The following is a 54,965-nucleotide window of genomic DNA, read 5'->3' as shown; positions in this document are numbered from 1 at the left end:
CGGTGGCCATCGACGGCAGCCACCGTTGCTTCTGCTCCTCGCTGCCGTAGCGCCAGATGGCGTACATGGCGAGCGATCCCTGCACGGAGACCAGGGAGCGGAGGCCGGAGTCGCCGGCTTCCAACTCCTGGCAGGCCAGGCCGTAGGCGACAGCGGAGGCGCCGGCGCAGCCGTAGCCGGTCAGGTGCATGCCGAGCAGGCCGAGCTTGCCGAACTCACGGGCCAGTTCCCGGGCGGGCACCCGACCGTCCTCGTACCAGTCGGCGACGCGGGGTCGCACCCGGTCGTCGACGAGTTGGCGGACGACGTCGCGGATCTGCCGCTCCTCCTCGCTGAGCGACGGGTCCAGGTCGAGCAGATCCAGCGCAGCGGTCATGGACGCCACCCTAACGAAGGTTCAGTGCGAGAAAGAAGGGCTCGTCACTCGATGGGCTCGGAGAGCACCAGCACCCGCGCGTGGATCTGGTTGCGCTGCTGGAGGGCTGCGCGCAGCGCTCGGTGCAGCCCGTCCTCCAGGTAGAGCCCGCCGTTCCACTGCACGACGTGCGGGAAGAGGTCACCGTAGAAGGTCGAATCCTCGGCGAGGAGCTTGTCCAGCGCCAACTCACGCTTGGTGGTGATCATCTGATCCAGGCGCAGTGGCCTCGGCGGGATCTCCGCCCACTGCTTGAGCGTCAGATTGTGCTCCGGATAGGGACGCCCGTCCCGGACCGCTCTGAAGATCACGACGGCACGCTCCCCTCCCCGTGGCCGGGCCGACCGACGGCGCCGAGCCGGGCCGCGGCGGGCACCGCGCGGCGCGGCACCGATGACCGTGCCAGCCTAGCCGCCCAGCGCACGCTACGTTCTGCTCCCTGATGTCAGTTTCGCTATCGCTCGTCCGATCCTCAACCGGACGAACAGGACGTCCGCGTCAGTTCCACCGACCGCGCCGCACCACCTCGTCCATTGGACGACGTCCACGGCGCAACGATGGTGACCGATGGTCGGCCGCACGGTAACCGATTGTGACGGCACCGATGGGTTGGTACTCCGCCGGCACGCCGAACGCGTCCCGGTAGGCGGCGAGCCGCTGCGGTGGAATGCCGAAGAAGCACGCCCCCAGCCCCTCGTCCACCGCGGTGAGCAGCATCAGCAACGCCGCGAAGCCGGCGTCCACGTGCCAGTACGGCACCGGCCACCGGTCCGTGGACTGATCCGTCCAGCCCTTGTCCGGCTCCGCGTACCGCCGCAGGTAGGCCGACTCGTTGGCGTGCGGCACCACGATCAGGGGTGCCCGGCGCATGCCCGCGAGCCAACGCTCCCGCCCACCGCCTTCCGGGGTGGTGGCGGCCCAGAACCGCTCCCGATCGGCCAACTCCTCCAGCACCAGGAAACCCCAGCCCTGGGCGAAGCCGGCCGACGGCGCGCGGACCGCGTGGTCGAGCAACCGGTCCACCACGTCGGGCGGGACCGGGCGGTCCGGGTCGTAGTTGCGCACCATCCGCCGCCGGCGGACGACCTCGGCGAACTCCATCAGGCGCCGGGGCGGATGCCCCAGGCACCTCGCCAGGTCGCGCCGGACTTGAGGGTGAGCAGGTCCTTGCCCGACCGGAACGCGTCCGGTGGGCAGGTCATCGGCTCGATCGCCACCGAACGGCGGTGCCGCTCGCCGGTGAGGGCGTCCCCGGTGAACACCTGCCACCAGCCGAACTCGGCGTCCGCCCAGATGCTCACCCCGGCCGAACCGTCCGGCGCGGCGAGGCTCACCGACGAACCGCCGTCGGCGTCGGAGATCACCTCGCCGAAGCAGGAGTCCAACACGGCAGCGCCGATCCGGCGAGGGCTGGTCCAGTCGTACTCGGTGCCGGTCACCGGGGTGACCCCCACCGGCAGCAGCCGACCGTCCACCAGCACGCGGCTGCGGGTGGGCAGCCGCAACACCAGGTCATCCACCGCGACGCCCGGCAGTTGCAGGTACGGGTGCACGGAGAAGCCGAACGGGGCGAGCTCCCCGCCGATGTTCGTCACCTCGTGCTCGGCGCGCAGCCCGTCCGCGTCGACGCTCCACCGGCTGCGCAGCCGCAGCGGCCACGGGTAGCCGGGCTGCGGCGGCAGGTCGTATCCGACCGTCACGGCGTCCGCCGACTGCTCCAGCAACTGCCACGGCACCCAGTTGACCAGCCCGTGGATGGCCACGTGCCGCTCCGGCTCGGTCAGCGAAAGCTGGTGCGTCCGCCCGTCGAACGAGTAGCGACCATCGCGGATCCGGTTCGGCCACGGTGCCAGCACCTGCCCGGTGCAACCCGGGCAGACCTCGTCGGTCTGGTACCCGTCGAGCAGGTCGACACCGTCGTGCCGGTACGTCCGGAGCCCACCGCCGACCTCCACGATGACGGCCTCGTGGCCGGCGGCGGAGATGGTCCACTGGGCGCCGGAGAACGGGCGCGGATCGGGGCTTTCCATGCCGGCGACACTAACCGGTCAGGTCCGGTTGTCGCTCGACGCCGTCGCCGCCCGGTAGCGCAGCAGCGCCGGGAACGCGACAGCGAGCACCACCACGAGCACCGCGGAGGCGAGCCCACCGGCCACCCAGGCCACCCCGCCACCGAACCCGGCGGCCATGGTGCCGGCGCGCAGATCACCCAGGCGTGGGCCACCCGCCACCACCACCGTGTTCACGCCCTGGAGTCGGCCGCGCATCCGGTCCGGTGCGTAGACCAGCAGCATCGACTGACGCAGCACCGCGCTGATCAGGTCGGCGGCGCCGGCCACGGCGAGCAGCACGACCATCAGCCAGAGTTGGTGGGCCAATCCGGCGGCGGCGATCGCCAGGCCCCAGCCGACCACAGCGAGCACCAGGCCGAGCCCCTGCCGGCGGAGCCGGCCGATCCAGCCGGAGGTCAACCCACCGATCATCGAGCCGATCGCGATGGCGCTGTAGAGCAGACCGACCGAGCCACCGCCACCGAACCGCTCGTGCGCGATCTCCGGAAAGAGGGCCCGTGGCATGGCGAGGATCATCGCGATCAGGTCCACCGCGAAGGACAGCAACAGGACCGGAGTGGTGGCCAGGTAGCGGAACCCGTCGACGACGCTGGCCAGACCGGCACGCCGGGCCTGGCCGTCGGCGCTGGGCTCGGGCGGGAGCGAGGGCAGCCGCAGCGCCGCCCAGAGCATCGCGGTGAACAGCACCGCGTCCAGCCCGTAGGCGATCGGAAGGACCACAGTGGTGTCCGGCGACGCGGAGAGGATCAGACCGGCGGCGAGCGGGCCGGCGACCGAGGCGGCGGTGAAGGTCGTGTAGTTCAGGGTGGTGGCGGACGCCACCAGGTCCTCCGGCACCAGCCGGGGCAGCATGGCGCTACGGGCCGGCGAGCTGATCGCGAAGGCCACCGACTGCAACGCCATCAACGCCAGCAGCAGCACCGGGCTGCCCACGTCCAGCACCGCCTGGAGCAGCAACCCGAGAGTGGATGCCCAGAGCAACAATGAGCCGCCGAGCAGCACCGCACGCCGGTCACGTGCGTCGGCGACCGCGCCACCCCAGAGCCCGAAGACCAGCAACGGTACGAAGGCAGCAACGCCCAGCAGGCCCACCCAGAACGAGTCCCGGGTCAGGGCGTACATCTCCACCGGCACCGCGACGGCGGTGAACTGGAAGCCGAACATCGCCACCGTGTTGCCGAGCCAGAGCCGGCGGTACGCCGGAACCCGCAGCGGACGCACGTCGATCGCCCAGCGGCGCGCCGCGCGCGGCCGGGTCTCCCGCACACCCGTCACGGCGCCAACCGCTCGACGATCCAGCCACCCTCGTCGAGGCGACGGAAGCGGAGCCGGTCGTGCAACCGGCCGGCCCGGCCCTGCCAGAACTCCACCGACTCGGGTTGGACCCGCAGCCCTCCCCAGTGCGACGGGGTCGGGATCTCGGCCTGGTCGGCGAACCGCTCGACCGCCTCCTCGTACCGCTGCTCCAACGCCGCCCGATCCGACACCACCTGCGACTGCGGGCTGGCCCAGGCACCCAGTTGGGAGCCGCGCGGCCGGCTGGCGAAGTACGCCTCGCTCGTGGCGCGGTCGACCGGCGTGACCCGTCCGGCGACCACCACCTGACGCTGCATGGAGAACCACGGAAAGACCAGGCTGGCGTACGGGTTGGCGGTCGCCTCGACGCCCTTGCGCGACAGGTGGTTGGTGAAGAAGACGAAGCCCTCCGGGTCGTACCCCTTCAGCAGCACCGTCCGCCCGCTCGGCCGGCCGGCCGGGTCGGCGGTGCCCACCACCATGGCGTTCGGTTCGGGTAGCCCGAAGGCCACCGCGTCGGCGAACCAGCTGTCGAACTGGGTGTGCCAGTCGGCGGCCAGGTCAGCCTCGGTCAGGCCCAGGTCCGCGGCGTACTCGTTACGCATCGCGGCCGGGGCGGGTGTGTCGCCCGTCACGTCCCCACTCCTTCTCGGGGGCCCCACCAGCACCCTCCCGCGCTGACCAGCCCGCCCTGCCCAGTCTCACTGAGCCGGACGGAGAATGCGCGTCCGGGGATGTCGCGTGCAGCACAGTCGCAGCGGGTCGCGTATCCCTTACTCAGCAGGCAGTATGTTGCGAACACATCCCTGAGGGTCGCCTAAGGCGCTCGGCCGATCCGGGCCGGATGAGCGATCGGGCGCACCGACCAGATCCAGGAGAGCGACATGGCCGATTTCAAACCCGGGCTGGAGGGCGTCGTCGCCTTCGAGACCGAGATCGCCGAACCTGACCGTGAGGGCGGTGCGCTGCGCTATCGCGGAGTCGACATCGAGGATCTGATCGGCCAGGTGTCGTTCGGCAACGTGTGGGCGCTGCTCGTCGACGGCCGGTTCGGGCCGGGCCTGCCGCCGGCGGAGCCGTTCCCGGTGCCGGTGCACTCCGGTGACATCCGCGTCGACGTGCAGTCCGCGGTCGCCATGCTGGCCCCGTACTGGGGTCTCAACCAACTGCTGGACATCTCCGACGAGCAGGCCCGCGAGGATCTCGCCCGGGTCTCGGTGACCGCGCTCTCCTTCGTCGCCCAGTCCGCCCGCGGCCTCGGCCTGCCGGCGGTCCCGCAGAAGGAGATCGACAAGGCGCAGACCATCGTCGAACGGTTCATGAAGCGCTGGCGCGGCGAGCCGGACCCGCGGCACGTCAAGGCAGTCGACGCGTACTTCATCTCGGCCGCCGAGCACGGCCTCAACGCGTCCACCTTCACCGCTCGCATCGTCGCCTCCACCGGGGCGGACGCGGCTGCCTGCATCTCGTCGGGCATCGGCGCCCTCTCCGGCCCGCTGCACGGCGGCGCCCCGTCGCGGGTGCTCAGCATGCTGGAGGCGGTGGAGCGCAGCGGCGACGCGGAGGGCTACGTCAAGGGCGTCCTCGACCGTGGTGAGCGGTTGATGGGCTTCGGCCACCGCGTCTACCGTGCCGAGGACCCGCGCGCCCGAGTGCTCCGGCGTACGGCCAAGGAGCTGGGCGCGCCGCGCTTCGAGATCGCCGAGGCGCTGGAGAAGGCCGCCCTCGCCGAGCTTCAGGCCCGCCGCCCGGACCGGGTGCTGGCCACCAACGTCGAGTTCTGGTCGGCCGTGGTGCTGGACTTCGCCGAGGTGCCGGCGCACATGTTCACCTCGATGTTCACCTGCGCGCGGATGGGCGGCTGGAGCGCGCACATCCTGGAGCAGAAGCGCCTGCAGCGGCTGGTCCGCCCGTCCGCCCGTTACATGGGCCCGGAGACCCGCAAGCCGTCCGACGTCGAGGGCTGGGCGGCCATCCCGCACGGCGTCTGAGCTGGTGGACAAGGGGCCCTTCCTCGACGTGCGGCGTCGAGGAGGGGCCCTTGTCCATGTCGTCCGGTCCGGGTGCGAGGATGAGGGCCGGCAGTGTCGCCGGGCCCGCCCTCGCCCTTGCGGAAGGATCTTCAAGACCGTGGCTGACGCACCGATCATCCGGATTCCCGATGAGATCAAGCCCGCCGACGGACGCTTCGGCTGCGGCCCGTCCAAGGTCCGCCCGGAGGCGGTGTCCGCCCTCGCCGAGGTCGCGACCACCTACCTCGGCACCTCGCACCGGCAGAAGACGGTCCGTGACCAGGTTGCCCGGCTGCGCTCCGGCATCGCCGAGTTCTTCTCGCTGCCCGAGGGCTACGAGGTGGTCATCGGCAACGGTGGCACCACCGCGTTCTGGGAGGTCGCCACCTTCGGCCTGATTCGCGACCGGGCCCAGTTCGCCAGCTTCGGCGAGTTCGGCGCCAAGTTCGCCAAGTCGGTCAAGGACGCCCCGTTCCTGGGTGAGCCGACCGTCCGCAAGTCCGACGCGGGCAGCGCGCCGACCCTGGTCGCCGAGTTCGGCGTGGACGCGTACGCGACACCGCAGAACGAGACCTCGACCGGTGTGGCCGTTCCGATCAGCCGGGTGGCCGGCGCCGACGAGGGCGCGCTGCTGCTTGTCGACGCGACCTCCGGCGCGGGTGGCCTGGAGGTCAACGTCGGTGAGACCGACGTCTACTACTTCGCCCCGCAGAAGTGCTTCGGCTCCGACGGCGGTCTGTGGCTGGCTCTGATGTCCCCGGCCGCACTGGACCGGGCCGCCGAGATCAAGGCGTCCGGGCGGTACATCCCCGCCTTCCTCGACCTGGTCACCGCTATCGACAACTCGCGGCTGGAGCAGACCTACAACACCCCGGCGCTGGCCACGATCTTCCTGGCCGCCGAGCAGACCGACTGGATGAACGCGCAGGGTGGCCTGTCCTGGGCGGCGAAGCGCACCGCCGAGAGCGCCGCAGCGGTCTACGGCTGGGCCGAGCGGTCCAGCGTGGCCACCCCGTTCGTCACCGACCCGGCGCTGCGCTCCAACGTGGTCGCCACCATCGACTTCGCCGACGGCGTGGATGCCACGGCGATCGCCAAGGCGCTGCGCGCCAACGGCATCGTGGACACCGAGCCCTACCGCAAGCTCGGTCGCAACCAGCTGCGGGTGGCGCTGTTCCCGGCCGTCGAGCCGGCCGATGTCGAGGCGCTCACCGCGTCCATCGACTACGTGGTCGAGCGACTCTGACGTTCGTCACGGTCGGTGTCCGTTGGGGCCTCCACGGACACCGACCGTGATCATCGCCGCAGCTCAGTCACGACATGCGGGGTGTCGCTTCCCCCACCCCGAGACAGATGCGCGTACGGTGGTCCGAGACGCCTGGGTGGCCGACTCGTGGTGTGCGGCCAGCGAAGCGGGACGGAGGCAACGTTATGCGCCCAGTACGCTTCGTCGCCCTCTCCGAGGACGGCCAGGCGCTGGTGCTCGCCGACGAGGTTGGGCGCCTCCTGGCCCTGCCCATCGACGAACGCATCGCCGGTGTGATGCACCCGGAGCCGGGTGCCCCGCCGCTCGCGGTGGCACCGAGCACCGTCGACCCGATTCCCTCACTGTCCCCCCGGGACATCCAGGCCCGCATCCGCTCCGGTGAGTCCGCGGAGGACGTCGCCCGGATCGCCGGTGTGCCGGTCGACCGCGTGCTGCGCTACGCCGGCCCGGTGTTGCAGGAGCGGGCGATGCTCGCCCAGCACGCCCGGCGCACCCGACTCAAGGGCGCGGAGAAGCCCACCCCGCTCGCCGAGGTGGTCAACGGCCGGCTGAGCCAGCACGGCATCGACACCGAGAAGATCTCCTGGGACGCGTACCGGCGCGATGACGGCACCTGGCGGATCATCGCCACCTGGCCGTCGGGCAAGGCCACCGCGCAGGCCATCTGGGACATGGACAAGGCCCGACAGGTGGTCACGCCGCACGACGACATGGCGCAGTACCTGTGCGCCGAGCGGCCCACGCCGATCCTGGGCCAGGAGCCGGCACCGGAGCGCGGCGGGCACGCCCTGCCGGGTCCGTCGCGCGGCGAGCCGAGTCGCGGCGGGCACGGTCTGCCGGCGGCGTCCGAGCACCCGCGCCCTGGCCGTGATCCGATCCGGGCCGGCCGTGACGCCCTGCTCGCCTCCCTGGACCGTCCGCTCGGCGGTTCGTCGGGTCGTGGGCTGGAGCCGCGTACCCCGGCTGCCCTGGCCGGGTCGGACGCGCCCCGGCAGCGGCCGGTCGGTGGGGGTGCCGCCGCGCTGCTCGGCGGTGGCCAGGGCTCGGCCTTCGACGACGACTCGGACGCGCCCAAGGAGGTGCCGGCCGTGCCGTCGCTGGCGGTGTTGCGGCCCCGCCGCACGGGTGCCGCGGCGGCCACCGGCGGCGAGTCCACCGACGCCAACGGCAAGCCGCGCAAGAGGCTGCCGAGCTGGGACGACGTGCTCTTCGGCAGCGGCCCGGCCGCCCGCGAATCTTCCTGACGCCGCGCGTTGACGGGTGACCCTGTGTCACCCGTCAACGCGAGCGTTCGAACCTCAGCTCCCTGAGCGACACGGTCCGCCCCGCGATCTTGCACTTTCTGCCTCGACTTAGGGGGCAATCCGCCCATCTCGGCGACCGAAACTGCAAGATCGGCGCGGTGTAGCGGCGACTCCGCGTACCGCTTCGGCGACGGCGCGGAAGTCCTTCTTGAGGATCGCACCGTGGTTGCTGGCGACCTTCGCCCCGATGGTGATGTGCGGGTTGCGGGCGGTCACCGCGTCGAGGCTGGCGCGGATCTGCTCCTGCTCGTCCCCGCGACTGCCGAGGGACGTTCCCGAGGCGACGACGTACCGCACCGGAACGCTGATGGCGTCCAGCACCGGGCCCAGTTCGCGCTCGCGGGAAAGTTCGCCCAGTTCGATGTTGCTGTCCGCCATCTGGTCGGCGTTCATCCGTGGGGTCAGACCGGTCGGGCGGAGCAGCGGCATGAACAGGTTCATCCGTCGGAACATCCTGCGGATCCGTTGCGCCATGGCCTCGTCGAGCCAGTCGTGCGGGAACGCGCCGTCGACGAGGACCGCCCCCAGGGCACGCTCCGGGTTCCGGTTGGCCCAGTGCGCCCCGACCACCGCTCCGTAGGACCAGCCCACCAACACCGCCTGGGCCACCCCCCGAGCGGCGAGTACGGCGTCGACGTCCCGGACGGCAGCTTCGAAGGAGTAGTCGGCTGAGCGCTCCGACTTCCTGCCGCGAGCACGCTCGTCGTAGGTGATGTGCCGGAACTCGGTGCCCAGTTCGGCGATGACCCGCCGCCAGTAGCCCTGGGTGGCGAACTGGCCGTTGAGGTAGACCACCGGGATGCCGGGGCCACCGGTGTCGGTGACGGCCAGGGCCGTGTCGTCGACCGACACCATGCCGGTCCACGGGGAGCTGGTAGCTGAGTTCATGTCGTACTCCTGTCGCCTGGTCGTGGTGGGGTTCAGAGGCTCCGGGCGGTGATGTCGCCCTGGGAGGTGGTGGCGCGGATCTCGAGCGTCGCGGCGCCGTCGTTCTTGAGGGCGTTGCTGACCCGACCGTGGCCGGTGCCGGCGTCGAGTGCGGCGGAGACACCGGCGGCGGCACCGACCGAGATGTCGCCGGACTGGGTGCTGAGCACGACGGCGCCGCTCACGGCCTCGGCGATCCGGATGTCGCCCCGGGCGGTGCTGATCTCCGCGGGGCCGTTGAGGCGGCCGATCTCGACGTCGCCGTCGATCGCGGTGAGCCGCAGGCTCGCGACCTCGTCGATCTTGATCTGGCGGTAGGCCCCGTCGAAGGCGATGTCGCCGAGACGCCCGACGCCGCGAAGTTCGGCGCTGGCGGTCCTGGCCTCGATCGTGGAGCCGGCGGGAAGCTGAACGGTCACCTCCAGCGACCCGGACGGGCCGACGAGCGGGTTGCCGGAGGCCGAGGCCGTGATCCGCAGGACGCCGTCGGTGTAGGCGACGGTGGTCTGTTCGGCGGCCCTGGTGTCGCGCTTCTTGGAGGGGTCGGTGGGCAGAACCTCGACGACGGTGTCGGCGCGGTCCGCGGCGATCAACTGGATCCGTCCGGCGGGGATGTCGAGGACGGCCGAGATGGGGGCGGGGGTGTCGAACGTCTGCATCGTGTTCTCCTGCGCTCGCAGCTCTTTCTAACACAGGAAACGCTACGTTGCTTTCCAATTCACTACAACCACAATGTTGCGATGAGGTTGTATCAACCCAGCTCAGAGCACATAAAGTGTTGCAATCATCCTAAAGATAACGCAACGACGGAGGTCGCAACCGTTGCAACAGGCGGATGGTGAACGCTATGGTGGGCCAGTCAGCGGACGCGACCAGGAATCACCGGGGAGATCGTGATGCCGGGAGGCAGACTCAGTCAGCAGGAGCGCCAGCAGATTGCGCTGGGGCTGATCGACAGCCTCCCCTACGCGGAGATCGCCCGGCGCCTCGACCGTCCCACGTCGACAGTCACCCGCGAGGTGATGCGCAACGGCGGCCCCACCGCCTACCGCGCCGAGCTGGCCCACCGCGCCACCGAACACCGCGCCCAGCGGCGCAGGACAGTCACCTCACCGGGGGCCACCGCGCTCCCTCAGGAGCATGGACGCGACGCAGAGGCCGTGGCGGAGTACGGGGAGACGTTCACCACGGTCCTCATGGCTTCGGGCCTGCCCAAGATGGCGGCCCGGGTCCTGACCCACCTGTTCATCACCGATTCGGCCAGCCTCACCGCGTCACAGCTCGCCCAGCGCCTCCAGGTCAGCCCGGCGTCCATCTCCAAGGCGATCACCTTCCTGGAGAGTCAGAGCCTCGTCCGCCGGCAACGCGACGAACGCCGCCGCGACCGCTACGTGGTCGACGACGAGCTGTTCTACCAGGCGACGATCGCCAGCGCCCGGGCCAACGACCAGCTCGTCGCAACCGCGCGCCAGGGCGTCGCCATCCTCGGCCCGCAGACCCCCGCCGCCGCCCGGCTGGAGAACATCGCCCGTTTCCTCGACTTCATCAGTGAGAGCATCGTCCGCGCCGCCGAGCAGGGCCGCGCGGTGCTTCACACCGGGTCCCAACCCGCTGCCCAGGCCACCGGGCAACCGGAACGGCGGTGACCGGCGGGCGGGTCAGCGGTGCCGCTGCCGCTGCCCGGGACGGGCCGCCGGAAGGGCCAGACCGGCGGCGTGCAGCACGCCCTCCACCCGGACCCGCTCGATCTCCTGGTCGACGCCCTCCAGCTCGGCGAGGTGCTCGGCGATGTCGAGGGCGCGGCAGGCGAGACGAAGCCGGTCGTCGTACGCCTGGAGCAGCGCGCTGTGCCAGACCATCGAGCGACCGCTACCGCCGACCCGCTGACCGCCGAGACGTCGCAGGTCGGCGGCGAGCTGCTCCAGCGGCCGGCGGTCAACGCTGTCGAACTCGCTGAGGTCGATGTCCCGGGTCAACGCGTCTGCCTCGATGGCGCGGTCGAGTTTGGCGATCGTGCGCTTCTCCCGTCGGCGGTCACGCCACTCGGACCAGCCGCAGACCACCCGGTCGAGGATCTCGTCGTAGCAGAAGAGCAGGGCGAACGCCGCCGGCAGCGTGGCCACGGCGAGGAACGCCAGGCCCAGCATCAGCGCGTGTCCGACTCCCACGCATCGACGCTAAGCCCCACCGTGCCACCCCGCCAGCGGTTTGGCCGCATCCGAGCAATCCGCGCAACCGGAGCCGGTGGTAAACCTCAGCAGTCGGTGGAGGTGACGTAGAAGCGGGGCATCGGCAGCACCCGGAAACGCAGCCGGGCACCGGAGTGGCGGAGCTGCCAGGTGAGGGCGATCACCGCGGCGGCCAGCGAGATGAGCCCACCCATCCAGATGCTGGCACCGGCACCGTAGTGCTCCGCGACCCAGCCGATCAACGGCGCGCCGACCGGGTTGGTCCCCAGGAACACCAGCACCCACAGGGCCATCACCCGACCCCGGAAGGCCGCGTCCACACCCAACTGGACCCGCTGGTTGGCGGCCTGGGCGAAGAAGACCATGAAGAAGCCGGTCGGCACCAGCAGGGCCACGACCAGCCAGTACGTCGAGGCGAGCCCGACCAGGGTGCCGAAGCTGGCGCAGGCGATCGCCGCGCCGAGCACCAGCCAGACCGACGGCCGGCTGCGCCGACCGGTGCCGCTGAGCGCGCCGCCGAGCGCGCCCACGGCGAGCGCCGTGCTGAACAGGCCGAAGGAGGCGGCACCGGTGTGGAAGACCGTCTTCGCCAGCGCGGCGAGGGTGAGCTGGAAGTTGAACAGCGACATGCCGATCACCGACATGACAGCCATCGGCAGCAGCAGGTCGGGGCGACGGAACACGTACCGCAACCCGTCGATGACCCGTGCGGACGCCCGCTCGTCGCGCGGCAGCAGGGCCTCGCGATGCAGGTCGGCCGTCCGCATCCGGACCACGTTGACCAGGGGCGCGATCGAACTGAGGGCGGTGAACAGGAAGACCGGGCCCACGTCGAACGCGGCGATCGCCAGGCCGGCGACGGCCGGGCCGACGATCCGCGCCGAGTTGAACACGGCGGCGTTCAGCGACAACGCGTTGGGCAGCAGCGGCGTGCCGACGAGTTCCGAGACGAACGCCTGCCGGACCGGGGTCTCCACGGCGTTGGCCGTGCCGAGCAGCGCGGCGAAGGCGAAGACGTGCCAGAGCTGCACCAGGTCGGTGAGGACCAGCACCGCCATCCCGAGGGCCAGCACACTCCAGAAGGCGTTGGCGACGAAGAGCAGCACCCGCTTGTCGTACCGGTCGGCGAGCCGGCCGGAGAACAGGGTGAGCAGGAGCACCGGGGTGAACTGACACGCGGTCACCACACCGAGCGCGGTCGCCGAGTTGTCGGAGAGGTCGAGGACGAGCCAGTCCTGGGCGATGAACATCATCCAGACACCGATCAGTTTGATCAGTTGCCCGGATGCGAAGAGCCGGTAGTTGCGGACCTGTAGGGACTGGAACATCGTGCTCAGCTTGGCCTGCACTCTTGGTGCGCCTCCTCGGACGTACGCGTCATCGACAGGTGACGGCACGGACCCGGGGGCGCGGGCGCGGCTCAGGCGCGAGCGAGCTGCTGAAGAATCTGGGCGGCCCTCTGCAGGGTCTCCCGTTCGTCCTCGTCGAGCGCGGCCAGCCGGTGGGCCAGCCATTCGTCGCGGGCCCGCTCGAACTGGTCGAGCACGGCCTGCGCTCCTTCGGTCGCCGCGAGGATGACCTGCCGCCCGTCGGTCGGATGGGGTGTCCGCCGCACAAGGCCGCGGTCCTCCAGCTTCCCGACGATCTTGGTCATCGTCGGCGGCTGCACCCGCTCCACGTCGGCCAGCTCTCGGGGGGTCATTGCGCCCGCCAGCCGCAGGCTGGTGAGCGCGGAGACCTGGGTGACCGTGAGGTCGCCGACCGGTCGGGCCTGTCGGACCCGCCGGTTGAGTCGGGTGATCGCATCACGCAGCTGGGGAGCCAGCTGCGCCGGTGGCACGCGTTCCGCCGTCACCGTCCGCTCCGTCACAGTAGTTAGCTTAACTAATGAGCATGGCTAACGACATCCGTTATGACCAGGCTCACGAGGGGATTGAAATGGTACGGGCGGGGAATCCCGATCGATTCCCCGCCCGGAGTTGCCTCAGAGCACCAGGGACTCGATCGGCCCACGCAGGAAGTACAGCACGAAGAGCACGGCCACCCCGTACAGCAACGGGTGGATCTCCCGGGCCTTGCCCCGGGCCAGCTTGACCACCACGAAGGTGATCAGACCAGCGCCGATCCCGTTGGAGATCGAGTAGGTGAACGGCATCAACACGATGGTGAGGAAGGCCGGAATGGCGATCTCGTAGTCGGACCAGTCGATCGTCCGGACCGCTGTCATCATCAGGAACCCGACCACCACCAGTGCCGTCGACGCCGCCTCGAACGGCACGATCACGACCAGCGGCGCCAGGAACATCGCGAGCAGGAAGAGCGCGCCGGTGACCAGGTTGGCCACACCGGTTCGGGCACCCTCCGCGACACCGGCGGCGCTCTCGATGTACGACGTGTTGCTGGAGGTGCTGGCCGCACCGCCGGCCGCCGCCGCGATCGAGTCGACCAGCAGGATCTCCTTGGCCTTCGGCGGAGTGCCCTGCTCGTCGAGCAGGCCACCCTCCTGGCCGACCGCGACCATCGTGCCCATGGTGTCGAAGAAGTCCGTGATCAACAGCGTGAAGATGAACATCAGCACGACCAGCCAACCGGCCCGGCCCCACGAGTCCAACACGTTGAACTTGCCGAGCAGCGACAGGTCCGGCAGGTCGACCACCGACTTCGGCAACTCCGGCACGTTCAGCGACCAGCCCTTCGGGTTGGGCTGACCGTTGACGAACGACGGGCCGATGTTGCCGATCGCCTCCACGATCACGGCGAGCACCGTCGAGGCGAGGATGCCGATCAGGATCGCGCCCTTCACCCGACGGACCACCAGCACCAGCGTGATCAGCAGGCCCACCACGAAGACCAGCATCGGCCAGCTCACCAGCTTGCCGCCGATGCCCAGGCCGACCGGAACCGTGGTGTTGGCATCGCCCGGGATGCGCCGGACGAAGCCGGCGTCCACCAGGCCGATGATGGTCAGGAACAGACCGATGCCGACCCCGATCGCACTCTTCATCTGGGTCGGCACCGAGCGGAACACAGCGGTCCGCAGACCGGTCAGCACCAGCACCGCGATGATCAGACCCTCGATCACCACCAGGCCCATCGCGTCTGCCCAGGTCATCTCGGGGGCGATCTCGTACGCCACGAGCGCGTTGACACCCAGACCGGCGGCGAGCGCCAGCGGGAACCGGCCGACCACACCCATCAGGATGGTCATCAGGCCGGCGACCAGCGCGGTCGCGGCAGCCAGCGCGGGAATCGGGAGGCTCTTGCCGTCACCGTCGACGGCGCCACCCAGGATGAGCGGATTGAGCACCACGATGTACGCCATCGTGAAGAAGGTCGCCAGGCCACCGCGTACCTCACGGCTCAACGTCGAGCCACGGGCGGAAATCTCGAAGAACCGGTCGAAACCGTTACGCGGATGGGCGGGCTTGGAAGGTGTGCCGTTCTCGGGCGGCGCTACGGCCATCAGGTCCTCGCAGGTGATCTTCCCAGTTGTCGCGCGCATCGTCCCAGATCGTCGGTGGGCAGGGGAAGTAGATCCCGTACGCTTGCCGAATGCCGAACGAGCAGCCACCGCGGCCCGCACCACTGGATCCGCCGATGGTGCCGTTCGCCCTCGCCGGGTTGATCGCGTGGGCGGTGGCCGGGCTGGTCCTGCTGATCTTCTTCCGGGGCTGGCTGACCGACCACGGTCACCAGAACTGGCTCTGGACCTGCCTCGCCGGCTTCCTGTGGGGTTTCCCGGGCCTCGCCGTGATGATGCGGCACGACGCCAACCGACGACGTCGCCGCGCGAGGTGAGCTGGCCGCCGCGCCGGAGCACTCCGGCGCGGACGATCAGGAGTGCCCGTACGGCTCCGCCGGCTCAGCGGCCTCCACCGAGCCCGGAGCCCGGCTGACCGACATGGCCTCCACCGCGCTGTCGTCGTAAACAGTGGGCAGCTCGTCGACAGCGGTCTCGGCCGCCTCGATCAACGTCTCGGAGTGGGCGCCGCAACCGTGGTCGGCGCTCACCACCCGGCCGTCGTCGGGAGCGTAGAAGTTGCCGCACGCCCCGAATGCCTGCCGCATCGCACCGGCCAGCGGCAGGTAGAAGCCGCAGGTGCCGCAGCGGGCGGCGGCCGGAGCGGCGGACGAGATGGCCGCGGCGGGGCCGTGGTCACCTTCGTACCAGCGCTGCGCCGTGTCGATGCGACCCTCCCGGGAGAGCACGCGGGCGCGGCCGAGGCCCAGCTCCCATGCGGTCTCCTCGACCGCCGGGTCGTCGGAGAGCAGGTAACCGGGGACCAGTCGATCGTCATCGGGCGAGGTCGGGAGCAGGTCACCCGGACCCAGGTCGCCCGGCTTGAGCCGCTCCTGCCAGGGGAGCCAGCCGGGCGCGAGCAGCGCGTCCGGGCCGGGCAGCAACACCGTCTCGCAGATGGTCACCGTCTTGCTGCGCGGCACCCGGGTGACGGTGACCGCCCAGCGCCAGCCGTTGTAGCCGGCGAGGCGACATTCGAAGTAGTGGGTGACCAGCCGGTCACCCTCGGCGACGACCTGTAGGTGGTCGCCGACATCGTCGGAGCCCACCTCGGTGATGCCGGCGCGGGCCACCTCGACGGCGGCGGCGCAGACCTGGTCGAGACGGGCGGCACGGGTGGAGACGGGCCTGGTCACCCGACCATTGTTCCCCATGCGCCTCGCAGGGGTGACAGGGACTCCCGGGGAACCTTTCCCAGCGGTGGTGCGGCGTACCCGGATCAGATGGGCGAGGATGGTGCACATGCCGTCGTACTCCCGCTCCGGGCGATCCGTCCTCGGGCGGACCGTCGGCACCGGCATTCGCGCCATTCGTCTGCTGTTGCGTGGTTCGGTGGGTAGCGGCCGCTGGGTGACCCGCCGGGCCGGTCGGGCCCGCGCCCGGGGTGCCGGCGGCGAGGTCGGCATGGTTCGCCTGTTCGACCTGCACGCGCTCTCCTGCGCCGGTGACACCCTGATCGCCATCGGCCTGGCCGGCACGATCTTCTTCAACGTGCCGCTCGGCGAGGCTCGCAGCAAGGTCGCGCTCTATCTGCTGGTGACCATGGTGCCGTTCGCGATGCTCGCCCCGGTGGTGGGCCCGCTGCTGGATCACTTCCGGCACGGCCGGCGGTACGCCCTGGCGGCGACGATGCTCGGGCGCGCCTTCCTGGCCTGGTTGATCTCCGACTACATCCACGGCTTCGGGCTCTATCCGGCCGCGTTCGGGGTGCTCGCGCTCTCCCGGGCGTACGGCGTGGCCCGATCCGCAGCCGTGCCCCGGTTGCTGCCGGAGGGGCTCGGTCTGTCCCAGGTGGGCGCTCGGGCCAGCGTCTACGGCACCGTCGCGGGTGCGCTGGTGGCACCGATCGGGTTGGCCGCGTTCTGGTTCGGGCCGCAGTGGCCGCTGCGGGTCGCGTCGGTGATCTTCCTGGTCGGCATGGTGATCTCCCTGCGGCTGCCGCCGAAGGCCGACTCGGAGCCACCGGAGCGGGTTCCCCGGCCACTGCGCGCGCTGGGCCGCCGCCGTGGCGACCGGCCGCTGGGCCGGGGCCGACCGTCCGGCCGGCTGGTGATCGCCACCCTGGTCGGCGCGGCGACGCTACGCGCGCTCTACGGCTTCCTGCTGCTCTTCCTCGCCTTCGCGATCAAGAAGGGCGACCTGACCACAGTGGTGTTCGGCCGGGATCTGGGCGCCGAGTGGGCGTTGGGCGTGGTCGGCGGCGCGCTCGCGGTCGGCACCTTCCTGGCCACCGCCATCGGCACCCGGCTGCGTATCCACCGGCCGACCGCCATCCAGTCCAGCAGCATGATCATCGTGGCCGGGGTGGCGGTGCTCGCCGTCATCCAGTTCTCGCTGTTGATGGTCGCCCTGCTCTGCCTTGTCGCCGCGCTGGCCAGCGGGATAGCGAAGCTGGCGGTGGACGCCTCGATCCAGGAGCGCATCCCGGAACGGTTGCGGGCCAGTTCCTTCGCCCACTCCGAGACGGTGCTGATGCTCGCCTTCGTCGCCGGCGGTGGGCTCGGGCTGGTGCCGTTCGACGGCCGGATGGGCATCGCCGTGGCCGCCGGGGTCGGCGTACTGGCGGCGATCCGGGGTGTGCTGGCCGCCGCCCGGCTGCGCGGTGAGAAGCTGGCCGGGAGGCCGCTCGGTGACGACGAGCTGACCGAGGACGAGCCGGCCGACGAGCCCGGAGACCCCACACCGACCTCACCGGCACCGGCCCGGACGACCGCCTCATCGCAGTACGACGACGACCCGAGCCTCGCCCCGCCGGGTTACCACATCTACCGCCCGTCGTCGGCCGTTGGCGGCCCGGGTGGCGGGGCCGACGACGAAACCCGCCGCGAGTCCCCCGGCTCACTCTCGTGACCGGTCTGCTGGTGGTGACGGCGGTTCCAGCCGAGGCGGACGCGGTCCGCGCCGGGCTGACCGACCCCACTGTGACCGTCACCCCGATCGGTGTAGGCCCGGCCCTCGCCGGTGCCGCCACCGCCCGGCTGCTGGCGCTGGCAGAGGCCGCTGGTCGTCCGTACCGTGCGGTGGTCAGCGCCGGCGTGGCCGGCGGCTTCACCGGGCGGGCCGAGGTCGGCGACACGGTGCTCGGCACCGCCAGCATCGCCGCCGACCTGGGTGCCGAGTCGCCCGACGGCTTCATCGCGGTCGACGAGCTGGGCATGCCGCCCGCGCTGCTCGGTGCGGGCAGCAGGGTCCCGGCGGACCCGGGGCTGCTGGCGGCACTGCGAGCCGCCCTCCCGACGGCCACGGCCGGCCCGGTGCTCACGGTCAGCACCGTCACCGGCACCACGGCCAGCACCGACGAGCTGCGCCGCAGGCATCCGGAAGCGGTCGCCGAAGCCATGGAGGGGTACGGCGTGGCGGTCGCCGCGGCGCAGGCCGGGGTGCCCTTCGCCGAGCTGCGGACGATCTCCAACCCGATCGGCCCCCGCGACCGGGACGCCTGGCGGCTGCGCGAAGCCCTGGCCGCCCTGACCGCAGCAGCCCCGGCACTGCGCTGACCCGGCCGACGCTCAGGAGAAGCGGCGCCTGCCAGGATGATCCAGGCGCAGTGCGGCAGTGCGGCGTGCCTCGATCTTGAAGCCGCACGCCAGCAGCAGGTCGGTGCCGGACCCCTCGGCGACAGCGACCGCGTCGTCGATGCCCGCCTCGCGCATCCCGGTCACCAGCGCGGTGACCAGCCGTCGCCCGAGCCCCAACCGCCGGTGCCGGGCGTCGACAAGCACGCCGTCGAGCACCATCTCCCGCTCCGGCATGTCCGGATGCCACTCCCCGAACTCCAGGAACGGGCTGCGCTCATGGGCCCGCAGCTCACCAACCAGCGTGCCGTCGGGCAACTCGGCGACTGCGGAACCGGCGTGGGTGCGGTGACGCCGACGGCGGGTGGAACGCTGACGGCCAGCGTCGGCTGCGGCACCCCGGATCTCTCGGCCAACTGCCGCTGACTCAGATCGGCCCGCCGACGCAGGGCGCGGAGCGCCGCACCGAAATCGACCCCGCTGCTTTCATCCGTATCGACCCCGCTGCTCTCATCCGTAAGGTCACTCGCCTCGGTCACAGACCGATGCTCGCCGCTGGTCAGCGCACTATCAACACCCCGGTCAGAGCTGTGGATAAAGCTGTGGACAACCGCTCGGGTCGGTGGATGACCTACTCCGCACACCCGCTTTGGAGCTGAATCGTCTGCGACATCAGCACGGTCTGCGCCAACCAACAGGCGTTCGGAAGGCCTGGCCCCCGCATCGCGGCTCCGCACCGCTGCGGCCCTGAGCCCAGCGCGATTCGTTTGCGACATCAGCTCCAAAGGGAGTCCGAGACAGGTGCCCGACCCCCGCGCCCACAACGGACCGGCACCCACGCTGCTGCCGGCGACCGGCCACTGTCCGGTCCGGGCCCACCAGCCCGTCGTCGCGGATCTCCGACGCGGATCACACCGGGCGGGGTGGGCGCGGGCCGCAACGCGGGGGCGGGACTACCGTGAGGGTGTGGCGCTCTCCCTGGCGATCTCGCCCTGCCCCAACGACACGTTCGTCTTCCACGCGCTGGTACACGGGCGGGTGCCCGGCGCACCGCCGGTCGAGGTGACGTACGCCGACGTGGACGTCACCAACACGGCGGCCGAGCGGGGCGCGTTCGACCTGGTGAAGGTGAGCTTCGCGGCGCTGCCCTGGCTGCTCGACGACTACCACCTGCTGCCCTGCGGCGGGGCTCTCGGTCGCGGTTGCGGTCCGCTGGTGCTCACCCGGGGCGACCGCGACGGCGGCCCGGACCGCACCGACCTGACCGGTGCCACTGTGGCGGTGCCGGGTGATCGGACCACCGCGTACCTGCTGTTCCGGCTCTGGTCGGCCGGGCGGCCACCGGCCCGGATCGAGGTGGTGCCGTTCCACGAGATCATGCCGGGCGTGGCGGCTGGGCGCTACGACGCTGGGCTGGTCATCCACGAGGCCCGGTTCACCTACCACCGGCACGGCCTGAGCGCCCTCGTCGACCTCGGCGAGTGGTGGGAGGCCGACACCGGCCTACCCATCCCCCTCGGCGCGATCCTGGCCCGACGCGGGGCGGTCGACCCGCAGGCCGCGGCCGACTGGGTCCGCGAGTCGGTCCGGCAGGCCTGGGCGGACCCGGCGGCCAGCCGGGAGTACGTGCTGGCGCACGCCCAGGAGATGGAACTCGACGTGGTCGACCGGCACATCGGCCTCTACGTCAACGAGTTCACAGCGGACCTGGGCGAGGCCGGTTTCGCCGCGGTGGCGGCACTGCTCGACCGGGCCGCCACCGCCGGCCTGGTGCCTCAGACCTCCAGCTCGCGGGCCACCGCGTGGACCAGCTGAGCGATCTTCTGCGCGGCCTTCCTGTCCGGGTACCGACCCCGGCGCAGGTCCGGCTGGACCTTCGCCTCCAGCACCTTGATCATGTCTTCGACCAGGCCGTGCAGTTCCTCAGCCGGCCGACGGCGCAGCTCCGACATCGACGGCGGCGCGTCCAGCAGCTTGACCCCCATGGCCTGCGAGCCCCGGCGGCTGTCCACCACGCTGAAGTCGACCCGCTGGCCACCCTTGAGGTCGGTGACACCCGCCGGCAGCGCCCCCTTGGGCAGGAACACGTCGCCGCCCTCGTCACTCGTGACGAAGCCGTATCCCTTGGCCGTGTCGTACCACTTCACTCGACCCGTAGGCACCTGAAAACCCCTGCTTCACTTGAGCCGCTACTGCTCCAAGGCTAGCTGGATCATCCCGTCGAGCGCCGCTGGGAATTCGGTGAGCTCGTCCAGCACCACTTCCGCCCCGGCCGCGCGCAGCTCATCGGAGGAACACGGGCCGGTCGCCACACCGATGCCCGGCACCCCGGCCGCTGCCGCCGCCACCATGTCCGCGACATGGTCACCGACGTAGTGGGTAGCGCCGTGCTCCCGCAGAGCGGTCGCCTTCTGCTCGGCGAACAGGTCGCCGGCCAACTCGTCGACAGTGAGACCGAGGTGGTCAAGGTGCAACCGGGCCAACCGGCCGATCTTGGACGTGACGACCAGCACCCGGCCACCGCGCGCACGGATCGCCTCGACGGCCTCCCGCGCGCCGGGCAGCAGGAGCGTCGGGGTGATCGCGTACGCCGGGTACAGCTCGCGGTACACCCGCACGGCCGACTCGACCTGATCCGGCGGGAACCAGTGCGCGATCTCGGTACGCAGCGGCGGCCCGAGCCGGGACACCGCCAGCTCGGCGTCGACCGGCACACCGGTCCTCGCGGTCAGCGCCCGGTACGCCGCGGCGATGCCGGGGCGGGAGTCCACCAGGGTCATGTCGAGGTCGAATCCGACGGTCAGTGCGGGCATGTCGAGAAACGTACCGGCTACTCCCAGCCGACCGGACGTCCGAGGGGCGCGGAAGCCCGGTGCCGGGCTAGCGTGGAAAGACGATGACCACCTCACTCGCCGACCACCTGCGGTCGCTGCCCGACGAGTCACTGGCCGCGCTGCTCCAACTGCGGCCCGACCTCGTCGTGCCCGTGCCGGCCGACGTCTCCGCCCTGGCCATCCGGGCCCAGTCCCGGGTCTCCGTGGCCCGCGCGCTGGACGGCCTGGACCAGTTCACCCTCCAGATCCTCGACGCCGCCCGCCTCACCCGGAACGCGGACGACGCCACCACGGCCACCGACACCGTGCTCGCGATGGCGACCGCCGGGCCGCACCCGCCGGCTCCGACGGCCGTCCGGGCCGCCGTGGGCCGACTGCGTGCGCTCTTCCTGCTGTACGGCCCGGAGCACGCGCTCCAGGTGTTGCCGGCCGTCGACGAAGTCTCCCCGTACCCCGCTGGGCTGGGCCGACCGGCCGCGGAGCTGGACCCGCGCGCGGCCGCCCTCTGCGCGGACCCGGCGAAGCTGCGACGGACGGTGCTCGCCGCCCCGCCCTCGGCCCGGGCGATCCTGGACCGGTTGGCGGCCGGCCCACCGGTGGGCAGCGTGCCGCCGGGGGCGTTGCAGGCACCGCCGCTCGGCGCGGCGGACCCGGTCCTCACCGACCCGACGAACGGTGGCGCGCCGACCGGCTCCCCGGTGCGGTGGCTGGTCGACAACCGACTGCTGGTCCCGGCGACGACCGGCTCGTCCACCGCCGGCGGAACGGTGGAGCTGCCCCGCGAGGTCGGCCTGCTGCTGCGCCGCGACAGCGGCCCCCTCGGGCCGCTGCGTACCAGCCCACCGCCGGTGGCCGCCGCGCCGCGCGAGCCGAAAGCGGTCGACTCGGCCGGAGCCGGGCAGACCATGGAGGTGGTCCGGCACACCGAAGGGCTGCTGGAGCAGCTCGCCGACGAGCCCGCGCCGGTGCTGCGTTCAGGTGGCATCGGTGTACGGGACCTGCGCCGGTTGGCGCGTACCGCCGGGCTGGACGAACCGACCGCCGCGCTGCTGCTGGAGGTGGCGTACGCGGCGGGGCTCCTCGGTGAGCTGGAGATGCCCGGCGCGACCACCGGCCGGTACGGGGCGGATCAGCAGGTGCTGCCGACCGGCGGGTACGAGGTGTGGCGGGCCGCCTCGCTGGCCCAACGGTGGGAGCAGCTCGCCCGAGCGTGGCTGACCATGACCCGGCAGGTGGGGCTGGTGGGCCGCCGTGACGACCGGGACCGGCCGATCACCGCGCTCTCCGCCGAGGCCGAGCGGGCCAGCGTGCCGGCCACCCGACGGGCGGTGCTGGGCGTACTCGCCGATCTGGAGCCGGCGACGGCGCCCACCCCGGAGGAGGTGCAGGAGCTGCTGGACTGGCGGTCTCCCCGTCGCAGCCGGGGCCGGGACGCCGCACACCGGGAGGTGCTGGCCGAGGCCGCACAGCTGGGCGTGACGGGGCTGGGGGCGCTCACTTCGTACGGTCGGCTGCTGCTGGGGGACCTGACGTCGACCGACGAGCGGGGTGACGACCCGCTGGGCGTGCACGCCGACGTCGAGAGCGGCGACCCGTCCAGTACCGCGCGGGCGCTGGACGCCCTGCTGCCCGCACCGGTCGACCACTTCCTGGTGCAGGCCGACCTGACAGTGGTGGTGCCCGGCCCACCCGAGCCGGCACTCGCCGTCGAGTTGGAAGCGATGACCGAGCTGGAGTCGGCCGGCGGGGCCAGCGTGCACCGGGTCACCACGGCGAGCGTGCGGCGGGCCCTGGATTCCGGCTACACCGCCGACGACCTGCACGACGTGTTCCGGCGTCGGTCACGTACCCCGGTGCCGCAGGGGCTCACCTACCTGATCGACGACGTGGCCCGCAAGCACGGCGGGTTGCGGGTCGGCCTGGCCGGGGCGTACCTGCGCAGCGACGACGAGACGCTGATCAGCGAGGTGTTGGCCGACCGGCGGCTGGAGTCGTTGGCGCTGCGCCGGCTCGCGCCGACCGTGCTGTGTACGCAGTACCAGGTTGGTCGGCTGCTGGGTGCGCTGCGCGACGCGGGGTACGCCCCGGTGCAGGAGGACGGCACCGGCAGCACTGTGCTGGCCCGGCCGCGAATCCGGCGGGCCCCGCCCCGGGTGTCGGTGACCACCCGGACGATCGATCCGCTGGCCGCCCCGAAGCTCCCCATGCCCCGGCTGCTCGGCGTGGTGGAGCACATCCGTCGCGGCGACGCGGCGGCGCGGGCCGCCCGACGGGCGCCTGCCGTGGTGCGCGGCGGTGCGCCCGGGCTGGGCGGCGGCCCGGTGCCGGCGCACACCCACAGCGAGGCACTGGCGGTGCTTCAGCAGGCGGTCCGGGACAAGGCGCTGGTCTGGGTGGGCTACGTCGACGCGCACGGGGCGACGGCGTCACGCCTGCTCAAGCCGGTCTCGATCGGTGCCGGCTACCTGCGGGCCGAGGACGAACGGACCGAGATGCTGCACACGTTCGCGCTGCACCGGATCACCGCGGCGGTGGTGGCGGACTGACCGACGGCGCCACCGCGCGGACGCCGCCGGTCAGCGGCGACTGCGGCGTACGGTGCCGACCACCGAGATGATCAACAGCAGCGCGAAGCCGGCACCGGCGGACTCGCCGATGGAGTCGACGAAGCCCTGCTGGAGCACCAGCCAGCCGAAGAGGAACCACCCGAGCAGGAGTGTCGCCGCGACGGCGTACGCGATCACCGTCGCTCGGGACACCTCGTCGGGTGGTGCGTGTTCGTGCTCCGCGATCACGTCACGGTCGACCGTCATGCCCAGCCTCCCCGCCCGGTCCGGCCCTGGACTCCAAGGGTGACACTCGTTGGTCCGGTCGGACAGGGGGTTATCGCCGCGATTCGCTCCGTGTCACTCAGCTGCCGGGCCGCCGGCCGATCAGCACCACCCGGGTGCCGACCTTGCCGAGTTCCCACATCCGGACGGCGTCGGCGTGCAGCAGGTTGACGCAGCCGTGCGAGCCGATCGACTTGTCGTGCAGGTAGGTGGTGGTTTCGTGGAAACCCATTCCCTGGGTGAAGTGCTGCCAGTACGGCAGCCACACCTCGTACGGGTTGGACCACTCCTTGGGGTTGCGGTAGTTGACGGCGTACGTGCCGGCCGGGGTGCGGTAGCCGGACATGCCGGTGCGGGTCACCGTCGGCGCCATGATCACCTTGCCGCCGCGGAGCGCCCACACGGTCTGCCGGGTGAGGTCCACGCAGAACGTGGTGCCGGTGCCGGCCTTGCAGCGGGTCGTGTCGGTGGTGGCGAGGCGCTGGGCCACGTCGAGGGTGGTTGGTCCGGCGCGACCCTCGACGGGGCGAATGCCGTACCTCTTCTGGAACTTCTTGATCGCCGCGCAGTCGGCGGCGGACTGCCGGCCGTCCACTGTCACCGCCCCGAAACCGCCCAGCCGGGCCAGGTGGGTCTCCACCGCCCGCTGGTGCTGCCCCTGCGGGCAGCCGGCGACTGTCGGCGTACCGGTGCCGGGGGTCGTGGTGGGTGCCGGGCGGGTCGGCTTCGGCGTGGGTTTCCGGGAGGGTTTCGTGGTGGGCGCGGCCGGGGTGGGCCGGCCGTGCTGGTCGGGCCCGGACGTGTCGCCCGCCCCCGTTGCCTGTTCCGCCGCGCCGGCTGGAGCGGCTCCCCCGCCACCACTCCCGCCGGACTGCGGATCGAACGCGCACGCTCCCGCGCCGACCAGCACGACCACCACGAGGGCAACCAGCCGGGAGGCGATCCGGACATGCTCCATGGGCCCTCCCCAGACAGTTGTCCCTTTACTAGACGTTCGTGAGTGCCATCACGGTTGCGCCCGGTGAGCATCTTTCTTTCGCCGTCCCGCATCGTGCAACACTGGATGGTCGGCCAGCAGCGGGTATGCGACCCGTTCCAGCCGGTCGGCCAACCGAGGAGAGGACGCTGGCGTGAGCGGTGGACCACTGATCGTGCAGTCGGACAAGACCCTGCTGCTGGAGATCGACCACCCCGACGCGCAGGCCTGCCGGATGGCGATAGCGCCGTTCGCGGAGCTGGAACGCTCGCCGGAGCACGTGCACACCTACCGACTGACCCCGCTGGGTCTGTGGAACGCCCGCGCGGCGGGGCACGACGCCGAGGGAGTGGTGGATTCGCTGCTCAAGTACTCCCGCTACCCGGTGCCGCACGCGCTGCTGGTGGACGTGGCCGAGACGATGGACCGGTACGGCCGCCTCCAGCTCGCCAACGACCCGGCGTACGGGCTGGTGCTGCGCGCACTGGACCGGCTGGTGCTGATCGAGGTGGCCAAGAGCAAGAAGCTCGCCGGGATGCTCGGCGACAAGATCGACGACGACACCATCCGGGTGCACCCGTCCGAGCGTGGCCGGCTCAAGCAGGCGCTGCTCAAGCTGGGCTGGCCGGCGGAGGACCTGGCCGGTTACGTCGACGGTGAGGCGCACCCGATCGAGCTGGCCGAGGCTGGCAAGGACGGGCGCAAGCCGTGGACGCTGCGCTCGTACCAGCGGGAGGCCGTGGAGGCGTTCTGGGCCGGCGGGTCGGGGGTGGTGGTGCTGCCCTGCGGTGCCGGCAAGACCCTGGTCGGCGCGGCGGCGATGGCCGAGGCGAAGGCGACCACCCTGATCCTGGTCACCAACACGGTTGCCGGTCGGCAGTGGAAGCGGGAGCTGATCGCCCGCACGTCGCTGACCGAGGAGGAGATCGGCGAATACTCGGGCGAGCGCAAGGAGATCCGCCCGGTCACCATCGCCACGTACCAGGTGCTCACCTCGCGGCGCGGCGGCGCGTTCACCCACCTGGACCTCTTCGGGGCCCGCGACTGGGGCCTGGTCGTCTACGACGAGGTGCACCTGCTGCCCGCGCCGATCTTCCGGTTCACGGCGGACCTCCAGGCCCGCCGCCGGCTGGGCCTCACCGCGACCCTGGTACGCGAGGACGGCCGCGAGGGCGACGTGTTCAGCCTGATCGGGCCGAAGCGGTACGACGCGCCGTGGAAGGACATCGAGTCGCAGGGCTGGATCGCCCCGGCCGAGTGCACCGAGGTCCGGGTGACCCTCACCGACGCGGAGCGGATGTCGTACGCGACGGCGGAGGCCGAGGAGCGTTACCGGATGGCGGCGACCGCCCGTACCAAGCTGCCGGTGGTCAAGGCGTTGGTCGACCGGCACCCGGACGACCAGGTGCTGGTGATCGGCGCGTACATCGACCAGCTGCACCAGCTCGGCGAGTACCTCGACGCGCCGATCATCCAGGGCTCGACCACCAACAAGGAGCGGGAGCGGCTGTTCGACGCGTTCCGGTCCGGCGCGTTGCGAACCTTGGTCATCTCGAAGGTCGGCAACTTCTCGATCGACCTGCCCGAGGCGGCGGTGGCGATCCAGGTGTCCGGGACGTTCGGCTCGCGCCAGGAGGAGGCGCAGCGGCTCGGTCGGGTGCTGCGGCCGAAGGCCGACGGCCGGCAGGCGCACTTCTACACGGTGGTCTCCCGGGACACGATCGACACCGAGTACGCGGCACACCGGCAGCGCTTCCTCGCCGAGCAGGGGTACGCGTACACGATCGTCGACGCCGACGACGTCCTCGGCCCGAAGCTGCCCACTGTCGACTGACCTCCGCAGCACGGTGGGCGCGGGGCAGCACTGTGGGCGCGGAGCACGGCGCGGGAACGGGATGTCTCTCCCGCTCGCTATGGAGCTGATGTCGTAAACGAATCAGTCGCCCGCGTGGGGCCGACAGCAGCACGCGGTAACTGTCGTCCGCGCCACCCTGACCCGTGCCGCTGGTCCGTCACTCCAGATCTTGGACACTTTCCGTCACGTCTGAACGGAAACTGTCCAAGATCTCGACGACCTCGCGCTCCGGCGCGCTCCAGACGAAGGGCAGCCACCGTGCGCAACCAGACCCGTCGACTGGCGAGCCGACGCGACGAGCCACCTCCGACGAGAGCGGCCACTGCCTGGCGGCGCGCGGTGCGCTCTGCCCACCGACCACCTCGCGCGCGCGACCACCGCGTCAGCCCTGACCGGCATCGGTCAGCGGGAGAAGCGGTCCACCAGGACCGCGAGCCGGCGGTCGTGGTCGGCGCGGCGGAGCCGGCCGCTGCGCATCAGCGTGACCAGCCCGTGCAGGCCGCTCCAGAAGGTCTCGGTGACCGCCTCCAGGTCGTCGTTGCCGACGAATGGGCGCACCGTCTCGGCCAACTCGGCGAAGCCCCGGGCCAGGTCGGTCGGGACGTCCTGGCTGGCGAAGGGCAGGTCCACGGCGAGGGTGAACATCGCGTCGTAGATCGCGGGCCGCCGCTCGGCGAAGGCGGCGTACGCCGCTGCGACGTCGGCGACCGCCTGACGGGGGTCGGTGGCCGACGCTCGGGCTGAGACGAGCGTGGCGGCCAGTTCGGCGAAGCCCTCGACGGCTACCGCCGCCATGATGGCGTCCTTGCCCTTGAAGTGGCTGTAGAGGACGGGCTGGCTGTACTCGATCTCGGCCGCCAGCCGCCGGGTGGTCACCGCGTCCCAGCCTTCCGTCAGGGCCAGGTCGCGGGCTGCGGTGATGATCGCCTGCTCCCGTTCGGCCCGTTCGCGCTCCCGGCGTCCCTGCGTCGACATGACCGCAACTCTAGCACTGCTAGCAGTTCTGCCGATGCTCTGCTAGCGTTGATCCATCATCTAGCAGCGCTAGGAATTGGAGCCGGACTCATGCTGTCCTACATCGCCTACGGGCTCGCCGTCGTACTCAGTCTCTTCGTCGCCTTCATCGGTGCGCGGTTCCTGCTGGTACCGCAGGCCGCCGCCGCCGGGTACGGCGTGCCGGCCCGCCCGGACGGCGACCCCGCCTACCTGACGGTCAAGGGGCTGAAGGACCTCACGTTCGGGCTGCTCGGCCTCGCCCTGATCGCCTTCACGACCGCCGACGCGGTCGCGTGGTTCATGCTGGTCGTCGCGCTCGTCCCGCTGGGCGACACCGTCATCGTGCTACGGAACGGCGGAACGAAGGTTGTGGCATTCGGCATCCACTTCGCCACCGCCCTCGTCGTCCTCCTGAACGCCGCCCTGCTGTTCGCCCTCTGACCGCGTGGCGCGCTACGACGTGGGGGGTGGGCAGCGGTCGGGGAGGGTGACCTCACCGGGACGGTGGTCGAAGGTGTCCATCGTGAACCATTCGTCCAGCTCCGGGTCGAAGAGGTTCTGCAGGCCGAACTGCAACACCTGCCACCACCTGCTCGGGTCGTGCTGGTCGACGTAGATGTCACCGAGCGCGATCGGGAACCGGAAGAACTCCCCGGGCACCACGGAGCCGCCGACCACCCCGACCCGCCAGTGGTCGACATGTCGGTCCTTCTCACCCTGGAGGATCTCCGGCCCCACGTAACGGGCGGTCTTCAGCTTGTCGTTGAAGATCTGCCGGTTGAAGAAACCCGGGACCTTGCTGCACGCGCGGGGCGGGAACAACGGGATGTTGGGCCACTTGTAGGTGAGCGTGTAGAGCGTGTTCTCGTAGATCAGGTTCGTGAACCAGATCGGGTGGTCCGGGCCGCCGGCGATCATCTGGCTGTTGCCGTCCCGGCCCTGCCAGGAGAACGGCACGTCGATGCCGAGGTCCCGCACGACGTACCGGCCGGTGCCCTGGAAGTCGGCGGGCAGCAGCGGCGGGCGCGGCTCGCGCGGGTCGGGGTCCGTGGGCCCGTCGGCCTGGGCCGCGCGGGGCATCGGCGCCGCCGCCGGGCCGGGCGCGACCACCCCGAGAGCGAAGAGTCCACCGGCGACCGCCGCGACCACAACCCGAGGTGTACGCCTCGAACCCATCGACCCTCCGCCGGTGTGCACAGTGGCCGCGCCCGGACCATCGCGCGTGCCTTCGGCGAAGCGTATGAGCAGGAAAAATGTGAGAGCTGACGGAAGGCGGCGGCTCCACCGGTCGGGTGACTCGAGACCCGCCTCAGAGGACGCGGGTGATGTGTTCCGCAGTGACGACCGCGTCCCGCCGCGCCGGGTCGAGGTTGGCGCTGATCACCACTGACGCGCCGGCCGAGAGCGGCGCCAGCAACCACTTCAGCGGCTGCTCGGTTTCGGCGGCGTCGACCAGCAGGCGGTCGCCGGCGCGCAGGTCCAGCATCGTGGCGAACTCCTGCGCGAGCGCACCCCACTGACCGTAGGTGGTGCCGTCGGCGGTGGCCGGGTCCGACGGGTGGATGGCTGTGTGGTCGGGAGCGCCGTCGCCGTGCCGGAGCACCTCGGCGGACCAGTCCAACCAGCCCAACGGCACGTCGTCCAGCCGCCCCGGACCGGTGCCGACGAGGTAGCGGTGCGGCGCGTCCGGCACGTCCTCCAGCCAGTCGTCCTGCCGCTCCGGCGTCACGAAGACCGCATCGAACGGCCGGTCGCCGCCCGGTTCGAGGACCGCCAGGCCCGCGGTGGCGCGCGGTCGGAACGACACCGCCAGGCCCGAGGCCCAAGCCCCCAACAACACAGCGGCGGTACGCCAGTGCGGCGGCAGCAGGACCGCTACGCGGCTGCCGGGGCCAAGGCCGCACCCGTCCCGCAGCAGGCCGGCACTCCGGGCCGCCCACTGGCCGACCTGCTGTGCGGTCAGGTCGACGCGCTCGCCGGTCGCCTCGTCGCGGTAGCTGAGCAGCGGACGCTCGGCCTCGACGGGCCGGGCCGCCAGGTCGGCCGTGTCGGTTGGCTGCATCTCCACGCTCCCCGGGTCGACGTCGGCATCACAGTACTCAACGACTTTGGTAGCGCCGGTCGTCGGCCGATGGCCGTATCGGGTGGCCGGGTGGCCCGCGCACCGTGCAGGTGACCCCCGAAGAGACCGCCGCCGAGGAGCGCCCATGCCGACCGGTTCCGACCCCGTCACCGGCGACCGCCCCGCCGCCGACCGTCTCGTGTCCGCCGACCGTCTGCCTCTTCGCCGGCGGCTCCTGCCGGTGATCGCGTTGCTGCTGCTCGCGCCGTGGGCGGCCGAGTGCTCGTGGGGTGGCTTCGCCATCGACGACTTCCTCCCGGTGCTGATCTTCCTGGGCCCGATGTACGGCGGTGCGGCGATCCTCATCCGGGAGACCGCCCGGCACCTCGGCGCGGGCTGGCCGACGATCGTGCTGCTCGCCGCCGCGTTCGGCGTACTCCAGGCCGGGCTGGTCGACCAGTCGTTGTTCAACCCCGACTTCCTGGACGACACGCAGTACGCCGACACCCGCGCCGCCGCCGAGGCATCGCTGGTGCCGGGGCTCGAATTCAGCCTCCGGCAGGCGTTCGACTACGTCGGCAACCACATCGTGCTGACGATCTGCGCGCCGATCGTGCTGATCGAGTCGTTCCTCGGTGCGGACCGCCGGCTGCGGCCGTGGCTGGGCCGCCCCGGCCTCCTCGTCGTCGGTCTGATCTACCTGCTCGGCAGTCTGTTCATCTTCTCGGACATCAACGGGGACAAAGGCTTCCTGGCCAGCCCGCTCCAACTGTCCTTCGCCGCCGTGGTGGTCGTCGTCCTGGCCGCGGTCGCCCTGCTGCCCCGCTGGCGTCACCCCCGCCCGCGTCGGGCCCGTCGGGTGCCGCACCCGCTCTGGGTCGGTCTGCTGGTCGTCCTCGTCCGGTTCGGCGGCGACCTGACGCCCGGCTGGGCGGGAGTGACTGTGGCACTGACGCTGGCAGCCACCGCCGGGGCCCTGATCGCCCACTGGTCGTCGGGCAGCGGTTGGGGGCAACGGCACGTGCTCGCGGCCGGGTCGGCGGGCCTGGTCATGGCCGCCGCGTTCGCGTACCTGGTGCCGCCCTACTCCCCGGCGAGCCCGGCGGCGGCCCTGGCCGGCGACGTCGCGGTCACCATCCTCACGCTCGCCCTGATCGGCGGCGCCTGGTGGCGGCTGCGCCGCGCTTCGCCGACTGTTCACGTCCGCGCAAGCTGACGCTCCCCAACGGCTGTCAGCCTCCGTGCGGGTACGAACTGACGGAGGAAGTCCTTGACACTCAGAAGAGCATTCACCGCGCTCACCGCAGCCGGTGTCGCCGCCGCCAGCCTGACCGGGGCCACCCCCGCGTCGGCCGGCGCGCACCACCACCCAGGCCCGTCGCTCGCCTTCGACCGGGTCGCCACGTACCCGGTGTTCCAGAACCGTCCGGCCGGTGAGGACCCGGCGACGGCGACGGTCGCCGAGATCTCGGCGGTCAGCGAGGACGGCCGCACCCTGATCCACACCGACGCGCTGGCCAAGCGGATCGGTTTCCTGGACATCTCCCGTGCCGACCGGCCGCGCGGCCTCGGCACGCTCTCCCTGGCCCAGCTCGGCGACGCCGAGGACGAGCCGACCTCCGTCGCCGTGGTCGGCAGGTACGTGCTGGTGGTGGTGAACACCAGCGCCAGCTTCACCGAACCGTCCGGTCGACTCGACGTGATCGAGCTGGCCAGTCGCGAGCGGGTGGCCAGCTTCGATCTCGGCGGTCAGCCCGACTCGATCGCGATCAGCGCTGACCAGCGGTACGCCGCGATCGCCATCGAGAACGAGCGCGACGAGGAGGCCACCCCGCCCGGTGGCGAGGAGGGCGACCTTCCCCAGGCACCCGCCGGGTTCGTGCAGATCGTCGACCTGACCGGGAAGTCTCCGGCCGGTTGGCGGCTGCGCCCGGTCGCGCTGACCGGGGCCGACGGCACCGCGCTGCCCGCCCTGGCGCAGGCCGGTCTCGCCGCGCCGTCCGACCCCGAGCCCGAGTACGTCTCGATCAACAGCCGCAACCAGTTGGCCGTGACGCTTCAGGAGAACAACGGCGTCGCCCTGATCGACCTGCCCACCGGCCGGCTCACGAGGGTGTTCAGCGCCGGCACCGCCACCATCAGCGGCATCGACACCAAGAAGGACGGTGTCATCGACCTGACCGGCAGCATCACCGACGTGCCCCGCGAGCCGGACGCGGTGGCCTGGGTCGACGACCGCTACCTCGCCACTGCCAACGAGGGCGACTGGCACGGCGGCACCCGTGGCTGGTCGGTCTTCGACAGCCGCAGCGGACGCGTCGCCTGGGACGCCGGCAACACCTTCGAGCGGCTCGCCGTCAGGTACGGGCTGCACAACGAGGACCGGGCCGGCAAGAAGGGCACCGAGCCGGAGGGCGTGGCCGTCGCCGAGTACGACGGTGTGCGGTACGCGTTCGTCGGCTCGGAGCGGAGCAACTTCGTCGCCGTCTACGACCTGGGCGACCCCACCCGGCCGGTGTTCCGGCAGATCCTGCCGACCACCAACGGGCCGGAAGGGCTGCTGCCCATCCCGTCGCGCGGGCTGCTCGCGGTCTCCAGTGAGGAGGACGACGCCTCGGTCAACGTCCGGGCCTCGGTGTCGCTCTTCCAGCTCGGCAAGGGCAGCCCGGCGTTCCCGAGCATCGTCTCCGCCTCGGACACGTCGGGTGCCCCGATCGGTTGGGGCGCGCTCGGCGCGCTGAGCGCCGCCCCGGGCAAGCGGGACCAGCTCTACAGCGTCACCGACGCGGCGTACAGCCAGACCCGCATCCTCACCATCGACGCGAAGCAGACGCCGGCCGTGATCACCGGCGCACTGCCGGTGCGGGACGCGGCCGGCGCTCCGGTCGGGTACGACGCGGAGGGCATCTTCGCCCGCCCGCAGGGCGGCTTCTGGCTCGCCATGGAGGGCGCCAAGGGCGCGGAGAACAAGCTGGTCCGGCTCGACGCCGCCGGGGTGACCCGGCAGACCGTTCCGCTGCCCGCAGAGGTCGCCGCCGGCCTCGGCAAGCAGGGCCTGGAGGGGGTGACCGCCACCACCGACCGGCAGGGCCGGGAGATCGTGTGGGTGGCCGTACAGCGGGAGTTGAGCACCGACCCGGCCGGCATCGTCCGACTCGGCCGGTACGACGTCACGGCGGGCACCTGGAGTTGGTTCGGCTACCGGCTGGGGGCCACCACGGTGCCCGGTGACTGGATGGGCCTCTCCGAGATCACCGTGGTCGGCGACCGACTCGCGGTCATCGAACGGGACAAGCTCAACGGCCCGGCCGCCACGGTCAAGCGGATCTACACGGTGCCGCTGCCCGGTGCGGCGGCGACCGGGCCGCTGACCGTACTGCCGAAGACGCTCGCCGTGGACGTGCTGCCCGCGCTGCGCGCCACCAACGGGTGGACGCAGGAAAAGCTGGAGGGTCTGACAGTGGCCGGCAACGGTGAGGTGTACGCGATCACCGACAACGACGGGGTGCAGGACGCCACCGGCGAGACGGTGCTCCTGCGGCTCGGCTCCAGCCGCACGGTCTTCGGCCGCCACTGATCTGTGCAGCCGCCCCGGCCCGGCGTCCGCAAGCGTGGACGCCGGGCCGCGCGGTTCCTACCGTCGGCGCCTGTCAGGGGATGGGCAGTTCCGGGCCGCCGTCGAGCAGGGGGCCGAGCAGGTCGTCGTACTCCTCGACCCGGGCCAGGACCTCGGCGGCGGTGAACTGGCGGACGGCCGGCTTCCGGCCGCGAGCGCCGGCCTCCACCTCGTCCCAGGTCAGCGGCGTCGACACCGACGGCACCGACTGGGCCCGCAGCGAGTACGGCGCCACTGTCGTCTTCGCCGCGTTGTTCTGGCTCCAGTCGATGAAGACCTTGCCCGGTCGCAGGTTCTTCGCCATCTTCGACACGATCAGCTTCGGGTGGGCCTTCTCCAACTCCTGCGCGATCCGCCGGGCGTAGTCGGAGACGAGGTCGGACGACTGGGTGCCGGCGATCGGGCAGCAGAGCTGCATACCCTTCTTGCCGGACGTCTTCGGGTACGACTCGATGCCGTCGTCGGCGAGGCGGTCACGCATCAGCACCGCCACCGGGCAACACTCGGCGAGCCCGGCCGGCGGGCCCGGGTCCAGGTCCACGACCATCATGTCCGGGTGCTCGCCCACCTTCCACTGCGGTGTGTGCAGCTCCAGGGCGGCCAGGTTGGCCAGCCAGACCAGGGTGGGAAGGTCGTCGGCGACCACGTAGTCGATGGTTTCCCGGCCCTTCGTCGACCCGGGCGCCGGCAGGTTCTCCACCCGCACCCAGTCCGGGGTCGCGGCCGGCGTGTTCTTCTCGAAGAACGACTTGTCGTCCACCCCGTTGGGGAAGCGGATCCGGGTGACCGGTCTGTCCCGCAGGTGCGGCAGCAGCACCGGCGAGATCCGGGTGTAGTAGTCGATCACCTCACCCTTGGTGAACCCGGCCGCCGGATAGAGCACCTTGTCCAGGTTGGACAGCTCCAGCGCGCGGCCCTCGACGTCCACCCGTAGCCGATCAGCCGGCATCGTCGACCTCCTCCGGAGGCTTGTCCGGGCGCAACCGCAGCACCCGGGGGAAGCGCAGCCGGCCGTCGGGGGTGCGCTGGCCGTACTTCACCTCCACCACCACCTGGGGTGTTACCCAGATGGCGCCCCGCGCATCCTCGCGCGGCACCCCCGGCGCGAACGGTGACACGCCGGAGCGCAGCGGCTCCAGCTCGGCGAGGAGCTGCCGCTCGATGGCCGCGCCGATCCCGCCGCCGACCCGACCCCGGTAGATCAGTCGGCCATCCGGGCCGGGCACCCCGACCAGCAGCCCACCGATCCGGCGCGCGCCCGGTCGCCAACCGCCGATGACGAAGTCGCCGGTCACCTCCAGCTTGACCTTCACCCAGTCCGGCGAGCGCACCCCCGGGCGGTAGACGGCCCCGGAGCGCTTGGCCATCACACCCTCCAGGCCGTGCTCCCCGGCCGCCTCGTAGGTCGCCGGCCCGTCGGTGAACATCGGCGGCACCGCCCACCGGAGGCCACCGAGCGCCAGCGCGTCCAACGCCTCCCGGCGGCGCTCGTACGGCCAGCCGGTCAGGTCGTCGCCGTTCAGCCGGAGCAGGTCGAAGATCATGTACGTCACCGGCATGACCGCTGCCAACCGGGCCGCCTTGGCCCGGTCCCGGACGTGCATCCGCTCGGCCAGCGCGGTGAAGGACGGCTGCCCACCCTGGCCGAGCAGCACCACCTCACCGTCGAGCAGCGCGTCGTCGACCTGCTCGGGCAGGGTTGCCAACTCCGGGTACGCGGCGGTGATCTCCACGCCGGAGCGGGCATACAGGTGTTGACCGCCGCCGGAGATGTCGGCCAGGGCGCGGACGCCGTCCCACTTGAACTCGTACGCCCAGCCGTCGCCGGCCGGGAGCGGCCCGGTCATCGCGAGCATCGGCTTGAGCGGCGCTCCGGGCACGACCCGAATTGTAGTAGCGGGCCGAACACCTCGCGTCCGGTTCCTTCGGATGCGAGCATGGTCGATACCGGGGAAGGGAGCGCAGGATGCGTGCCATCTGGAAGGGAGCCGTGTCGTTCGGGCTCGTCTCGATCGGGGTGAAGCTCTACTCCGCGACCGAGGAGAAGGACATTCGGTTCCACCAGGTGCACCGCGAGGACGGCGGCCGGATCCGCTACAAGCGCACCTGCTCGGTCTGCGGGGAAGAGGTCACCTACGACGACATCGCCAAGGGCTACGACATCGGCGGCGGCGAAATGGTGATCCTCACCGACGAGGACTTCGCCGACCTGCCGCTGACCAGCTCCCGTGCCATCGACGTGCTGGAGTTCGTGCCGGCCGAGCAGGTCGACCCGATCCTCTACAACAAGGCGTACTTCCTCGAGCCGGAGGGCGCCGCGACCAAGCCGTACGTGCTGCTACGCGACGCGCTCATCGACTCGGAGCGGGTGGCCATCGTCAAGGTGGCGCTGCGCCAGCGGGAGCAGTTGGCCACGCTGCGGGTCCGCGAGGGTGTGCTGCTGCTCAACACCATGCTCTGGCCGGACGAGATCCGTACCCCGGACTTCGGCTTCCTCGACGAGGACCTCAAGGTGCGGCCCCCGGAGCTGGCCATGGCCAGCTCGCTGATCGACTCGATGACCGGCGAGTTCGAGCCGGACGTCTTCACCGACGACTACCGGGCCGCCTTGCAGGAGGTCATCGACGCCAAGGTGGAGGGTCGGGAGGTCGTCCAGCCGGAGGAGGTCGAGGAGGCCCCGGCCGCGGCGGTGGACCTGATGGCGGCGTTGAAGGCCTCGGTGGAGCGCGCCAAGGCGGCTCGCGGCGAGCAGCCCGCCGGCGGGGGTGGCGGCGGGGGTGAGCCGACGCCCATCTCGTCGGCCCGGTCGGCGCAGAAGGCAGCCGAGAAGAAGGCGGCCAAGGCACCCGCGAAGAAGACCGCGGCGAAGAAGACGGCCGAGAAGAGGGCGGCGGAGCCGGCGAAGAAGACCGCCACCAAGAAGACCGCCGCGAAGAAGGCGGAGCCGGCGAAGAAGACCGCCGCACGCAAGACCGCACCCCGTAAGAGCGCCTGACCGTACGGCAGCGGCGGCGGTGTCCGCCTCGCCGGGTACGCTCCGCCGGCCGCTGGCGACCGGAGGAGCCCCCATGCCGCACACCCCTGATCTGGACCGGTTACTGACGCCCGGCGCCCGCTTCACCGACCAGCACGGCGGATACCTGATCGAGGTGCACCCGGTGGGCGACATCGTGTTGCCGACCGGCCGTGTGGTCGGGTGTGACCCGCTGGTCTGCCCGGAGGCGGAGCCGTTCACCGTGACGGTGCCGCCGGGGCGGCATCCCGCGCGCGCCTGGGTGGCTGTGGTGCTCAGGGAGGACGCCGAGGTGGACCGGCGGGTCGCCGCGCTGGAGCTGGTCGTCTCGGCCGAGCCGACGATCCGTTGGGAGCCGGCCGTCGCGGGTGACCAGGACGTCGCCACGCTCGGTGCGGACGACTACTTCGGCTACGGGGTGGATGCCGGCGTCGGCACCCTCGCCGACCCGACCGCCCTCGCCGTCCTGGAGGGCTGGGACGAGGAGCTGGTCGAGGAGGTCTTCATCCCGGCCGAGCTGCCCTCGTCCCCGGTTCCGGGGCTGATCACCGCCGTGTTGGACGAGGCCAGCGGTGCCAACGTCGTCACAGTGGCCACCGGTTGGGGCGACGGCTGCTACGGCACCTGGATCGGCCGTGCCGCCGACGGGCGGGTCACCTCGTTCGTGACCGACTTCATGGTCGTCCCGGAATAACCGCCCGGGAATGACCCGGAACTGTCGCGCTGGGCGATCCGAGGCGTCCGCGGCGGGCACGGTGGGCCGCTGTGCGGGTACCGTGTGCGTCGGCTTTCCCCCCGGCACCGGGTGCCGGCCACACTTCGCAGCAGGGAGTCGACGACGTGAGCGAGCGGACGCAGCAGACGGGCCCGGACCAGAGCCCGGCAACCAAGTCGGGGCGCCGCCTGGCCGCCCAGTTGGCGGAGAAGAAGGCCGCCGACGCGAGGCGCAAGCGCAACGCGTGGGCCAGCGGCCTCGCCGCCGTCGCCGTGGTCGGGGTGCTGATCGGTGTCTTCGTGACGATCGGCGGGGGCGACGACAAGCCCAAGACCCAGGCCGACGCGACCCCGTCCGCCTCCGCCCCGGCCCCCGACGAGGCCGGCGCGCCCCCCGCGCCGCAGCTGCCCGAGGGCGCCGACCCGGCGCTGGGCACCAAGCCGACGGTGACGCCGGGCACGGGCGAGCTCAAGAAGCTCACCGTCACCCCGCTGATCAAGGGCAAGGGCCCGGCCGTGCAGAAGGGCCAGAACATCACCACCAACTACGTGGGGGTGTTCTTCAAGGACGGCAAGGAGTTCGACTCCTCGTGGAAGGCCGGGCAGCCGGCCACCTTCCCGATCGGCGTCGGCCAGGTCATTCCGGGCTGGGACCAGGGTCTGGTCGGGGTGACCGTGGGCAGCCGGGTGCAGCTCGACATCCCGGGCGAGCTGGCGTACGGCAACGACGAGGCTGCCGCCGGTGGACGTCCGACCGGTCCGCTGCGCTTCGTGGTGGACGTGCTCGCCGCCCAGTGACCTGCCCGGATCGTCCCGGTTGTCGCCGGGACGAGATGGAGTTGTTCACATGGGGCTTCCGGCCCGTCACCCAGCGGCAGTAGGTTCGGCGTCACCCCGGGCGGTTCGCCGCCCGGGGTGAGCATCCGGAACGGCGACGCGGAGGTGCGTGTGACTGCGCTGGACGAGCCTGGGCGGACCGCCCGGTCGATGTGGGCGTACTTCGAGCCGGTCCACGCTGTCACCTACCTCCACCCCCGGGCGCGTGCCGCGTACGAGGCGGTCGGGTTGCGCGGCTACTGGCGCGGTTACTTCGCCGGCCGGGCCGCGCCGCTGGGAGCTGCCGAGGCGGCCCCGGTGATCGCCGCGTTCTTCAACTTCGCGCCGCCGATGGTGACCCGCGCACTGCCTGCGGTGTGGCGGTTGGCAACTCCCCAGGAGGCGCTGCGCGCCCGCCTGACCGGTGCGGTGCAGGCGCTCGCCGAGTTGACCTACGAGCTTCCTGAGTCGCACCTCGTGGAGGCCGCCGACCTGTTGGAACGGGCCGCGACGGCGGCGCAGACCGCCGGCCGGGTGCTCGGCGCGGCGAACGCGGCTCTCCCGGCCGCTGAGTACCCGTTGGCGCGGCTCTGGCAGGCCGCCACCACGCTGCGGGAGCACCGGGGGGACGGGCACGTGGCGGCGCTCGTGGCCGCTGGCCTGGACCCGGTGGAGACGCTGACCGCGCGGGTCGCGCTGGACGGTTCGCCACCGCAGTACCTGCTGGGCCGGGGCTGGTCCGAGGAGCAGTGGCAGGCCGCCCGCGAGCGGCTCACCGAGCGGGGTTGGCTGACCGGTGACGGCGCGGCCACCGACCACGCCCGGGCCGAGTTCCAGGCCATCGAGGACGCCACCGACCTGGCTGCCGCGCACCCGTGGCAGACGCTCGGCGCCGACGACACGGACCGGCTCCGGGAGCTGCTGGAGCCGATCGCCCGGTCCGGCCACACCCTGCTCCCCGAGGGCAGCCCGCTCGGACTGCCCGCGTTGCCCGGCTGACCGGGCACCCACCGGTCGGGCAGGATGGGCCCGTGACTGATGCTGTGGTCTTCGACCTGGACGGCGTGATCGTGGATTCCGAGCCGGTGTGGGAGGAGGTCCGGCGGGCGTACGTGGCGGCGCACGGCGGGACGTGGCAGCCCGACACGCAACGCCGCCTGATGGGGATGAGCACCGGTGAGTGGGCGCACTACCTCAGCGGAGAGCTGGGCGTCGACCGCACCGCCGAGCAGGTCGCCGTCGAGGTGGTCGAGGAGATGGCCCGACGCTACCGGAACCACGTACCCCTGATCGACGGTGCCGTCCAGGTCGTTCGCGGGCTGGCCGCGCGGTGGCCGCTCGGGTTGGCCAGTTCGTCGCCGACCCGGCTGATCGAGGCGGCGCTGGCGGCGACCGGCCTGACCGAAGCGTTCGGCGCGACCCTCTCCACCGAGCAGACCGAGCGGGGCAAGCCCGCACCGGACGTGTACCTGAGCGTGGCGCAACACCTCGGCGTCGACCCGACCCGGTGTGTGGCGGTGGAGGACTCGTCCAACGGGGTGCGTTCCGCCGCGGCGGCGGGGATGCGGGTGGTGGCCGTGCCGCACGGCTCGTACCCGCTCGATCCGGACGCCGCCGGGCTGGCCGTGGTGACGCTGAACGCGATCGGTGAGCTGACCCCGGAGCTGGTGGACGAGCTGGGTTGACCCGGGTCGAGCCGGGTAGAGACCACGGATGAAGGCCATCGTGTACGAGCGCAACGGCGACCCTTCGGTGCTCGACCTGGTCGACCGCCCGGTGCCCGAGCCGGGGGCGGGCGAGGTCCTGGTGCGGATGGCGGTCTCCGGGGTGAACCCGACCGACTGGAAGTCCCGCCGCAACAGCCCGCCGAACGGGTGGCAGATCCCCGGGCAGGACGGCGCGGGGTTGGTCGAGGCGGTCGGCGACGGGGTCGACCCCGACCTGATCGGTGAGCGGGTGTGGGTCTGGGAGGCCGCCTGGCAGCGACAGTGGGGCACGACGGCGGAGTACACGCTGGTGCCGGTCCGGCAGGCGGTACGCCTCGGCCCCGCTCCGTTCGAGCTGGGCGCGGCCCTCGGCATTCCGTTCCTCACCGCGCACCGCTGTCTGACGGCTGGCGAGTTCATGCCGGACACGCTGCGGGCGGGCGCACTGGCGGATCACACGGTGCTGGTGCAGGGCGGCGCGGGCGCGGTCGGCAACGCCGCGATCCAGCTCGCCCGGTGGGCCGACGCCACTGTGATCGCCACCGTGAGCAGCGCGGAGAAGGCCCAGCTCGCAGCCTCGGCCGGCGCATCCTTTGTGATCAACTATCGGGAGCAGGATGTGGTCGAGGAGGTCCACAAGATCGCTCCCGACGGGGTTCACACGATCGTGGAGGTCGCCCCCGCCCGCAACGCCTCGGTCGACGCACGGGTGCTGCGGCACGGCGGCGCGGTCTGCATGTACGCCGACAACGGCGGGGACGAGGTGAGCATCCCGATCCGGGCGATGATGGCGCCGAACGCCCGCTGGCAGTTCGTCCTGGTCTACACCGAGCCGAAGGCGGCCAAGGCGCAGGGCGTGAAGGACGTGGCGGCGGCGGCCAGTCAGGGTGGCATCCGGGTCGGCGCGGACGCCGGCCTGCCGTTGCACTACTACCCGCTGGCGGAGGCGGCCGCGGCGCACCAGGCGGTGGAGGACTCGACGGTGGGCAAGGTGCTCATCACCACCAGCGACGCCTGATCGGGTCGCTGACCACCCGATTTTCCCGTCAGCAGGACAGAAGCGAACAAGTTTCGCAACAATGGCGTTGCGGGTAACCCCGCGTGGAGCGGGCGGCCCCGGCGCGGTGCGAACGCCGGGGCCGCCCCTGGGGAGGGTTCAGGAGTACTCCCGCCCCAACAGGCGACAGTGCCGGGGAAAACGTTACGGGGCTGTCAGCTCCCGGACAGTCAGCTCGCCTTCGGCGTACCGCGAACGGACGACCTTCTTGTCGAACTTGCCCACGCTGGTCTTCGGCACCGTGTCGATGAACGCCCAACGCTCGGGCAACTGCCAGCGCGCCACCGACCCGGCCAGGAAGTCCCGCAACTCCTCGGCGGTCACCGAAGCGCCCTCCCGGACCACGACGGTGGCCAGCGGGCGTTCGTCCCATCGCTCGTCCGGAACCCCCACCACACACGCCTCCAACACCGCCGGGTGGGCCATCAGCGCGTTCTCCAACTCCACCGACGAGATCCACTCGCCGCCGGACTTGATCACGTCCTTGGCGCGGTCGGTCAGGTTGATGTACCCGTCCGGCGAGAGGGTGCCCACGTCGCCGGTCCGCAGCCAGCCGTCGCGGAACTTCTCCTCGTCCGGGGCGTCGTCACCGACGTACCGGGCGGTCACCCACGGCCCCCGGACCTCCAGCTCACCCACGGCCGTGCCGTCGGCGGGCATCGGGTCGCCCGACGGGCCGACGATCCGCGCCTGCACGCCCGCCGGCACCCGCCCCTGGGTGTAGCGGTAGCGCCAGGCATCGTCACCGGTCGCACCGGCCGGCGGACGCGAGACCGACCCCAGCGGGGACATCTCGGTCATCCCCCAGGCGTGGATGACGTCGATGCCGTGCCGCTCGTCGAACGCGTGCATCAGCGCCGGTGGGCACGCCGAGCCGCCGACGATCACCTCACCGAGCGAGGAGGTGTCCACGTCGTGGGTGTCCAGGTAGGCCAGCAGGTCGGTCCAGATGGTCGGCACCGCGCCGGCCAGGGTGGGCCGCTCGGCGGCGATCATCTCGGCGATCGGCGCGGCCTGGAGGAACCGGTCCGGCATGATCAGCGACGCGCCGGAGAGGAAGGCCGCGTAGGGCAGGCCCCACGACATGGCGTGGAACATCGGCACGATGGCCAACTCGCGGTCGGTCGGCCCGAGGCCGAAACCCTCCGGCATGCACACCTGCAACGAGTGCAGATAGATCGACCGGTGCGAGTAGGCGACGCCCTTCGGGTTGCCGGTGGTGCCCGAGGTGTAGCAGAGCGCGGCGGCGTCGCGCTCGTCCACCTCGGGCCAGTCGTACACCTCGGGTCGGTCGGCGAGCAACGCGTCCCAGTGGTGCACTGTGATCCGGTCGCCGGCAGCCTCCACCAGCGGCGCCGGGTCGCCACCGCCGACCACCACGACGTGCCGCACGGTGGTCAGCTCACCGATCACCCGGGCCAGCAGCGGGATGAGCGTGCTGTCGACGAGGACCACCCGGTCCTCGGCGTGGTTGGCGATGTAGACGACCTGGTCGGGGAAGAGCCGTATGTTGAGCGTGTGCAGCACCGCACCCATGCTCGGCACCGCGAAGTAGGCGACCAGGTGCTCATTGTTGTTCCACATGAAGGTCGCGACCCGCTCGTCGCCGGTCACCCCACACTCGTCGCGCAGCCCGTGTGCCAGCCGGGCGGCGGCCCGGCCCACCTCGGCGTACGTCATCCGGCGGGGCTCGGCGCCCGTCCAGGTGACCACCTCGGCCGCGCCGTGCACCGCGGCACCGTGGTCGAGGATCCGGGAGATCTGCAGAGGGGCGTCCATCATCGTGCTACGCATGGGTAACAAGCTAGTGTCGCCGGTCACACGTTGGGAACCCCCGGTAAGTTGTCGCAGGTGAGCATCTCCTGGGCCGACTCGTACGTGGGGCAGTTGCGGGCGATCGCCGGCGATCGGACGCTGATGTTCGTCGGCGCTCGCGCCGTGGTCAACGACGACGCCGGACGCGTTCTGCTGATCAAACGCTCCGACAACGGCCAGTGGGCCATGCCGGCCGGCGCGATGGAGCTGGGCGAGTCGATAGCCGACTGCGCGGTACGCGAGGTACGCGAGGAGACCGGCCTGCGCGCGCTGCGGGTCTGCGCGTTCGCCCTCTACACCGGCCCGGACCGGACGAGCACCAACATGTACGGGCACACGTACCAGGTGTTCACGACCGCGTTCAAGGTGGAGGAGTGGGACGGGCAGTTGGCCCGGGTCACCGACGAGACCACCGACGCCGGCTTCTTCGCCCGCGACCGGTTTCCCACCCCACTCTCCACCTCGGTCATCGAAACCCTTGCCGACCTGGACGTCTTCGAGCAGACGAACCGGCTCATCCTCAAGTAGGGCCGCACCCCCGGTCGACCTGGTGGTGCGGCGCGTACCGCCGGCCCGGCTGACCACCGGCCGCCCCCGGAGCGGTCCGGGGCGGTCGGTGACGAGACGCTCAGATCATTGTCTGGGACTTGGCCTCCATGTCGGCGGCGGCCTCCTCCTTCGACTCGCGGGTCAACGGCTTGCCGCCCGGAGCCGGGGCCTCCCCGCCGAGCGGGTCGGCGCCACCGGTGGCACCCTTGGGGCCGGCACCCCGTAGCTGGGTGTTGGGCAGGGTCAGGGTGACCACGACCGCGATGATCGCAATCAGGCCGGCGGTCAGGAAGACCATGTCCAGCGCGTCGACGAAGGCGCCCTGGATGGCCGCGCGCACCGGCCCCGGCAGGGCCAGGATGGTGGCCGGATCGTTGATCGAGATGTTGGCGCCGCCACTCGCCGCGACTGCGGCCTGCTCCTGCGGCGGGAGCTGCGCGATCGCGCCGGGCAACCGGTCGGCGAGCCCACCGGTCAGCCGGGACGAGAGCACAGTGCCGAGGATCGCCACCCCGAACGAACCACCCAGCGACCGGAAGAAGGTCGCCGAGGAGGTGCCGGCACCCAGGTCGCGTACCGAGACCGCGTTCTGCACCGCCAGGATCAGCGACTGCATGCACAGGCCCAGCCCGACGCCGATCACCACCATGTAGCCGAACGCCACCCAGAGCGAGGTGGCCACCTCCAACTGGGTGAAGAGGAACATGCCGACCAGGAGGGTCACCGAACCGGCCACCGGGAACCACTTGTAGCGGCCGATCCGGGTCATCGCGCGGCCGGTGAGGATCGAGGTGATGATGATGCCGGCCATCATCGGCAGCATCAGCAAACCGCTCCGGGTCGGCGAGGCGCCCTTCACGATCTGCAGGTACAGCGGAATGAAGATGATCGAACCGAACATCACCAGACCGATGATGAGCAGCGCCGAGTTGGCCAACGCGAAGGTGGCGTTCCGGAACAGCCGCAGCGGCAGGATCGGCTCGGCCACCCGGGCTTCCTGGAGGACGAAGAGCACCCCCAACACCGCACCGACCACGAAGAGCGTGATGATCACGCCGGAGCCCCAGGCGTACTCGTTGCCGCCCCAGCTCAGCGCGAGCAGCAGGGCACTCACCCCGGCCACCAGCAGGCCGGCACCGAGCCAGTCGATCGAGTGGTCCCGACGTTCGAACGGGATCAGCCGCATCACGTGGTAGCAGACGACGATCGCCAGGATCGCCAGCGGCACGTTGATGTAGAAGATCCACCTCCAGTCGGTCTCCGCGAAGTAACCGCCCACGAGCGGCCCGGCGACCGACGAGATCCCGAATACCGCGCCGAACAGGCCCTGGTACTTACCACGTTCCCGGGGTGACACCACGTCCGAGATGATGGTGAACGCCAGCGTCAGAAGACCACCGGCGCCGAGACCCTGGATACCCCGGGTGACGATCAGCTGGGTCATGTTCTGCGACAGCCCGGCCAGCAACGACCCGACCAGGAACGTGCCGATCGAGAAGAGGAAGACCGGCCGACGCCCGTACAGGTCGGCCATCTTTCCGTAGAGCGGCGTCGACGCGGTCGAGGCGAGCAGGTACGCGGTGACCACCCAGGAGTAGTGGTTGATCCCGCCCAACTCGCCCACGATGGTCGGCAGCGCCGTACCGACGATGGTCTGGTCGAGTGCGGCCAGCAGCATGCCGGTCATCAGGCCCAACATGAGCAGCCGGATCTGCTGACGGTTCAGCACCGGCGCATCCGAGGCTTCGGTGGTCATGTGGCCTTCTATCCCGCGAGCCGCAGAACATGCGCCAACCCGCCAAAAAACCCCGCCCCGCCCCACGCCTACCCCGCCAGCGTTGATCATGAAGTTATTGCCACGACACGCCGCGCGAGGTGGCAATAACTTCATGATCAACAGGGATTGGGGGTGGGTGTTAGGGGGTTGTGAAGGTTTTGGTGATCGTTGCGCAGAAGGCGGGGAGGTCGTCGGGTTTGCGGCTGCTGGTCAGGTTGCCGTCGGTGACGCACTCCTGGTCCACCCAGGTGGCTCCCGCGTTGGTCAGGTCGGTACGGAGGGTGGGCCAGGAGGTGATCCGGCGGCCACGCACCACGTCCGCCTCGATCAGCGTCCACGGGCCGTGACAGATCACCCCGACGGGCTTGCCCGCGTCGAAGAACGCCTTCACGAACCGCACCGCGTCCGGGTCGCCCCGCAGGAAGTCCGGGTTCGCCACCCCTCCGGGCAGCACCAACGCGTCGTAGCCGGCGGCGTTGGCCTTGTCGACGGTCACGTCCACGTCGTACGTCCTGGAGTGGTCCAGGTGATTGAAGGACTGGATGGAACCGGGCTTCAGCGAGACCAGCTCGGCCGTCGCGCCTGCGTTCTCGACCGCCTCGCGCGGCTGGACGTACTCGACCTCCTCGACGCCGTCGGCGGCCAGGAATGCGATCCGCTTGCCCTGCAATGTCGCTGCCATCTCGGTACATCTCCTTTCGGGGGTACCTCAATCCCCTTCCCGCCCTCGAACGCCCGAAACAGGTCGGACCGGTGTCGGACCGGCTCGGACCGGTCACACACCGCCGAAGACCCTCACCAGCGGCGGGGACCCGGTCGGCGCGCAGGTTTGTCCGCCAGGCCGCTGGGGACCCGGGGAGGCATGGCAGGAGCAGCAGCGGAGCAGCGCCGGCTCGCCACCGTCGTGGAGAGCTGGCTCGGACGCCCAGTCCTGATCGTCGGTGACGCCATGTTGGACGAATGGCGGTTCGCCGACTCCGACCGGCTCTGCCGGGAGGCGCCCGCCCCGGTCCTCACCCTGCGTCGGCGGATCTCCGCCGCCGGTGGGGCCGCGAACACCGCCGTCAACGTCGCCGCCCTCGGCGGTCGGGCGGTGCTGGTGGCACCGGTCGGCGCCGACGTCGCCGGGGACGAACTGCACGACTGCCTGGACCGCGCGAGCGTCTGGGACCGCACCGTCAACCAACCCGGGCGACCCACACCGGTGAAGCGGCGGATGTTGGCCGGCAACCAGATCCTGCTGCGTGAGGACTCCGGCGACCCGGAGGACGCGCTGGACCACGACGGGGTGAGCCGGTTGCTCACCGCCCTGAGCTGCGCGACCGAGGAGTTGCGCGCCGCCGCCGGTGGGGAGGCGCCGACCCTGGTGGTCTGCGACTACGGCCTGGGCGCGCTGCCCGCGCCGGTCCGCGCGTGGCTGGTCGAGAACCGCCAGCGGTACGCCACAGTCGCGCTGGACGCCCACGACCTGGCCGACTGGCGGGGCCTCGCGCCGACAGTGGTCACCCCCAGCTTCGCCGAGGCGACCCGACTGCTGGCCCGCGCGGGCGGTACGACCCGACCGACCGGCGGGACCGAACTGCACCTGGAACACCCGGACGGCGACCCCGTCGACGGGCCGTCCGAGATGACCGTCGGCGCGGCCCCGGGGGCGGTACGCGCCGACGACACCGCCGCCGAGCTGACCCGGGCCGACCGCCCGGGGCCGGTCGGCGAACCCACCCCGGGTGAGGGGCGGGTCGCCCTCACCGGCGACGGGCTCAGCGTCACCGGCACCGGCGTCACAGTGAACACCCGGGCCGGAGAGGGCGTCGACCGGGCAGTCCTGGCCAAGTCGCGGCTGGCCGAACTGCGTGCGCACACCGGTGCCGACGTGGTCGCGGTGACCCTGGACACCGAGGGCGCGGTGGTCGGCGGCGCCGACGGGGAGCCACGCCGCAGCCACAGCACTCCGGTGCCGGCAAGTCACGCCGTGGGCGCTGGCGACGCGTACCTGGCGGCGATGACGTTGGCCCTGGCCGCCGACGCGCCCCTGCCCACCGCCGCTCAACTCGCCCAACTCGCGGCCACCATCACCGTCTCGGACACCGGCACCTGCGTGTGCCGACGCGACGACCTGCTCGCCGCGTTGGGCCAGCCGACCGACACCACGAGCCACCCCGCGCTGGTCAGCGGCGACGAGTTGGACACGATCGTCGCCGGGTACCGCGAGGCGGGACGGTCGGTGGTCTTCACCAACGGCTGCTTCGACGTGCTGCATCGCGGGCATGTGCGCTACCTGGAGCAGGCGCGCGCGTTGGGCGACCTGCTCATCGTGGCGGTCAACTCGGACGGCAGCGTACGACGGCTGAAGGGCCCGGACCGGCCGGTCAACCCGGTCGAGGACCGGGGTGCCCTGCTCGCCGCGCTCGCCTGCGTGGACCACGTCGTGGTCTTCGAGGAGGATTCACCAGCGGCGCTGATCGAAGCGGTCCGACCGGACGTGTACGTCAAGGGCGGCGACTATCCGCCGGAGCTGGTGCCGGAGGCACCGCTGGTGCGCCGCCTCGGCGGCCAGGTGCGCACCCTGGGGTACGTGCCGGACCGGTCCACCTCCGCGATCATCGAGCGGATCCGGTCGCACAGCCAGGACCCGTCGCCACACCTCGACGACCGAGAGCCCGACCCGTCGCTGCGTACCCAGGCGTCGTGAACCGCCCCCTCGACGCCGGCACCCCGGAGGAGTTCCGCACCCACCGGCTGGTCGATGTGCTGATTCCGACCCGGAACCGGCCCGCCGAACTGGCCGTCACCCTGGGCGGGCTCGCCGCCCAGGACGGGGTGCCCGGCTTCGGCGTGGTCGTCAGTGATCAGTCCGACGGGGATCCGGCGTACGCGCATCCCGCCGCGGCCACAATGGTCCGGGCGCTGCGCCACCGGGGCCACCCGGTGCTGCTGACCCGCCGGCTGCCCCGACGGGGGTTGGCCGAACACCGCGCCTACCTGCTCGCGGCCTCGGCCGCCCGGTACGTCCTCAGCCTCGACGACGACATCTGGCTGGAACCGGGTGCGCTGCACCGACTGGTCACCGCGATCGGTGAGCTGGGCTGCGGGTTCGTCGGCAACGGCGTGCACGGGCTCTCGTACACCGACGACGTGCGGCCGGAATCGCACGGCCACTACGAGGAGTGGGCCGGGCCGCCCACACCGGAGCGCATCCGACCCGACACACCGCAGTGGAACCGGGCCCGGATCCACTCGGCCGCGAACCTGCTGCACATCACCGAGCAGTTGGCGCTGCCGCCGGGCGCGTGGCGGGCGTACAAGGTCTCCTGGATCGGCGGGTGCGTACTCTACGACCGGGCCAAGCTCGTCGAGGCCGGCGGCTTCGACTTCTGGCGTCGGGTGCAGGAGAAGCACCAGGGCGAGGACGTGGCGGCGCAGCTGGCCGTGTTGTCCCGCTACGGTGGCGCGGGCATCCTGCCCAGCGGCGCGTACCACCTCGAATCCCCCACCACCGTCACCGACCGGGACGTGGAGGCGTGGGAGGTCGTCCTCGCCGAGGAGGACACCCCGCAGCCGGCCTGAACTACCGGGTGAGCAACTCCCGGGCGGCTTCCAGCACCTCGATCACCGGTACGTCGGTCACGAACGAGTCCCGATGCGGGCAGTCACCGTCGCCGGGTCGGTGCGGGTAGATGCCCGGCGTGCAGTCGACCCCGCAGACCGGGCAGTGCACCGTCCACGAGCTGATCGGGCGGTGCCGGCCCCGCAGCGGACTCGCCCCGTTGATCAGGTTGCCGACCCAGAAGATGCCCACCGTGGGTGTGCCCACTGCGGCGGCCAGGTGCAGCGGGCCGGTGTCGTTCGAGACGACCAACGCACAGTCGGCGTAGCAGCCCACCAACCCACCCAGGCTGAGCGTGCCCACCTGCGGGCGCACCGGCACCTGCGCCGCAGCGACCACCCGGTCCACCACCTCCTGCTCGGAGGGGGTGCCGGTGACCAGCACCTCGTAGCCGTCCTCGTGCAACGCACGGGCCACCTCGGCGAAGCGCTCGGCCGGCCAACGGCGGCGGGTGTCGGTGGCACCCGGATGCAACGCCACCCGGGGACGGCTCGCCGGGCCGAGCACCTGGGCGGCCTCGGCCCGGTCGGCGTCGGTCACCGCCAGCGTCGGCGTGATGGTGGTGGCCGGCGCTCCCGCCAGCGCCACCACCTCCAGGTAGCGGATCACCTCGTGCTGGTAGTAGACGTAGCGCAGCCACCGGTCCAGCGGCGGCGCGTCCTCGGCGCGCAGGCCGACGGTCAACCGGGCACCGAGCCGGCTGATCAGCGGGTTGGAGTTGGCACCCCCGCCGTGGATCTGCACCGCCAGGTCGAATTCCACAGCGGCGGCAGCGGCCACGAAGTCGTCGACCGACGACTCCGGCTCGCCCGGCTCCGGCGTACGGATGCCGGGGGCCGGCGGCACCACCAGCACCCGGTCCACCGGGCCGGGCCGATCGCGCCAGAGCTTCGCGTGCCACGGCGCCCCGAGCAGCACGATCTCCGCCGAGGGGTACGCGCTGCGCAAGGCGTCCAGCGCCGGCAGGGCGAAGATGAAGTCACCGAGCGCGTTGGCGCGCAGCACGGCGATCCGCCGTACGTCGGGAAGTCGCTCGGCGGTCGGGCCGAGCACGGACGCGGTGACCACCCGACCCGCTACGGCCGGTCGATCTCGCCGGCGGTGTCCGGGCGGTGCAGCTCCCGGTCCGCGGCGGGATCGGCTGGCATCGGCGTGCCCGTGGAGAGATCGCCGGAGCGCGGCCCGGTGCGGCCGACGGTGATAGTGCGCGGCGCGGGCCGCGTCGCCCGTGGCAGCCGCACCCGGAGCAGGCCGTGGTCCATCACCGCGTCGATGGTGTCCGGGTCGACCCGCGCCGGCAGGTTGACCCGGTATTCGAAGCCGCGCGTCTCGAAGCCGCCGGGGATTCCGTGGTCGGCGTTGACCTCGGCCTCCGAGCGGGCACGCACGCACAACTCGCGGTCGTCCAACTCGACGGCCACCTCCTCCGGCGCCACGCCGGGCAACCGGACGACGACCTCCCAGCCGTCCGAGGTCTCGGTCAACTCGACGTCGGACCCACCGCCGCGACCACCGACCAGGCGACTCAACTCGGAGCGCAGCGACTGCAGCTCCCCCATCGGGTCCCAGCCCTGCTGCCGGCTGCCGCGCCACCCCCGGCCGAAGCCGCCGAACTGCTGCTCGCTCATCACACCTCTCCGATCCGCTGGGTGGCCGTCGGCGGCCGTAGTGAGCTGGGCGCGTCCAGGCCGGCGTCACGGTCGACGCCCACACCGAGCCGGTCGACCAGCTCGCCACCGAGCCAGGCGCTGATGCCGAGAATCGCCAGCGCGACCAGCTCGATGGCGATCAGCGCCCCGCCGGCGGCCCGGGAGTCCGCGTTGAGCCGCACCGCCCACACGGCCGCGAAGAGCAGGATCACCGCGATGTTGGCGCCCGCGTGCAGCAGACCCACCCGCTTGGCGCGGGTGCCGCTCGGTATCGCCAGCAGGTCGAACGAGCCGGCCGCAGCGGCGAGCAGGCCGCCGATCAGGCCGACGGTGATGTTCCAGTACGCGACCTCGCCGAGGAAGTCGGGGCCGCCCACGGTGTCCACCACGTCGAACAGCACCGCAGTGGCCAGCAGCGCCACCGGGAACATGACCAGCATCGGATGGACTGGGTGACCCAGCACCTTGAGTCGGCTCTCCATCTCCCGGCCTCCACTGGTCGGCGTCCTGCGGAACGGTCCACGTCGGCGAGCACGTCGGGTGAGGCCGTACCCCCGGCAACCCGGCACAAACCTCGCGCTGGTCACGGCGGCCTAGGCTGACGACGGTGGTGCCCGCCACCGGGTCAACGCCTGAGGGAGGACCAACGTGACGGTGGAGATCACTTCGCACGAGGAGTTGCGCGAGTTGCTCGGTGAGCCAAGCGCGCGGGCCGCCAACAAGGACCGCACCCGCCTGCACGAACGCGACCGCGAGTGGCTCGCGGCCTCACCGTTCTGCCTGATGGCCACGGCCGGCGCGGACGGCAGCTGTGACCTCTCACCCAAGGGCGACCCGACCGGGTTCGCCCTGGTGCTGGACGACACGACGATCGCCCTGCCGGAGCGGCCCGGCAACAAGCGGGCCGACGGCTACCGCAACATCCTCGACAACCCGCACATCGGGTTGCTCTTCCTGATCCCCGGGCGGACCGACACGCTGCGCATCAACGGGCGGGCCCGCCTGGTCAGCGACGCGCCCTGGTTCGACGACATGGTGGTCAAGGGGCACCGACCGGTGCTCGCCGTGGTGGTGGAGATCGAGCAGATCTTCTACCACTGCGCGAAGGCGTTCCTGCGGTCCGCGCTGTGGCGGCCGGAGACCTGGCAGCCCGAGGCACTGCCGTCCCGGGCACGCCTGATCAAGGAGGTCGAGGCCCCGACGGAGAGCCTCGAAGATCTGGAACGGCACTACGGCCCCGAGTACGCCACGAAGATCTACGTCTGATCGGCTCCGCCGGGCCGGATCGGCTACGCCTCGGCCGGCTGCGACCGGTCCGCCTCATCAAGCGGGCCAGGCCGACCAACCGGCCGGGTTGCCGAACGACTCCCGGGAGATCCCGGAGCCGGTCTCCGGCCACGAACCGAACCGGTCGTTGTGCAGGTGCGCGAAGAGGTAACACATGCCTTCGCAGTCGGCGTCCAGCAGCGCCATCGCGGGGTCGGCACGAACAGCTTCGTAGTAGGCCCGACCCAGGGCGACGATGAAACCGCGGGCGTAGAGGAAGCCGTCGTCCGACCCGTCGGTCACCTCGTGGATGTCCTCCCGATCGATGTCGTACAGCTTGCGCTCCACGACCCGGTCCAGATCGGTCAGCTCCTGCCCGGTCAGCCCGGCGGTCAACAGCCCGAGCCGGTCCAGGAAGGCATCAAGCCAGGCGTCGATCGCGTAGGACGGGCCGTCATCGTCGACATCATCGCCGCCGTCAGCGGCGGGGTCGCGCTCGACGAGGGCCTGACGCAGCGCCAGGGGCTCGGCGCCCAACTCGGCCCAGGCCGACTCGATGAGTGCCCACAGCCGGGCCTCGTCGGCAGGCGTGGGCAGCGTTCCAGGGGCATCGGTGGTCACGGTCACCGCAAGACCGTAACCACCACCACCGACGCTTTCAGGACTCCGCGGCGGAGACCATCCACAAGTGACCGTCCGGGTCGGCGAAGACGCCCGCGTACCCCCAGGGGTGGTCTGCCGTCGCGGTGATGACCTCGGCGCCGGCAGCGCGCGCCCGCTCGACGAGCGCGTCCGCTTCGACAAGCGAGTCGACAGTGAGGTTCAGCAGACACTCGCTCTGGCCCCTCGGGGCGACCTCGTGCCGGCCGATCACCCAACCGAAGCCGCCGGTCGGAATGAGCATCAGCCGCAGCCCGTCGTTGACCACGAACTGCAACGGCTCCGGGATGCCGTCGTCGGCCAACTCGCCCACGGCTTCGAGGCCGAGGCCGTCGCGGTAGAAGCGGTAGGAGGTGGGACGGTCGGCGATGGGCAGACTCAGGATCACCGGTGCGGGAGTCACGGGTGGAGGCCTCCAAGGTCCCGGTCGTGTCGCTGAATTAGCGTTGGCGACGTGACGGTAGACGGCTGGCTGTCTGATACTCGCACCTCCTACGACACAGTGGCGGTCAGCTACGCGCGCCTGGTGCGTGACCTCCTCGCGGAAGCACCGTACGAACGAACCGCTCTGGCCTCGTTCGCGGAGCTGGTGCTGGCCGCCGGCGGTGGGCCGGTCGCGGACGTGGGCTGCGGAACGGGGCGCATCACCGCCCACCTGCACACGCTCGGCGTGGACGCCTTCGGAATCGACCTCTCGCCCGGGATGATCGACGTCGCCCGCCGCGATCACCCGGAACTGAGGTTCGAGGTCGGCTCGATGACCGACCTCGACCTGGCCGACGGCTCGGTCGCCGGCCTGGTCGCCTGGTACTCCCTCATCCACATCCCCGACGACCAGATCGGCGTCGTGTTCGCGCACTTCCGGCGGGTGGTGCGCCCAGGTGGCCCGCTGCTGCTCGGCTTCCACGTGGGCGACGAAACGACCCTCAAGACCGAGGGGTACGGCGGGCATCCGATGAACGTGCGCGTCCATCGTCGGCAGCCGGCCCAGGTGGCGGCCTGGCTACGCCAGAGCGGCTTCACGATCGACTCGCAGACCACCGTCACCTCGGCGGAGAGCCGGCTCGGCGGCATCATCGTCGGACGACGGGAGCCCTGACCGCCCGCTGTCCACTGTTCACGCGCAGCCTCGAGCAGGCCGCTCGCCGCCTCGGTCGACTCGCTCTCGCCGCACGCATCGACGACCCGTCCCGGCAGCGCCGGACAGCCGAGGCCCGCCTACCCAGCCACGCCTGGCGCGGCGGTGCTCGGCGCGAGGGCGATCACCGGGCCGTTTCCGGCGGCGAGGTCGAGGTTGAGGTGGACCTCATGCCGCCGTCCATGTACCGGCGGTCGCCGATGTTGACCGGGGCCGCGGAGATCGGCCTGGCGCAGCTCGCGGCGACGGCGTCCACCAGGGGGCGCCGTCGTGCCTGGTGATGGTGCGGCTGGCGCCGGTCTCGGCGTCGACGACCACGATGCGAAGGTCCACGTCGGCCGGATCGGACCCTGGGCGCGCATCGACAAGCAGCGAGCCGCGCTGGGAACGGGTCGCCGGGTGGAGGTGCTGCTCCGAGACCCGGCCTCCAAACGAGCGCAGGGGACCGGCGTGATGGACCGATCCGTCGTACCCGCGCTGGTGGCCGCAGCCCGCGATCAGGGCCGACGCGAGGCGCCCCGGGTAGCCGCCGCACGCCTACCCGCGAGCCGGCCGAGCCCCCGGGCGAATCTTCGGGTTGGGCAGTCATCCACGTCGAACGTGACGAGTTCTTGGGATCGGCGGCCCACAACGCGATGGCCAGGCCTTATGCCCCTATCGCAAATAAGTTCCGCCTTCTCCTAATTGTCCCCAATACGACTAAAACCCCTATGGACGGATCAATCAGTCGAATACGCTACGACTCGCCCAACGAATACGTCAGGTGACTAGTAGGTGACTCCGGGTGCGCCCGGAGTGGCTCTGGAGGGGTCATGAGCAACAACCGACGGCTGCGGCGGAGCCGGAACCATGGCCGGGCCGCTTCAGGGCTGAGCTCCGCCCTACTGGTAGTCGGCATGACGGGTGGGCCCGCAGCCGCAGCTCAGCCGGTGGAAACGAAGCTGTCCGCACAGGACGTACACATCGGTACACCCGGTCCGCTGGGCCAGCACGGCGGGTGGCGGTCGCCCTGGTCAACTGTCAGCCAGGACGACGGACCCGGCGATTCGTGGGACCAGTACCCCGACGGGCAAACGGACTACGGTCCGCAGGGCTGGCAGAGCCCCTGGGGTGGCCACGACAAGGACAGTGGCCACGACAAGGACAAGGGTGACTACCCGCACGACAAGCAAGGCCCTCAAGGCCCTCAAGGTCCCCAAGGCGACACGGGCGCTCACGGTGCCACCGGAGCCCAAGGTGCCCAGGGCGAGGCAGGCGCTGAGGGTGCCACCGGTGCCCAGGGCGACGCAGGCGCACAAGGCTTCCAAGGCGCCACCGGCGCTCAAGGCGCGCCGGGCGACGCAGGCGCACAAGGCGCGACCGGCGCTCAAGGCCCACAGGGCGACGCAGGCGCTCAGGGTGCCACCGGCGCTCAAGGCGCGCAGGGCGACGCAGGCGCACAAGGCGCCACCGGCGCTCAAGGCCCGCAAGGCGACGCAGGCGCACAAGGCGCCACCGGCGCTCAAGGCCCA

Annotated in this window: 58 protein-coding genes and 2 pseudogenes (1 of these 60 only partly in view); 26 read left to right on the top strand and 34 right to left on the bottom strand. The window is 71.5% G+C overall.

What is annotated here, in order from left to right:
- The 6 genes from ACIBEF_RS17710 to pdxH all read right to left on the bottom strand — a co-directional run.
- Positions 1-376, bottom strand: the start of a protein-coding gene (locus tag ACIBEF_RS17710; RefSeq protein ID WP_396794336.1) for an acyl-CoA dehydrogenase family protein. Its footprint begins 788 nt before the window's first position; only the first 376 of its 1,164 coding nucleotides appear in the window; it begins with the start codon at positions 374-376; its stop codon lies off the left edge, out of view.
- Between the two features lie 44 nt (positions 377-420).
- Positions 421-726 carry a type II toxin-antitoxin system VapB family antitoxin gene (locus ACIBEF_RS17705; protein WP_030329612.1) on the bottom strand — a complete coding sequence of 102 codons (306 nt, stop codon included), beginning with the start codon at positions 724-726 and terminating at the stop codon, positions 421-423.
- 187 nt (positions 727-913) lie between these two features.
- Positions 914-1,516, bottom strand: a complete 603-nt coding sequence (locus tag ACIBEF_RS17700) for a nitroreductase family protein (RefSeq protein WP_396794335.1) — start codon at positions 1,514-1,516, stop codon at positions 914-916.
- A complete protein-coding gene (locus ACIBEF_RS17695; RefSeq protein WP_396794334.1) occupies positions 1,516-2,445 on the bottom strand; it encodes an aldose 1-epimerase family protein in 930 nt (309 codons plus the stop codon). Before ACIBEF_RS17695 ends, ACIBEF_RS17700 begins: the two co-directional genes overlap by 1 nt.
- Before the next feature lie 18 nt (positions 2,446-2,463).
- Entirely contained in the window at positions 2,464-3,762 is a 1,299-nt protein-coding gene (locus ACIBEF_RS17690; RefSeq protein WP_396794333.1) for an MFS transporter, read from the bottom strand.
- Positions 3,759-4,388: a pyridoxamine 5'-phosphate oxidase gene (gene pdxH / locus ACIBEF_RS17685; protein WP_396794399.1), complete on the bottom strand. Its 630-nt coding sequence runs from the start codon at positions 4,386-4,388 to the stop codon at positions 3,759-3,761. Before pdxH ends, ACIBEF_RS17690 begins: the two co-directional genes overlap by 4 nt.
- 279 nt (positions 4,389-4,667) lie before the next feature.
- Between pdxH and ACIBEF_RS17680 the strand changes: the two genes are divergently transcribed.
- The 3 genes from ACIBEF_RS17680 to sepH all read left to right on the top strand — a co-directional run bounded on the left by ACIBEF_RS17680 (position 4,668) and on the right by sepH (position 8,306).
- Positions 4,668-5,774 carry a citrate synthase 2 gene (locus tag ACIBEF_RS17680; protein ID WP_091395245.1) on the top strand — a complete coding sequence of 369 codons (1,107 nt, stop codon included), beginning with the start codon at positions 4,668-4,670 and terminating at the stop codon, positions 5,772-5,774.
- A gap of 139 nt (positions 5,775-5,913) precedes the next feature.
- Positions 5,914-7,041, top strand: a complete 1,128-nt coding sequence (gene serC, locus ACIBEF_RS17675; protein WP_396794332.1) for a phosphoserine transaminase — start codon at positions 5,914-5,916, stop codon at positions 7,039-7,041.
- A gap of 185 nt (positions 7,042-7,226) precedes the next feature.
- A complete protein-coding gene (sepH, locus tag ACIBEF_RS17670) occupies positions 7,227-8,306 on the top strand; it encodes a septation protein SepH (RefSeq protein WP_355004969.1) in 1,080 nt (359 codons plus the stop codon).
- A gap of 108 nt (positions 8,307-8,414) precedes the next feature.
- Here the strand turns inward: sepH and ACIBEF_RS17665 are convergent, their stop codons facing one another.
- Positions 8,415-9,254: an alpha/beta fold hydrolase gene (locus ACIBEF_RS17665; protein WP_396794331.1), complete on the bottom strand. Its 840-nt coding sequence runs from the start codon at positions 9,252-9,254 to the stop codon at positions 8,415-8,417.
- Between the two features lie 32 nt (positions 9,255-9,286).
- Positions 9,287-9,952, bottom strand: coding sequence for a DUF4097 family beta strand repeat-containing protein (locus ACIBEF_RS17660; protein WP_396794330.1), 666 nt, complete (start codon positions 9,950-9,952; stop codon positions 9,287-9,289).
- Positions 9,953-10,189: 237 nt separating this feature from the next.
- Here ACIBEF_RS17660 and ACIBEF_RS17655 point away from each other — a divergent pair, with 237 nt between their 5' ends.
- The gene (locus ACIBEF_RS17655) at positions 10,190-10,939 is read left to right on the top strand and encodes a helix-turn-helix domain-containing protein (RefSeq protein ID WP_396794329.1); all 750 of its coding nucleotides are present in this window, start codon (positions 10,190-10,192) and stop codon (positions 10,937-10,939) included.
- A gap of 12 nt (positions 10,940-10,951) precedes the next feature.
- On the opposite strand, the gene ACIBEF_RS17650 is transcribed toward ACIBEF_RS17655, so the two are convergent.
- The 4 genes from ACIBEF_RS17650 to ACIBEF_RS17635 form a co-directional block, all read right to left on the bottom strand.
- Complete coding sequence (locus ACIBEF_RS17650; RefSeq protein ID WP_396794328.1) at positions 10,952-11,461, bottom strand: hypothetical protein; 510 nt, start codon at positions 11,459-11,461, stop codon at positions 10,952-10,954.
- Between the two features lie 86 nt (positions 11,462-11,547).
- The gene (locus ACIBEF_RS17645; RefSeq protein WP_396794327.1) at positions 11,548-12,831 is read right to left on the bottom strand and encodes an MFS transporter; all 1,284 of its coding nucleotides are present in this window, start codon (positions 12,829-12,831) and stop codon (positions 11,548-11,550) included.
- 71 nt (positions 12,832-12,902) lie between these two features.
- Positions 12,903-13,352, bottom strand: a complete 450-nt coding sequence (locus ACIBEF_RS17640; RefSeq protein WP_366605676.1) for a MarR family transcriptional regulator — start codon at positions 13,350-13,352, stop codon at positions 12,903-12,905.
- 114 nt (positions 13,353-13,466) lie between these two features.
- Complete coding sequence (locus ACIBEF_RS17635) at positions 13,467-14,945, bottom strand: NCS2 family permease (RefSeq protein ID WP_396794398.1); 1,479 nt, start codon at positions 14,943-14,945, stop codon at positions 13,467-13,469.
- Between the two features lie 89 nt (positions 14,946-15,034).
- Here ACIBEF_RS17635 and ACIBEF_RS17630 point away from each other — a divergent pair, with 89 nt between their 5' ends.
- Complete coding sequence (locus ACIBEF_RS17630) at positions 15,035-15,280, top strand: DUF2530 domain-containing protein (RefSeq protein WP_091395273.1); 246 nt, start codon at positions 15,035-15,037, stop codon at positions 15,278-15,280.
- 36 nt (positions 15,281-15,316) lie between these two features.
- On the opposite strand, the gene ACIBEF_RS17625 is transcribed toward ACIBEF_RS17630, so the two are convergent.
- Entirely contained in the window at positions 15,317-16,246 is a 930-nt protein-coding gene (locus tag ACIBEF_RS17625; RefSeq protein ID WP_393217828.1) for a DUF3027 domain-containing protein, read from the bottom strand.
- On the opposite strand from ACIBEF_RS17625, the gene ACIBEF_RS17620 reads away from it, so the two are divergent.
- Both ACIBEF_RS17620 and ACIBEF_RS17615 read left to right on the top strand, forming a co-directional pair.
- Positions 16,245-17,852: an MFS transporter gene (locus ACIBEF_RS17620; protein WP_396794326.1), complete on the top strand. Its 1,608-nt coding sequence runs from the start codon at positions 16,245-16,247 to the stop codon at positions 17,850-17,852. The genes ACIBEF_RS17625 and ACIBEF_RS17620 overlap by 2 nt on opposite strands.
- Positions 17,849-18,499 carry a futalosine hydrolase gene (locus ACIBEF_RS17615; RefSeq protein ID WP_396794325.1) on the top strand — a complete coding sequence of 217 codons (651 nt, stop codon included), beginning with the start codon at positions 17,849-17,851 and terminating at the stop codon, positions 18,497-18,499. The genes ACIBEF_RS17620 and ACIBEF_RS17615 overlap by 4 nt, the downstream gene beginning before the upstream one ends.
- 12 nt (positions 18,500-18,511) lie before the next feature.
- On the opposite strand, the gene ACIBEF_RS17610 is transcribed toward ACIBEF_RS17615, so the two are convergent.
- Together ACIBEF_RS17610 and ACIBEF_RS17605 are read right to left on the bottom strand one after the other, a co-directional pair.
- The gene (locus tag ACIBEF_RS17610) at positions 18,512-18,697 is read right to left on the bottom strand and encodes a hypothetical protein (RefSeq protein WP_396794396.1); all 186 of its coding nucleotides are present in this window, start codon (positions 18,695-18,697) and stop codon (positions 18,512-18,514) included.
- A pseudogene (locus ACIBEF_RS17605) lies at positions 18,686-18,835 on the bottom strand (GNAT family N-acetyltransferase); the annotation flags it as partial. The gene ACIBEF_RS17610 and the pseudogene ACIBEF_RS17605, both read right to left, overlap by 12 nt.
- Here ACIBEF_RS17605 and ACIBEF_RS17600 point away from each other — a divergent pair.
- Positions 18,761-18,943, top strand: coding sequence for a hypothetical protein (locus tag ACIBEF_RS17600; protein ID WP_396794400.1), 183 nt, complete (start codon positions 18,761-18,763; stop codon positions 18,941-18,943). The pseudogene ACIBEF_RS17605 and the gene ACIBEF_RS17600 sit on opposite strands and share 75 nt — an antisense overlap.
- On the opposite strand, the pseudogene ACIBEF_RS17595 reads toward ACIBEF_RS17600, so the two are convergent.
- A pseudogene (locus ACIBEF_RS17595) lies at positions 18,940-19,293 on the bottom strand (hypothetical protein); the annotation flags it as partial. The gene ACIBEF_RS17600 and the pseudogene ACIBEF_RS17595 overlap by 4 nt on opposite strands.
- 190 nt (positions 19,294-19,483) lie before the next feature.
- Here ACIBEF_RS17595 and ACIBEF_RS17590 point away from each other — a divergent pair.
- Positions 19,484-20,332: a 1,4-dihydroxy-6-naphthoate synthase gene (locus ACIBEF_RS17590; RefSeq protein WP_396794324.1), complete on the top strand. Its 849-nt coding sequence runs from the start codon at positions 19,484-19,486 to the stop codon at positions 20,330-20,332.
- Here ACIBEF_RS17590 and ACIBEF_RS17585 read toward each other — a convergent pair.
- Both ACIBEF_RS17585 and ACIBEF_RS17580 read right to left on the bottom strand, forming a co-directional pair.
- The gene (locus ACIBEF_RS17585) at positions 20,293-20,679 is read right to left on the bottom strand and encodes a cold shock domain-containing protein (protein ID WP_366605688.1); all 387 of its coding nucleotides are present in this window, start codon (positions 20,677-20,679) and stop codon (positions 20,293-20,295) included. The genes ACIBEF_RS17590 and ACIBEF_RS17585 overlap by 40 nt on opposite strands.
- Before the next feature lie 27 nt (positions 20,680-20,706).
- Positions 20,707-21,330 carry an HAD family hydrolase gene (locus tag ACIBEF_RS17580; RefSeq protein WP_396794323.1) on the bottom strand — a complete coding sequence of 208 codons (624 nt, stop codon included), beginning with the start codon at positions 21,328-21,330 and terminating at the stop codon, positions 20,707-20,709.
- Between the two features lie 83 nt (positions 21,331-21,413).
- Between ACIBEF_RS17580 and ACIBEF_RS17575 the strand changes: the two genes are divergently transcribed.
- Complete coding sequence (locus tag ACIBEF_RS17575) at positions 21,414-23,897, top strand: helicase-associated domain-containing protein (RefSeq protein ID WP_396794322.1); 2,484 nt, start codon at positions 21,414-21,416, stop codon at positions 23,895-23,897.
- A gap of 30 nt (positions 23,898-23,927) precedes the next feature.
- Here the strand turns inward: ACIBEF_RS17575 and ACIBEF_RS17570 are convergent, their stop codons facing one another.
- Positions 23,928-24,164 carry a hypothetical protein gene (locus tag ACIBEF_RS17570; protein WP_357203765.1) on the bottom strand — a complete coding sequence of 79 codons (237 nt, stop codon included), beginning with the start codon at positions 24,162-24,164 and terminating at the stop codon, positions 23,928-23,930.
- A 97-nt stretch (positions 24,165-24,261) separates the two neighbouring features.
- The gene (locus tag ACIBEF_RS17565) at positions 24,262-25,140 is read right to left on the bottom strand and encodes a L,D-transpeptidase family protein (protein ID WP_396794321.1); all 879 of its coding nucleotides are present in this window, start codon (positions 25,138-25,140) and stop codon (positions 24,262-24,264) included.
- A gap of 172 nt (positions 25,141-25,312) precedes the next feature.
- On the opposite strand from ACIBEF_RS17565, the gene ACIBEF_RS17560 reads away from it, so the two are divergent.
- Entirely contained in the window at positions 25,313-26,992 is a 1,680-nt protein-coding gene (locus ACIBEF_RS17560) for a DNA repair helicase XPB (protein WP_357221070.1), read from the top strand.
- A 423-nt stretch (positions 26,993-27,415) separates the two neighbouring features.
- Here the strand turns inward: ACIBEF_RS17560 and ACIBEF_RS17555 are convergent, their stop codons facing one another.
- On the bottom strand, positions 27,416-27,988 hold the full coding sequence (locus ACIBEF_RS17555) for a TetR/AcrR family transcriptional regulator (RefSeq protein ID WP_396794320.1): 573 nt from the start codon (positions 27,986-27,988) through the stop codon (positions 27,416-27,418).
- A gap of 90 nt (positions 27,989-28,078) precedes the next feature.
- On the opposite strand from ACIBEF_RS17555, the gene ACIBEF_RS17550 reads away from it, so the two are divergent.
- Positions 28,079-28,450 (top strand): DUF4267 domain-containing protein, encoded by a 372-nt coding sequence (locus ACIBEF_RS17550; protein WP_396794319.1) that lies wholly within the window; start codon positions 28,079-28,081, stop codon positions 28,448-28,450.
- 12 nt (positions 28,451-28,462) lie between these two features.
- On the opposite strand, the gene ACIBEF_RS17545 is transcribed toward ACIBEF_RS17550, so the two are convergent.
- Positions 28,463-29,185: a hypothetical protein gene (locus ACIBEF_RS17545; RefSeq protein WP_396794318.1), complete on the bottom strand. Its 723-nt coding sequence runs from the start codon at positions 29,183-29,185 to the stop codon at positions 28,463-28,465.
- Positions 29,186-29,318: 133 nt separating this feature from the next.
- Complete coding sequence (locus tag ACIBEF_RS17540) at positions 29,319-30,071, bottom strand: TIGR03089 family protein (RefSeq protein ID WP_396794317.1); 753 nt, start codon at positions 30,069-30,071, stop codon at positions 29,319-29,321.
- A 145-nt stretch (positions 30,072-30,216) separates the two neighbouring features.
- Here ACIBEF_RS17540 and ACIBEF_RS17535 point away from each other — a divergent pair, with 145 nt between their 5' ends.
- Complete coding sequence (locus ACIBEF_RS17535; protein WP_396794316.1) at positions 30,217-31,287, top strand: hypothetical protein; 1,071 nt, start codon at positions 30,217-30,219, stop codon at positions 31,285-31,287.
- 54 nt (positions 31,288-31,341) lie between these two features.
- Positions 31,342-33,648, top strand: coding sequence for an esterase-like activity of phytase family protein (locus tag ACIBEF_RS17530; protein WP_396794315.1), 2,307 nt, complete (start codon positions 31,342-31,344; stop codon positions 33,646-33,648).
- 73 nt (positions 33,649-33,721) lie between these two features.
- On the opposite strand, the gene ligD (ACIBEF_RS17525) is transcribed toward ACIBEF_RS17530, so the two are convergent.
- Positions 33,722-34,636, bottom strand: a complete 915-nt coding sequence (ligD, locus tag ACIBEF_RS17525; RefSeq protein WP_396794314.1) for a non-homologous end-joining DNA ligase — start codon at positions 34,634-34,636, stop codon at positions 33,722-33,724.
- A complete protein-coding gene (gene ligD, locus ACIBEF_RS17520) occupies positions 34,626-35,567 on the bottom strand; it encodes a non-homologous end-joining DNA ligase (RefSeq protein WP_396794313.1) in 942 nt (313 codons plus the stop codon). Before ligD (ACIBEF_RS17520) ends, ligD (ACIBEF_RS17525) begins: the two co-directional genes overlap by 11 nt.
- A gap of 86 nt (positions 35,568-35,653) precedes the next feature.
- Between ligD (ACIBEF_RS17520) and ACIBEF_RS17515 the strand changes: the two genes are divergently transcribed.
- From ACIBEF_RS17515 to ACIBEF_RS17490, 6 genes are all read left to right on the top strand, one after another.
- Entirely contained in the window at positions 35,654-36,682 is a 1,029-nt protein-coding gene (locus tag ACIBEF_RS17515; protein ID WP_396794312.1) for a Ku protein, read from the top strand.
- A 73-nt stretch (positions 36,683-36,755) separates the two neighbouring features.
- Positions 36,756-37,394, top strand: a complete 639-nt coding sequence (locus tag ACIBEF_RS17510) for a DUF4241 domain-containing protein (RefSeq protein WP_396794311.1) — start codon at positions 36,756-36,758, stop codon at positions 37,392-37,394.
- Positions 37,395-37,540: 146 nt separating this feature from the next.
- Positions 37,541-38,212 carry an FKBP-type peptidyl-prolyl cis-trans isomerase gene (locus tag ACIBEF_RS17505; protein WP_396794310.1) on the top strand — a complete coding sequence of 224 codons (672 nt, stop codon included), beginning with the start codon at positions 37,541-37,543 and terminating at the stop codon, positions 38,210-38,212.
- Between the two features lie 189 nt (positions 38,213-38,401).
- Entirely contained in the window at positions 38,402-39,229 is an 828-nt protein-coding gene (locus tag ACIBEF_RS17500; protein ID WP_396794395.1) for a hypothetical protein, read from the top strand.
- Positions 39,230-39,261: 32 nt separating this feature from the next.
- Entirely contained in the window at positions 39,262-39,915 is a 654-nt protein-coding gene (locus tag ACIBEF_RS17495) for an HAD family hydrolase (protein WP_396794309.1), read from the top strand.
- A gap of 28 nt (positions 39,916-39,943) precedes the next feature.
- Positions 39,944-40,954 (top strand): NADPH:quinone reductase, encoded by a 1,011-nt coding sequence (locus ACIBEF_RS17490; RefSeq protein WP_396794308.1) that lies wholly within the window; start codon positions 39,944-39,946, stop codon positions 40,952-40,954.
- 183 nt (positions 40,955-41,137) lie between these two features.
- Here the strand turns inward: ACIBEF_RS17490 and ACIBEF_RS17485 are convergent, their stop codons facing one another.
- On the bottom strand, positions 41,138-42,787 hold the full coding sequence (locus ACIBEF_RS17485; RefSeq protein WP_396794307.1) for a fatty acid--CoA ligase: 1,650 nt from the start codon (positions 42,785-42,787) through the stop codon (positions 41,138-41,140).
- A 57-nt stretch (positions 42,788-42,844) separates the two neighbouring features.
- On the opposite strand from ACIBEF_RS17485, the gene ACIBEF_RS17480 reads away from it, so the two are divergent.
- Positions 42,845-43,336 (top strand): NUDIX domain-containing protein, encoded by a 492-nt coding sequence (locus ACIBEF_RS17480; RefSeq protein WP_396794306.1) that lies wholly within the window; start codon positions 42,845-42,847, stop codon positions 43,334-43,336.
- Between the two features lie 100 nt (positions 43,337-43,436).
- Here the strand turns inward: ACIBEF_RS17480 and ACIBEF_RS17475 are convergent, their stop codons facing one another.
- Together ACIBEF_RS17475 and ACIBEF_RS17470 are read right to left on the bottom strand one after the other, a co-directional pair.
- The gene (locus tag ACIBEF_RS17475) at positions 43,437-45,113 is read right to left on the bottom strand and encodes an MDR family MFS transporter (protein ID WP_396794304.1); all 1,677 of its coding nucleotides are present in this window, start codon (positions 45,111-45,113) and stop codon (positions 43,437-43,439) included.
- Between the two features lie 160 nt (positions 45,114-45,273).
- Positions 45,274-45,816, bottom strand: a complete 543-nt coding sequence (locus ACIBEF_RS17470; protein ID WP_396794303.1) for a type 1 glutamine amidotransferase domain-containing protein — start codon at positions 45,814-45,816, stop codon at positions 45,274-45,276.
- Between the two features lie 180 nt (positions 45,817-45,996).
- Here ACIBEF_RS17470 and rfaE2 point away from each other — a divergent pair, with 180 nt between their 5' ends.
- Positions 45,997-47,826: a D-glycero-beta-D-manno-heptose 1-phosphate adenylyltransferase gene (rfaE2, locus tag ACIBEF_RS17465; RefSeq protein WP_357198324.1), complete on the top strand. Its 1,830-nt coding sequence runs from the start codon at positions 45,997-45,999 to the stop codon at positions 47,824-47,826.
- Positions 47,823-48,701, top strand: coding sequence for a glycosyltransferase family 2 protein (locus ACIBEF_RS17460; RefSeq protein ID WP_396794302.1), 879 nt, complete (start codon positions 47,823-47,825; stop codon positions 48,699-48,701). Before rfaE2 ends, ACIBEF_RS17460 begins: the two co-directional genes overlap by 4 nt.
- 1 nt (position 48,702) lies before the next feature.
- On the opposite strand, the gene ACIBEF_RS17455 is transcribed toward ACIBEF_RS17460, so the two are convergent.
- Genes ACIBEF_RS17455 through ACIBEF_RS17445 form a run of 3 tightly spaced genes read right to left on the bottom strand, consistent with a single transcriptional unit; the run spans position 48,703 to position 50,872 of the window.
- Entirely contained in the window at positions 48,703-49,809 is a 1,107-nt protein-coding gene (locus tag ACIBEF_RS17455; protein ID WP_396794301.1) for a glycosyltransferase family 9 protein, read from the bottom strand.
- Positions 49,810-49,817: 8 nt separating this feature from the next.
- Positions 49,818-50,369 (bottom strand): Hsp20/alpha crystallin family protein, encoded by a 552-nt coding sequence (locus tag ACIBEF_RS17450; protein WP_357198332.1) that lies wholly within the window; start codon positions 50,367-50,369, stop codon positions 49,818-49,820.
- On the bottom strand, positions 50,369-50,872 hold the full coding sequence (locus ACIBEF_RS17445; RefSeq protein WP_396794300.1) for a DUF2231 domain-containing protein: 504 nt from the start codon (positions 50,870-50,872) through the stop codon (positions 50,369-50,371). Before ACIBEF_RS17445 ends, ACIBEF_RS17450 begins: the two co-directional genes overlap by 1 nt.
- Before the next feature lie 166 nt (positions 50,873-51,038).
- On the opposite strand from ACIBEF_RS17445, the gene ACIBEF_RS17440 reads away from it, so the two are divergent.
- Positions 51,039-51,656: a pyridoxamine 5'-phosphate oxidase family protein gene (locus tag ACIBEF_RS17440; RefSeq protein WP_396794299.1), complete on the top strand. Its 618-nt coding sequence runs from the start codon at positions 51,039-51,041 to the stop codon at positions 51,654-51,656.
- A gap of 57 nt (positions 51,657-51,713) precedes the next feature.
- On the opposite strand, the gene ACIBEF_RS17435 is transcribed toward ACIBEF_RS17440, so the two are convergent.
- Complete coding sequence (locus ACIBEF_RS17435) at positions 51,714-52,283, bottom strand: DUF4240 domain-containing protein (RefSeq protein ID WP_396794298.1); 570 nt, start codon at positions 52,281-52,283, stop codon at positions 51,714-51,716.
- Positions 52,284-52,314: 31 nt separating this feature from the next.
- The gene (locus ACIBEF_RS17430; RefSeq protein ID WP_396794297.1) at positions 52,315-52,719 is read right to left on the bottom strand and encodes a VOC family protein; all 405 of its coding nucleotides are present in this window, start codon (positions 52,717-52,719) and stop codon (positions 52,315-52,317) included.
- Between the two features lie 51 nt (positions 52,720-52,770).
- Here ACIBEF_RS17430 and ACIBEF_RS17425 point away from each other — a divergent pair, with 51 nt between their 5' ends.
- Positions 52,771-53,415: a class I SAM-dependent methyltransferase gene (locus ACIBEF_RS17425; protein WP_396794296.1), complete on the top strand. Its 645-nt coding sequence runs from the start codon at positions 52,771-52,773 to the stop codon at positions 53,413-53,415.
- Between the two features lie 163 nt (positions 53,416-53,578).
- Here ACIBEF_RS17425 and ACIBEF_RS17420 read toward each other — a convergent pair whose 3' ends face one another.
- Complete coding sequence (locus ACIBEF_RS17420; protein ID WP_396794295.1) at positions 53,579-54,043, bottom strand: patatin-like phospholipase family protein; 465 nt, start codon at positions 54,041-54,043, stop codon at positions 53,579-53,581.
- Between the two features lie 647 nt (positions 54,044-54,690).
- Between ACIBEF_RS17420 and ACIBEF_RS17415 the strand changes: the two genes are divergently transcribed.
- Positions 54,691-54,965, top strand: a 275-nt coding sequence (locus tag ACIBEF_RS17415; protein WP_396794294.1) for a hypothetical protein, incomplete at its 3' end; no start/stop codon positions are given.

Origin of the sequence: Micromonospora sp. NPDC050795 (genome assembly GCF_044456785.1) — a bacterium.
Taxonomy (GTDB): Bacteria; Actinomycetota; Actinomycetes; order Mycobacteriales; family Micromonosporaceae; genus Micromonospora.
Note: the sequence above shows the minus strand (reverse complement) of the source record. Positions and strands in the feature narration are given on the sequence as shown.

Bases quoted from the DNA above. Each gene is read 5' to 3' on its own strand.
- ACIBEF_RS17700 (WP_396794335.1), bottom strand. From the start codon at position 1,516: ATGGAGTTCGCCGAGGTCGTCCGCCGGCGGCGGATGGTGCGCAACTAC.
- ACIBEF_RS17695 (WP_396794334.1), bottom strand. From the start codon at position 2,445: ATGGAAAGCCCCGATCCGCGCCCGTTCTCCGGCGCCCAGTGGACCATC.
- pdxH (WP_396794399.1), bottom strand. From the start codon at position 4,388: ATGCGTAACGAGTACGCCGCGGACCTGGGCCTGACCGAGGCTGACCTG.
- ACIBEF_RS17680 (WP_091395245.1), top strand. From the start codon at position 4,668: ATGGCCGATTTCAAACCCGGGCTGGAGGGCGTCGTCGCCTTCGAGACC.
- sepH (WP_355004969.1), top strand. From the start codon at position 7,227: ATGCGCCCAGTACGCTTCGTCGCCCTCTCCGAGGACGGCCAGGCGCTG.
- ACIBEF_RS17665 (WP_396794331.1), bottom strand. From the start codon at position 9,254: ATGAACTCAGCTACCAGCTCCCCGTGGACCGGCATGGTGTCGGTCGAC.
- ACIBEF_RS17660 (WP_396794330.1), bottom strand. From the start codon at position 9,952: ATGCAGACGTTCGACACCCCCGCCCCCATCTCGGCCGTCCTCGACATC.
- ACIBEF_RS17655 (WP_396794329.1), top strand. From the start codon at position 10,190: ATGCCGGGAGGCAGACTCAGTCAGCAGGAGCGCCAGCAGATTGCGCTG.
- ACIBEF_RS17635 (WP_396794398.1), bottom strand. From the start codon at position 14,945: ATGGCCGTAGCGCCGCCCGAGAACGGCACACCTTCCAAGCCCGCCCAT.
- ACIBEF_RS17630 (WP_091395273.1), top strand. From the start codon at position 15,035: ATGCCGAACGAGCAGCCACCGCGGCCCGCACCACTGGATCCGCCGATG.
- ACIBEF_RS17620 (WP_396794326.1), top strand. From the start codon at position 16,245: ATGCCGTCGTACTCCCGCTCCGGGCGATCCGTCCTCGGGCGGACCGTC.
- ACIBEF_RS17625 (WP_393217828.1), bottom strand. From the start codon at position 16,246: ATGTGCACCATCCTCGCCCATCTGATCCGGGTACGCCGCACCACCGCT.
- ACIBEF_RS17600 (WP_396794400.1), top strand. From the start codon at position 18,761: ATGCCACTCCCCGAACTCCAGGAACGGGCTGCGCTCATGGGCCCGCAG.
- ACIBEF_RS17580 (WP_396794323.1), bottom strand. From the start codon at position 21,330: ATGCCCGCACTGACCGTCGGATTCGACCTCGACATGACCCTGGTGGAC.
- ACIBEF_RS17575 (WP_396794322.1), top strand. From the start codon at position 21,414: ATGACCACCTCACTCGCCGACCACCTGCGGTCGCTGCCCGACGAGTCA.
- ACIBEF_RS17570 (WP_357203765.1), bottom strand. From the start codon at position 24,164: ATGACGGTCGACCGTGACGTGATCGCGGAGCACGAACACGCACCACCC.
- ACIBEF_RS17565 (WP_396794321.1), bottom strand. From the start codon at position 25,140: ATGGAGCATGTCCGGATCGCCTCCCGGCTGGTTGCCCTCGTGGTGGTC.
- ACIBEF_RS17555 (WP_396794320.1), bottom strand. From the start codon at position 27,988: ATGTCGACGCAGGGACGCCGGGAGCGCGAACGGGCCGAACGGGAGCAG.
- ACIBEF_RS17550 (WP_396794319.1), top strand. From the start codon at position 28,079: ATGCTGTCCTACATCGCCTACGGGCTCGCCGTCGTACTCAGTCTCTTC.
- ACIBEF_RS17545 (WP_396794318.1), bottom strand. From the start codon at position 29,185: ATGGGTTCGAGGCGTACACCTCGGGTTGTGGTCGCGGCGGTCGCCGGT.
- ACIBEF_RS17540 (WP_396794317.1), bottom strand. From the start codon at position 30,071: ATGCAGCCAACCGACACGGCCGACCTGGCGGCCCGGCCCGTCGAGGCC.
- ACIBEF_RS17535 (WP_396794316.1), top strand. From the start codon at position 30,217: ATGCCGACCGGTTCCGACCCCGTCACCGGCGACCGCCCCGCCGCCGAC.
- ligD (WP_396794314.1), bottom strand. From the start codon at position 34,636: ATGCCGGCTGATCGGCTACGGGTGGACGTCGAGGGCCGCGCGCTGGAG.
- ACIBEF_RS17515 (WP_396794312.1), top strand. From the start codon at position 35,654: ATGCGTGCCATCTGGAAGGGAGCCGTGTCGTTCGGGCTCGTCTCGATC.
- ACIBEF_RS17510 (WP_396794311.1), top strand. From the start codon at position 36,756: ATGCCGCACACCCCTGATCTGGACCGGTTACTGACGCCCGGCGCCCGC.
- ACIBEF_RS17500 (WP_396794395.1), top strand. From the start codon at position 38,402: ATGTGGGCGTACTTCGAGCCGGTCCACGCTGTCACCTACCTCCACCCC.
- ACIBEF_RS17490 (WP_396794308.1), top strand. From the start codon at position 39,944: ATGAAGGCCATCGTGTACGAGCGCAACGGCGACCCTTCGGTGCTCGAC.
- ACIBEF_RS17485 (WP_396794307.1), bottom strand. From the start codon at position 42,787: ATGCGTAGCACGATGATGGACGCCCCTCTGCAGATCTCCCGGATCCTC.
- ACIBEF_RS17475 (WP_396794304.1), bottom strand. From the start codon at position 45,113: ATGACCACCGAAGCCTCGGATGCGCCGGTGCTGAACCGTCAGCAGATC.
- ACIBEF_RS17470 (WP_396794303.1), bottom strand. From the start codon at position 45,816: ATGGCAGCGACATTGCAGGGCAAGCGGATCGCATTCCTGGCCGCCGAC.
- rfaE2 (WP_357198324.1), top strand. From the start codon at position 45,997: ATGGCAGGAGCAGCAGCGGAGCAGCGCCGGCTCGCCACCGTCGTGGAG.
- ACIBEF_RS17450 (WP_357198332.1), bottom strand. From the start codon at position 50,369: ATGAGCGAGCAGCAGTTCGGCGGCTTCGGCCGGGGGTGGCGCGGCAGC.
- ACIBEF_RS17445 (WP_396794300.1), bottom strand. From the start codon at position 50,872: ATGGAGAGCCGACTCAAGGTGCTGGGTCACCCAGTCCATCCGATGCTG.
- ACIBEF_RS17420 (WP_396794295.1), bottom strand. From the start codon at position 54,043: ATGACTGCCCAACCCGAAGATTCGCCCGGGGGCTCGGCCGGCTCGCGG.